The sequence below is a fragment of the Streptomyces sp. NPDC001709 genome (assembly GCF_053596375.1).
The window spans coordinates 505,078-560,741 of record NZ_JBSFGB010000001.1 but is presented as its reverse complement, the minus strand read 5'-3'; the positions used below and the strand labels follow the sequence as shown (position 1 = coordinate 560,741).

At 71.5% G+C, this 55,664-nt stretch carries 51 protein-coding genes, 1 tRNA gene and 1 riboswitch (2 of these 53 only partly in view); of the genes, 19 read left to right on the top strand and 33 right to left on the bottom strand.

The features are described from left to right. Window positions 1-881, bottom strand: partial view of a 5-(carboxyamino)imidazole ribonucleotide synthase gene (locus ACWC0C_RS02745; protein WP_450861064.1) — the 5' portion only. It extends 259 nt beyond the left edge of the window; 881 of the gene's 1,140 nt are visible here — the first part of the coding sequence; its start codon is at window positions 879-881; its stop codon lies off the left edge, out of view. Between the two features lie 182 nt (window positions 882-1,063). On the opposite strand from ACWC0C_RS02745, the gene ACWC0C_RS02740 reads away from it, so the two are divergent. Continuing rightward, entirely contained in the window at window positions 1,064-1,570 is a 507-nt protein-coding gene (locus ACWC0C_RS02740; protein WP_449197461.1) for a GtrA family protein, read from the top strand. A gap of 29 nt (window positions 1,571-1,599) precedes the next feature. On the opposite strand, the gene ACWC0C_RS02735 is transcribed toward ACWC0C_RS02740, so the two are convergent. Next, on the bottom strand, window positions 1,600-2,871 hold the full coding sequence (locus tag ACWC0C_RS02735; RefSeq protein WP_449197460.1) for an ATP-binding protein: 1,272 nt from the start codon (window positions 2,869-2,871) through the stop codon (window positions 1,600-1,602). Between the two features lie 40 nt (window positions 2,872-2,911). Next, window positions 2,912-3,589 carry a response regulator transcription factor gene (locus ACWC0C_RS02730; protein WP_020940464.1) on the bottom strand — a complete coding sequence of 226 codons (678 nt, stop codon included), beginning with the start codon at window positions 3,587-3,589 and terminating at the stop codon, window positions 2,912-2,914. A 499-nt stretch (window positions 3,590-4,088) separates the two neighbouring features. Between ACWC0C_RS02730 and ACWC0C_RS02725 the strand changes: the two genes are divergently transcribed. Continuing rightward, complete coding sequence (locus ACWC0C_RS02725; RefSeq protein ID WP_449197459.1) at window positions 4,089-5,594, top strand: oligopeptide:H+ symporter; 1,506 nt, start codon at window positions 4,089-4,091, stop codon at window positions 5,592-5,594. A gap of 104 nt (window positions 5,595-5,698) precedes the next feature. Here the strand turns inward: ACWC0C_RS02725 and ACWC0C_RS02720 are convergent, their stop codons facing one another. From ACWC0C_RS02720 to ACWC0C_RS02690, 7 genes are all read right to left on the bottom strand, one after another. Further along, a complete protein-coding gene (locus ACWC0C_RS02720; RefSeq protein WP_450861061.1) occupies window positions 5,699-6,976 on the bottom strand; it encodes a hypothetical protein in 1,278 nt (425 codons plus the stop codon). Continuing rightward, the gene (locus ACWC0C_RS02715) at window positions 6,973-8,079 is read right to left on the bottom strand and encodes a hypothetical protein (RefSeq protein WP_450861059.1); all 1,107 of its coding nucleotides are present in this window, start codon (window positions 8,077-8,079) and stop codon (window positions 6,973-6,975) included. The genes ACWC0C_RS02720 and ACWC0C_RS02715 overlap by 4 nt, the downstream gene beginning before the upstream one ends. Beyond that, window positions 8,076-9,071 (bottom strand): COG1470 family protein, encoded by a 996-nt coding sequence (locus tag ACWC0C_RS02710; RefSeq protein ID WP_450861057.1) that lies wholly within the window; start codon window positions 9,069-9,071, stop codon window positions 8,076-8,078. The genes ACWC0C_RS02715 and ACWC0C_RS02710 overlap by 4 nt, the downstream gene beginning before the upstream one ends. Before the next feature lie 46 nt (window positions 9,072-9,117). Then, window positions 9,118-9,831 (bottom strand): LPXTG cell wall anchor domain-containing protein, encoded by a 714-nt coding sequence (locus ACWC0C_RS02705; protein ID WP_450861055.1) that lies wholly within the window; start codon window positions 9,829-9,831, stop codon window positions 9,118-9,120. Between the two features lie 191 nt (window positions 9,832-10,022). After that, complete coding sequence (gene serS, locus ACWC0C_RS02700; RefSeq protein ID WP_450861053.1) at window positions 10,023-11,306, bottom strand: serine--tRNA ligase; 1,284 nt, start codon at window positions 11,304-11,306, stop codon at window positions 10,023-10,025. A gap of 331 nt (window positions 11,307-11,637) precedes the next feature. Beyond that, window positions 11,638-12,207: an ATP-binding protein gene (locus ACWC0C_RS02695; protein ID WP_450861141.1), complete on the bottom strand. Its 570-nt coding sequence runs from the start codon at window positions 12,205-12,207 to the stop codon at window positions 11,638-11,640. Between the two features lie 302 nt (window positions 12,208-12,509). Beyond that, entirely contained in the window at window positions 12,510-12,887 is a 378-nt protein-coding gene (locus ACWC0C_RS02690; protein ID WP_450861051.1) for an STAS domain-containing protein, read from the bottom strand. A 244-nt stretch (window positions 12,888-13,131) separates the two neighbouring features. Between ACWC0C_RS02690 and ACWC0C_RS02685 the strand changes: the two genes are divergently transcribed. Next, window positions 13,132-14,028 (top strand): RNA polymerase sigma factor SigF, encoded by an 897-nt coding sequence (locus ACWC0C_RS02685; RefSeq protein ID WP_449197452.1) that lies wholly within the window; start codon window positions 13,132-13,134, stop codon window positions 14,026-14,028. A 306-nt stretch (window positions 14,029-14,334) separates the two neighbouring features. Beyond that, window positions 14,335-15,945: an RICIN domain-containing protein gene (locus ACWC0C_RS02680; protein ID WP_450861049.1), complete on the top strand. Its 1,611-nt coding sequence runs from the start codon at window positions 14,335-14,337 to the stop codon at window positions 15,943-15,945. A gap of 42 nt (window positions 15,946-15,987) precedes the next feature. On the opposite strand, the gene hutI is transcribed toward ACWC0C_RS02680, so the two are convergent. From hutI to hutU, 4 genes are all read right to left on the bottom strand, one after another. After that, on the bottom strand, window positions 15,988-17,163 hold the full coding sequence (hutI, locus tag ACWC0C_RS02675; RefSeq protein ID WP_450861047.1) for an imidazolonepropionase: 1,176 nt from the start codon (window positions 17,161-17,163) through the stop codon (window positions 15,988-15,990). A gap of 38 nt (window positions 17,164-17,201) precedes the next feature. Continuing rightward, on the bottom strand, window positions 17,202-18,539 hold the full coding sequence (locus ACWC0C_RS02670; protein WP_450861045.1) for a formimidoylglutamate deiminase: 1,338 nt from the start codon (window positions 18,537-18,539) through the stop codon (window positions 17,202-17,204). Next, on the bottom strand, window positions 18,536-19,738 hold the full coding sequence (locus ACWC0C_RS02665) for an allantoate amidohydrolase (RefSeq protein WP_449197448.1): 1,203 nt from the start codon (window positions 19,736-19,738) through the stop codon (window positions 18,536-18,538). Before ACWC0C_RS02665 ends, ACWC0C_RS02670 begins: the two co-directional genes overlap by 4 nt. A 191-nt stretch (window positions 19,739-19,929) precedes the next feature. Next, on the bottom strand, window positions 19,930-21,594 hold the full coding sequence (hutU, locus tag ACWC0C_RS02660) for a urocanate hydratase (protein ID WP_450861043.1): 1,665 nt from the start codon (window positions 21,592-21,594) through the stop codon (window positions 19,930-19,932). A gap of 148 nt (window positions 21,595-21,742) precedes the next feature. Between hutU and ACWC0C_RS02655 the strand changes: the two genes are divergently transcribed. From ACWC0C_RS02655 to ACWC0C_RS02635, 5 genes are all read left to right on the top strand, one after another. Continuing rightward, window positions 21,743-23,116, top strand: a complete 1,374-nt coding sequence (locus tag ACWC0C_RS02655; protein WP_450861041.1) for a diaminopimelate decarboxylase — start codon at window positions 21,743-21,745, stop codon at window positions 23,114-23,116. A 178-nt stretch (window positions 23,117-23,294) separates the two neighbouring features. Next, the gene (locus ACWC0C_RS02650; protein ID WP_363215500.1) at window positions 23,295-23,678 is read left to right on the top strand and encodes a hypothetical protein; all 384 of its coding nucleotides are present in this window, start codon (window positions 23,295-23,297) and stop codon (window positions 23,676-23,678) included. Then, on the top strand, window positions 23,675-24,478 hold the full coding sequence (locus ACWC0C_RS02645) for a transcriptional regulator (RefSeq protein ID WP_450861039.1): 804 nt from the start codon (window positions 23,675-23,677) through the stop codon (window positions 24,476-24,478). Before ACWC0C_RS02650 ends, ACWC0C_RS02645 begins: the two co-directional genes overlap by 4 nt. A gap of 31 nt (window positions 24,479-24,509) precedes the next feature. Next, window positions 24,510-24,995: a roadblock/LC7 domain-containing protein gene (locus ACWC0C_RS02640; protein WP_450861037.1), complete on the top strand. Its 486-nt coding sequence runs from the start codon at window positions 24,510-24,512 to the stop codon at window positions 24,993-24,995. Between the two features lie 10 nt (window positions 24,996-25,005). After that, on the top strand, window positions 25,006-25,380 hold the full coding sequence (locus ACWC0C_RS02635; protein WP_449197443.1) for a hypothetical protein: 375 nt from the start codon (window positions 25,006-25,008) through the stop codon (window positions 25,378-25,380). On the opposite strand, the gene ACWC0C_RS02630 is transcribed toward ACWC0C_RS02635, so the two are convergent. From ACWC0C_RS02630 to ACWC0C_RS02620, 3 genes are all read right to left on the bottom strand, one after another. Beyond that, window positions 25,377-25,976: a hypothetical protein gene (locus ACWC0C_RS02630; protein WP_450861035.1), complete on the bottom strand. Its 600-nt coding sequence runs from the start codon at window positions 25,974-25,976 to the stop codon at window positions 25,377-25,379. The two genes, ACWC0C_RS02635 and ACWC0C_RS02630, sit on opposite strands and share 4 nt — an antisense overlap. Before the next feature lie 104 nt (window positions 25,977-26,080). Beyond that, entirely contained in the window at window positions 26,081-26,974 is an 894-nt protein-coding gene (locus ACWC0C_RS02625; protein WP_449197441.1) for a MurR/RpiR family transcriptional regulator, read from the bottom strand. Beyond that, complete coding sequence (locus ACWC0C_RS02620; RefSeq protein ID WP_450861032.1) at window positions 26,971-28,497, bottom strand: aromatic amino acid ammonia-lyase; 1,527 nt, start codon at window positions 28,495-28,497, stop codon at window positions 26,971-26,973. Before ACWC0C_RS02620 ends, ACWC0C_RS02625 begins: the two co-directional genes overlap by 4 nt. Window positions 28,498-28,678: 181 nt before the next feature. On the opposite strand from ACWC0C_RS02620, the gene ACWC0C_RS02615 reads away from it, so the two are divergent. Continuing rightward, a complete protein-coding gene (locus ACWC0C_RS02615; RefSeq protein ID WP_449197439.1) occupies window positions 28,679-29,104 on the top strand; it encodes a hypothetical protein in 426 nt (141 codons plus the stop codon). Between the two features lie 7 nt (window positions 29,105-29,111). Here ACWC0C_RS02615 and ACWC0C_RS02610 read toward each other — a convergent pair whose 3' ends face one another. After that, complete coding sequence (locus ACWC0C_RS02610; protein ID WP_450861030.1) at window positions 29,112-29,873, bottom strand: SDR family oxidoreductase; 762 nt, start codon at window positions 29,871-29,873, stop codon at window positions 29,112-29,114. A 163-nt stretch (window positions 29,874-30,036) separates the two neighbouring features. Here ACWC0C_RS02610 and ACWC0C_RS02605 point away from each other — a divergent pair, with 163 nt between their 5' ends. Continuing rightward, complete coding sequence (locus ACWC0C_RS02605; RefSeq protein ID WP_450861139.1) at window positions 30,037-30,870, top strand: helix-turn-helix transcriptional regulator; 834 nt, start codon at window positions 30,037-30,039, stop codon at window positions 30,868-30,870. Between the two features lie 324 nt (window positions 30,871-31,194). Here ACWC0C_RS02605 and ACWC0C_RS02600 read toward each other — a convergent pair whose 3' ends face one another. Continuing rightward, on the bottom strand, window positions 31,195-32,586 hold the full coding sequence (locus ACWC0C_RS02600) for a cystathionine beta-synthase (protein ID WP_449197437.1): 1,392 nt from the start codon (window positions 32,584-32,586) through the stop codon (window positions 31,195-31,197). Between the two features lie 158 nt (window positions 32,587-32,744). Between ACWC0C_RS02600 and ACWC0C_RS02595 the strand changes: the two genes are divergently transcribed. The 3 genes from ACWC0C_RS02595 to ACWC0C_RS02585 all read left to right on the top strand — a co-directional run bounded on the left by ACWC0C_RS02595 (window position 32,745) and on the right by ACWC0C_RS02585 (window position 36,185). Further along, complete coding sequence (locus ACWC0C_RS02595) at window positions 32,745-33,764, top strand: SGNH/GDSL hydrolase family protein (RefSeq protein WP_449197436.1); 1,020 nt, start codon at window positions 32,745-32,747, stop codon at window positions 33,762-33,764. 134 nt (window positions 33,765-33,898) lie between these two features. After that, window positions 33,899-35,119, top strand: coding sequence for an acetyl-CoA C-acetyltransferase (locus tag ACWC0C_RS02590; protein WP_450861028.1), 1,221 nt, complete (start codon window positions 33,899-33,901; stop codon window positions 35,117-35,119). 283 nt (window positions 35,120-35,402) lie between these two features. Further along, the gene (locus ACWC0C_RS02585; protein ID WP_449197434.1) at window positions 35,403-36,185 is read left to right on the top strand and encodes a hypothetical protein; all 783 of its coding nucleotides are present in this window, start codon (window positions 35,403-35,405) and stop codon (window positions 36,183-36,185) included. A gap of 22 nt (window positions 36,186-36,207) precedes the next feature. Here the strand turns inward: ACWC0C_RS02585 and ACWC0C_RS02580 are convergent, their stop codons facing one another. Beyond that, window positions 36,208-36,519, bottom strand: coding sequence for a hypothetical protein (locus ACWC0C_RS02580; protein ID WP_449197433.1), 312 nt, complete (start codon window positions 36,517-36,519; stop codon window positions 36,208-36,210). 99 nt (window positions 36,520-36,618) lie between these two features. Between ACWC0C_RS02580 and ACWC0C_RS02575 the strand changes: the two genes are divergently transcribed. Then, window positions 36,619-36,849 carry a DUF4287 domain-containing protein gene (locus ACWC0C_RS02575; RefSeq protein ID WP_020940491.1) on the top strand — a complete coding sequence of 77 codons (231 nt, stop codon included), beginning with the start codon at window positions 36,619-36,621 and terminating at the stop codon, window positions 36,847-36,849. Window positions 36,850-36,909: 60 nt separating this feature from the next. Here the strand turns inward: ACWC0C_RS02575 and ACWC0C_RS02570 are convergent, their stop codons facing one another. From ACWC0C_RS02570 to ACWC0C_RS02560, 3 genes are all read right to left on the bottom strand, one after another. Further along, a complete protein-coding gene (locus tag ACWC0C_RS02570) occupies window positions 36,910-37,770 on the bottom strand; it encodes a Bax inhibitor-1/YccA family protein (protein WP_449197432.1) in 861 nt (286 codons plus the stop codon). Between the two features lie 186 nt (window positions 37,771-37,956). Then, entirely contained in the window at window positions 37,957-39,132 is a 1,176-nt protein-coding gene (locus ACWC0C_RS02565) for a 4-hydroxybenzoate 3-monooxygenase (RefSeq protein WP_449197431.1), read from the bottom strand. Window positions 39,133-39,272: 140 nt separating this feature from the next. After that, window positions 39,273-39,359 (bottom strand) — tRNA-Leu (locus tag ACWC0C_RS02560). Between the two features lie 420 nt (window positions 39,360-39,779). On the opposite strand from ACWC0C_RS02560, the gene ACWC0C_RS02555 reads away from it, so the two are divergent. Next, a complete protein-coding gene (locus ACWC0C_RS02555; RefSeq protein WP_449197430.1) occupies window positions 39,780-40,550 on the top strand; it encodes an ABC transporter ATP-binding protein in 771 nt (256 codons plus the stop codon). Next, window positions 40,550-43,078, top strand: coding sequence for an ABC transporter permease (locus ACWC0C_RS02550; RefSeq protein WP_450861024.1), 2,529 nt, complete (start codon window positions 40,550-40,552; stop codon window positions 43,076-43,078). The genes ACWC0C_RS02555 and ACWC0C_RS02550 overlap by 1 nt, the downstream gene beginning before the upstream one ends. A 54-nt stretch (window positions 43,079-43,132) precedes the next feature. On the opposite strand, the gene ACWC0C_RS02545 is transcribed toward ACWC0C_RS02550, so the two are convergent. Beyond that, complete coding sequence (locus ACWC0C_RS02545) at window positions 43,133-44,437, bottom strand: class I SAM-dependent methyltransferase (protein ID WP_450861137.1); 1,305 nt, start codon at window positions 44,435-44,437, stop codon at window positions 43,133-43,135. Window positions 44,438-44,688: 251 nt separating this feature from the next. On the opposite strand from ACWC0C_RS02545, the gene ACWC0C_RS02540 reads away from it, so the two are divergent. Beyond that, a complete protein-coding gene (locus ACWC0C_RS02540) occupies window positions 44,689-45,348 on the top strand; it encodes a hypothetical protein (protein ID WP_450861022.1) in 660 nt (219 codons plus the stop codon). 77 nt (window positions 45,349-45,425) lie between these two features. On the opposite strand, the gene ACWC0C_RS02535 is transcribed toward ACWC0C_RS02540, so the two are convergent. Further along, on the bottom strand, window positions 45,426-46,805 hold the full coding sequence (locus ACWC0C_RS02535) for an NAD(P)/FAD-dependent oxidoreductase (RefSeq protein WP_449197426.1): 1,380 nt from the start codon (window positions 46,803-46,805) through the stop codon (window positions 45,426-45,428). Between the two features lie 547 nt (window positions 46,806-47,352). Here ACWC0C_RS02535 and ACWC0C_RS02530 point away from each other — a divergent pair. Next, window positions 47,353-47,646, top strand: coding sequence for a hypothetical protein (locus ACWC0C_RS02530; RefSeq protein ID WP_449197425.1), 294 nt, complete (start codon window positions 47,353-47,355; stop codon window positions 47,644-47,646). A 69-nt stretch (window positions 47,647-47,715) separates the two neighbouring features. Here ACWC0C_RS02530 and ACWC0C_RS02525 read toward each other — a convergent pair whose 3' ends face one another. From ACWC0C_RS02525 to ACWC0C_RS02490, 8 genes are all read right to left on the bottom strand, one after another. Further along, window positions 47,716-48,705 carry a Ppx/GppA phosphatase family protein gene (locus ACWC0C_RS02525; protein ID WP_450861020.1) on the bottom strand — a complete coding sequence of 330 codons (990 nt, stop codon included), beginning with the start codon at window positions 48,703-48,705 and terminating at the stop codon, window positions 47,716-47,718. Then, complete coding sequence (locus ACWC0C_RS02520) at window positions 48,702-49,244, bottom strand: DUF501 domain-containing protein (RefSeq protein WP_449197423.1); 543 nt, start codon at window positions 49,242-49,244, stop codon at window positions 48,702-48,704. Before ACWC0C_RS02520 ends, ACWC0C_RS02525 begins: the two co-directional genes overlap by 4 nt. A gap of 29 nt (window positions 49,245-49,273) precedes the next feature. Continuing rightward, window positions 49,274-49,750, bottom strand: a complete 477-nt coding sequence (locus ACWC0C_RS02515) for an FtsB family cell division protein (protein WP_449197422.1) — start codon at window positions 49,748-49,750, stop codon at window positions 49,274-49,276. A gap of 104 nt (window positions 49,751-49,854) precedes the next feature. After that, window positions 49,855-51,141 (bottom strand): phosphopyruvate hydratase, encoded by a 1,287-nt coding sequence (eno, locus tag ACWC0C_RS02510; protein WP_449197421.1) that lies wholly within the window; start codon window positions 51,139-51,141, stop codon window positions 49,855-49,857. A gap of 361 nt (window positions 51,142-51,502) precedes the next feature. Beyond that, window positions 51,503-52,189 carry a transglycosylase family protein gene (locus tag ACWC0C_RS02505; RefSeq protein ID WP_450861017.1) on the bottom strand — a complete coding sequence of 229 codons (687 nt, stop codon included), beginning with the start codon at window positions 52,187-52,189 and terminating at the stop codon, window positions 51,503-51,505. A gap of 4 nt (window positions 52,190-52,193) precedes the next feature. Then, window positions 52,194-52,367, bottom strand: a riboswitch (cyclic di-AMP (ydaO/yuaA leader). Between the two features lie 184 nt (window positions 52,368-52,551). Next, window positions 52,552-53,661 (bottom strand): transglycosylase family protein, encoded by a 1,110-nt coding sequence (locus tag ACWC0C_RS02500; RefSeq protein ID WP_450861016.1) that lies wholly within the window; start codon window positions 53,659-53,661, stop codon window positions 52,552-52,554. 168 nt (window positions 53,662-53,829) lie between these two features. Next, a complete protein-coding gene (locus ACWC0C_RS02495; protein WP_450861014.1) occupies window positions 53,830-55,332 on the bottom strand; it encodes a cytochrome P450 family protein in 1,503 nt (500 codons plus the stop codon). Then, on the bottom strand, window positions 55,329-55,664 hold the 3' portion of the coding sequence (locus tag ACWC0C_RS02490; RefSeq protein WP_450861012.1) for a nucleoside triphosphate pyrophosphohydrolase. It continues 726 nt past the right edge of the window; 336 of the gene's 1,062 nt are visible here — the last part of the coding sequence; its start codon lies beyond the right edge, outside the window; it ends in the stop codon at window positions 55,329-55,331. Before ACWC0C_RS02490 ends, ACWC0C_RS02495 begins: the two co-directional genes overlap by 4 nt.

Below are 55,664 nucleotides of genomic sequence, written 5' to 3'. Positions count from 1 at the left end.
TCGAGGACCGCGCGGACGTGGTTGGCGAACTGCGAGGTGATCGCGCCGTCCTGGGTCCAGTGGCCGGAGTTGTGCGGGCGCATCGCCAGTTCGTTGACGAGGACGCGGCCGTCGCGGGTCTGGAACAGCTCGACCGCGAGATGACCGACGACGTCCAGCTCCTTGGCTATGGTCAGCGCCATCCGCTCGGCCTGCAGCGCGAGGGGCTCGTCCAGGCCCGGGGCCGGCGCCACGACCGTGTCGCAGACGCCGTTCACCTGCCGTGACTCCACCACCGGGTAGGCGACGGCCTGGCCGTGCGGGGAGCGTACGACGTTGGCGGCCAGCTCGCGGACGTAGTCGACCTTCTCCTCGGCGAGGACCGGGACGCCGGCACGGAACGGTTCCGCGGCCTCCTCGGGGGTCTCCACGACCCACACGCCCTTGCCGTCGTAGCCGCCGCGCACGGTCTTCAGGACGACCGGGAAGCCGTCCCCCTCCGCGGCGAACCGGATGACATCCTCCGGATCGGTGACGATCCGGTGCCGTGGGCACGGGATGCCGATCGCGTCGAGCTTCGCGCGCATCACACCCTTGTCCTGGGCGTGCACCAGCGCGTCGGGCCCCGGACGCACGGGGATACCGTCCGCTTCCAGGGCCCTGAGGTGCTCGGTGGGTACATGTTCGTGATCGAAGGTGATCACATCGCAACCGCGCGCGAACTCACGCAGCGTGTCCAGGTCGCGATAGTCGCCGATCACGACATCGCGCACGACCTGGGCCGCGGAATCCTGAGGGGTGTCACTGAGGAGCTTGAACCTGATGCCCAACGGGATGCCCGCCTCGTGCGTCATACGCGCGAGCTGCCCCCCGCCGACCATGCCGACTACCGGGAACGTCACACCCCTAGCGTATCGGCCACGCGGAGGCGACCGGATCGCGTCCCTCGCACAATCTCTTACCCGCCGCTTTCCGCCCTCTTTCCGACCTGTTTCCTGGTCTTCGCCCGGTGCACAGGCATCGGCGGGTTCACCTGGATAGCATGGCTGGGCTGACGAAACCTACGGACGGGAGCTGCACGGCCATGGAACCTCGTTCCTCGGGGCTGCGACGGCTCGTACGCGAGGTGGCCAAGTTCGGCACCGTCGGCGTTGCGGGCATCTTTGTCAATCTCGGCGTGTTCAACCTGGTCAGGCACGTTTCCGACCTGCCTGTGGTGCGCGCCAGCATCATCGCGACCGTGGTCGCCATCGTCTTCAACTACATCGGGTTCCGCTACTGGACGTACCGGGACCGCGACAAGAGCGGCCGCACCAAGGAACTCACGCTGTTCCTGCTCTTCAGCGCGATCGGCCTGGTGATCGAGAACGGCGTGCTGTACGCGGCGACCTACGGCCTCGGCTGGGACAGCCCCCTGCAGAGCAACGTCTCCAAGTTCGCCGGCATCGGCATCGCGACCCTGTTCCGCTTCTGGTCGTACCGCACGTGGGTGTTCCGGGCCATGCCCGCACAGGAGGCGGAGTCGATCCTGGTGGCCGAGGCGAAGAGGCCGCACTCCGAGGCCGAGCCGAAGTCCCAGCGGGTTCCGTAGCCGACCCCGAGGGGGGCGGGGCCCCACTCTCACCGAACCGTCGGGCTGTCCTCATCGTGCTTGCGGGCTCGCGGCGTGCGGGACAGGAACAGCCCGAACACCGGCGGCTGGGCCTGGAGCAGTTCCAGGCGGCCGCCGTCGGCCTCGGCGAGGTCACGGGCGACGGCCAGGCCGATCCCGGTGGAGTTCCGCCCGCTGATGGTCCGCTCGAAGATCCGCGCGCCCAGGTCGGCCGGGACGCCGGCCCCCTCGTCCGTCACCTCGACCACGGCCTGGTTGCCGGTGACCCGGGTGCGCAGCGCGACCGTGCCGCCACCGTGCATCAGGGAGTTCTCGATCAGCGCCGCCAGCACCTGGGCGACCGCCCCGGGCGTGCCGACGGCCTGCAGATGCCGCTTGCCGGAGCTGACGATGGCCCGCCCGACACTGCGATAGGCGGGCCGCCACTCGGCGAGCTGCTGCTGGATGACCTCGTCCAGGTCGAAGGTGACGGCGGAGCCGGTGCGCGGGTCACGGGAGTTCGTCAGCAGCCGCTCGACCACGTCCGTGAGCCGCTCGACCTGGGTGAGGGCGACGTTCGCCTCTTCCTTCACGATGTCCGGGTCGTCGGTGAGGGTGATCTCCTCAAGGCGCATGGACAGCGCGGTCAGCGGCGTGCGCAGCTGGTGGGAGGCGTCGGCGGCCAGGCGCCGCTCGGCCGTCAGCATGCGGCCGATCCGCTCGGCGGAGGAGTCCAGCACATCGGCGACCCGGTCCAGCTCGGGGACGCCGTACCGCTTGTGCCGGGGGCGGGGGTCGCCGGAGCCGAGCCGTTCGGCGGTCTCGGCGAGGTCGGTCAGCGGAGAGGCGAGCCGGTTGGCCTGCCGCACGGCGAGCAGCACAGCCGCGACCACCGCGAGCAGCGCCACCAGGCCGATGATCAGCAGGGTCCGGCCGACCTCCCGGGTCACCGCGGAGCGCGGCTCCTGCACGGTGACGGTCTCGCCCTCCTCGCCCCGCTGGGTGGCGTGGATGACATCGCCGCGCGGCTTGGTGCCGATCTCTATCGGCGCCCGCCCGGGCATGCGGATGACCGCGTACTGGTCCTTGCTGACCGGGTTGCGCAGCACGTCCGCGTTGACGTTCTCCGCCGCGAGGATCCGGCTGTCCACGATGCTGGCCAGCCGAATCGCCTCGGAATCCACCCGCTCCTGGGCACTGTTGCTGATCGTCCGCGTCTCGACGATCACCAGGGAGATGCCGAAGACGGCGATCACGACCAGCACTACGGCAAGGGTGGACTGGATGAGACGTCGGCGCATGTTCCGTTACCTGAGGTGATGGCCGGGCCCGGGGAAGGGCTCAGCTCTTCTCGAAGCGGAAGCCCACTCCACGCACCGTGGCGATGTAGCGCGGGTTCGCCGCGTCGTCCCCGAGCTTCTTGCGCAGCCAGGAGATGTGCATGTCGAGGGTCTTGGTGGACGACCACCACGTCGTGTCCCAGACCTCACGCATCAGCTGGTCGCGCGTGACGACCCGGCCGGCGTCCCGGACGAGAACCCGCAGCAGGTCGAACTCCTTGGCGGTGAGCTGCAGTTCCTCATCGCCCATCCACGCCCGGTGCGACTCGACGTCGATCCGCACCCCGTGCGTGGCCGGCGGCTGCTGCGGCTCGGCGGCCCCGCGCCGGAGCAGCGCCCGTACCCGGGCGAGCAGTTCGGCGAGCCGGAAGGGCTTGGTGACGTAGTCGTCGGCACCCGCGTCCAGGCCGACGACGGTGTCCACCTCGTCGGCCCGCGCGGTCAGGATGAGGATCGGCACGGTGTGGCCGTCGGCCCGCAGCCGGCGGGCGACCTCCAGGCCGTCCATGCCCGGCAGGCCCAGGTCCAGTACGACCAGATCGACGCCGCCCTGCATTCCGGCGTCGAGCGCGGTGGGTCCGTCCTCGCGCACCTCGACCTCGTAACCTTCCCGGCGCAGGGCGCGGGCCAGCGGCTCCGAGATGGACGCGTCGTCCTCGGCGAGCAGTACACGGGTCATGAGGTGATGGTAGACCGCCCGCGCACAGTGCTGGGGTGTGATCGCTTCCAGCAGCTCTTACCTTCGTACGCCGCTGGTACGAACCATTGCTCTGGGGATGCGATCGTAGGAAGGACCTTCGAATCGGCTCCCGCGGTTCCCTGGACACCTGTGATCCGCGTCTCAAGTCCTTCCATATCCGGCAGTGTCCTGCCGTACAGTGACGTGAACGCCTGTAGTACACCTGGGGACCTTTGGCGGGCATCTGACGCTGAAGGTCTCTTTTGTGTACGGGCTGGTGAAGAACCAGCCTTGAAAGGAATGACCTCTGGCCGGGCTCCGGACGCATCGTCGCGTCGCGGGGCGTGGATCCCGGTGGTCGCCGTCCGCCGCTTCCGAGACCCGGAGACGGACTCCCCCTGGGCGTTGGGGGTGGACGACCGACCCCGCCGGTGCCGGCCGCACCCCCACCGGGCGCGCAACGCTCCAGCAGCCGCGTCCCGACCAGCAAGGAACGACCATGGCGTCCAGCCTGACGAAGGACTCGGTCCGCCCGGGCACCCCCGGCTCCGAGAAGACCTTCTTCGGCCACCCCCGCGGCCTGGCCACCCTCTTCATGACCGAGATGTGGGAGCGATTCTCCTACTACGGCATGAGGGCTCTGCTCCCGCTGTACCTGGTGGCCCCGGGCGGCCTGCACCTGAACGCGGGCACGGCTACCGCGATCTACTCGGTGTACGTGTCGCTCGTGTACCTGCTCGCCCTGCCCGGCGGCTGGTTCGCCGACCGCGTGCTCGGTCCCCGCAAGACGGTCGCCGTCGCGGGCATCATCATCATGCTCGGCCACCTGTGCCTGGCCCTGCCCGTCGCCGCGAGCTTCTTCGTCGGCCTCGGTCTCGTCGCCATCGGTTCGGGTCTGCTGAAGGCCAACATCTCCACGATGGTCGGCCACCTCTACAAGGGCCCGGACGACCCGCGCCGGGACGGTGGCTTCACCCTCTTCTACATCGGCATCAACGCGGGCGCCTTCGCCGCCCCGCTGGTCATCGGCACCGTCGGTGAGAACGTCAACTGGCACCTGGGCTTCGCGCTGGCCGCGCTCGGCATGGCGCTGGGCCTTGCCCAGTACCTGCTCGGCGGCCGCCACCTGAGCGCCAAGAGCAGCGAGGTCCCGACCCCGCTGTCCGCCGAGGAGAAGTCCGCCACCCTGCGCAAGGGCCTGATCTGGCTGGCCATCGCGGCCGTCTTCTACGGCCTCGTCGGCGGCACCGGCCACTTCACCCTGAACTGGGCGCTGATCCCGCTCACCGTCATCGGTCTGATCGTCCCGATCCTGGTCATCGCGCGGATGCTGCGCGACAAGGACCTGAACTCGACCGAGAAGTCGAAGGTGCGCGCGTACATCTGGTTCTTCGTCGCCGCCGCCGTCTTCTGGATGATCTACGACCAGGGCGGCTCGACCCTGTCGCTCTTCGCGGAGAGCTCGGCCAAGAACTCGATCGCCGGCTGGACGTTCCCGGTCTCCTGGTACCAGTCGGTCAACCCGGTCATGATCATGGCGCTGGCCCCGGTCTTCGCCTGGCTGTGGCTGTGGCTGAACCGGCGCGGCAAGGAGCCGAGCACGATCGTGAAGTTCGCCTCCGGCCTGGTGCTGATCGGCGCGTCCTTCTTCCTCTTCCTCGCCCCGCTGTCGATCGCCGAGGGCGGTCACAAGGCCGCGGCGATGTGGCTGGTCGCGATCTACTTCGTCCAGACGATCGGTGAGCTGACGCTGTCGCCGGTGGGTCTGTCCGTGACGACCAAGATGGCGCCGAAGAAGTACGCCTCGCAGATGATGGGTGTCTGGTTCCTCGCGGTCACCGCGGGCGACTCCATCACCGCGCTGATGTCGAACCCGGCCGTCGGCGGGGTCAACCTCGACAAGATGGGCTTCGTGGGCCTGGAGGCCGTGCTTGCCGTGCTCGCCGGTGTGGCGGTGTGGATGTACCGCAAGAACGTCAACAAGCTGATGGGAGACGTCCACTGACGTCGCCTGGCGTCGCCTGACGTCCATTGACGTCGCCTGACGCAGCTCCCTGAAGAGGGCCACCACATCTCCGGATGCGGTGGCCCTCCTTCGTTCCTCGGTGACTAGCGTGTCCTGCGGCCCGGCATGAAGGTGAACACCGCGCCGCCCAGCAGGATCGCCGTGCCCGCCACCAGGCCGAGGGCCTTGAGGGCGCCGTGGTCGCTCGCGCCGGTCTCGGCGAGGCCGCCGGAGCCGGAGGTGCTGCCGCCGCCGGTGGAGGAGGTGCCCCCGGAGGTCGACGTGCCTCCGGACGCGCCGCCCGGCTGCCCGCTGGTGTCCAGGGTGAGCGAGACCTCGGTCCTGGTCGGGGTGCACGTCGTGGTCGTGCCGAGTGCCTTGATCGTCAGGACGCCGGGGGACAGCGTCGAGGTGCCGCTCGCGCCGGGCTTGTAGGTGCCGGTGAGGTCCGGGATGTTGATCGGGTCGCCGGACTTGATGGGATGGGCGTTGGTCGGCCCCTCCACGTGCACCGTGCCCTTGTCGGCGCCGCCCAGCACGACCTCCATGGACGGTTTGACGGAGTCCTTGGGGATGTCGGCGGGGCTGTTCATCACCGACTTCTTGAACTGCACGGTGAGGTCGAAGTTCCCGCCGTTCCTCTTGGCGTTGATCTGCACCGGCGAGGTCGCGTTCTTGTCGCCGATCGGGGTCTTGCAGGCGTAGGGGATCTGCACCTCCTTGCCGGTGAAGTCGGTCTGGCCGCTGCCGCCGCTGGACGTGGCGGTGGGGGTGGCCGACGAGGTCGGGGTGCTCGACCGGGTCGGGGTCGTCGACTGGGTCGGCGTCGTGCTGGACGTGCCGCCGCCACCCGTCACTTGAATGGTCGCCGCCTTCTGCACGGTCTCCTTCGGCGTGCACTTGGTGTCCGTCGACATCGCGTTGACGGTGTACGCGTCCGGTGTCAGCGTCACCTCTCCCGCCGAGGTCAGCTTGATGCTGCCCTTCATGTCGGACAGCACCATGGCGCCGCCCTTGGGGATCGCCGGGTTCTGCCGCGGCCCCTGCATCGCGATGTCGGCGACCTGCGCGCCGGCCGCCTTGAGCACGCCGGACGGCTGGACCGAGTTGGCGGGCAGGTCGATGATGTCGGGGTTCTTGGACGCGGCCTGGACGAACTTCCACACGACGTCCACCGTGTCGCCGACCTTCGCCGTGGCCGGCGCGGTGATCTCGACCTTCGTGGTGCCGTCGACGGGGCTGATGCCCGCGGGCGGCACACAGTGGGTGGCGAACCAGACCTCGGCCGCCTGTGCGGGGGCAGCGGCGAGGCCGAGCAGAACGCCCGCACCGCTCAGCGCCAGCGCGGCGCCCGCGGCCGTACCTCTCCTTCGGATGCTCACGTTGGTCCCTTCCTGGTGGGAGTCGAAGGACTCGTCGGGCTGTCGGTGTGCGGTGCGGAGAGCCGGCCGGCCGGGCCGCCCGGGACGGAGTCCGGGGCGAACCACGGCAGGGTCGGGGTCGTGGGGGGCGGTTCGGGGGTACGGCCGCGGGAGCCGGGCAGCCGCAGGGCGGGCCGGGGCAGGCGCGGGGGGCCAGGGGGTCGGGTGGCGCGGCGGGCGGCGCCCGGGCGGCGGGGGCGTACCCGGTCCACCACGGCCATGCCGATACGGAACAGCGCGGCCGGGACGACGGCACAGAGCAGGATCCAGAACAGCGTCACGCCCCAGGGGCGGCCCACGCCCCACGGCTGTTCGGCGAGGACCTTGCCGTCGTACTTCAGGGACACGGTGTAGTCGCCGTGTGCCCCGGCGGACAGCTCGACCGGCAGTCTGACCTCGGCCTTCCTGCCGGGCGCCAGGGTGCCCTGCCACTGCCGGTCGTCCCACTGCGGGGCGAAGACGCCGTGCGCGCTGCCGACCTGGAACACCGGGTCCTTGATCGCGCTGGTGCCGGTGTTGCCGACGGTGAAGACGAGGGTGCGGCTCGGCGGCGCCCCGAACCAGGTCAGCACTCCGCTCGACCCGGTCAGCCGGGTGTCGGAGAGGATCGCCAGCCGGCCGCCGGTGTTCCCGGCGGGCAGTGGGGCGACAGGGTGCCCGGCGACCTGGAGGACGGCGTCCGCCTCCGCCCTGGCGCCGGTGACGGTGGCCACGTGCACCACACAGGGGCAGGGCACGGGCGGTTCGGCGACCGGGAGTTTCCGGCTGAAGGCACCCTGGGCGTCGGTGGTCACGGCCCGGCCGTCGCCGTTGGCACAGGAGTTGGTGCCGCCGATGACACCCCGTGACGGTGTGGCCCGCCCGCACACCAGCAGCATCAGCAGCGTGTGCGGCCTCCAGCCGGTACCGGTGACGGTGACCGACCCACCGGCACCGCCCTGGGACGCCGACAGCCTCACGACCGGCCCGTCCGCGGCGGCCGCCGGACCGCTGAGCGGCAGCAAGAGCAGCGCGCACACCGCCGCCACCGCCGACAGCCGCAGAATCCGTACCTTCCCGCTCACTTCACCGCGCCTTCCGTCAACGCGCCACCGGGGCACCCGTCCTCGGCGGCCACAGCACCCCGCACACCACCGACCACCGGGCCGCCCCCGCGGGCATTCGGGACATCGATCGGGTCACCCGGCTGCGTACGGCGCCGGCGCACGGCCGACAGCGCGCCCGTCCCCGCGAGCAGGGCGCCGCCCGCGCCCGCCACCGCCGGCCAGGGCACGAACCGCGCCGACGTGGCGGTCGTGTCGTGCGCTCCGCCGGGTGCGGTGACCGTCAGCCGTACGTCGACGGCGTCCAGCGCGGGCCGGTCCGGCCAGGGCTCGGTGAGCTTCAGGCGGGCGCCGGGGCGCAGGTGGACGGGGAGGGGGCGGGGCGCGCGGTCCAGGACCCGGCCGAAGACACCGTCCGCACGCACCGCGAGCCTCGGCACGAGGACGGTCGTACCGCGGTTGACCAGCTCGTACGTGATGCGGTCGGCGTGCACGGCGAGGTGCTCGACGGTCAGCGCGGCGAGCGCCGGGCCGCCGACGCGCAGCCGGACCGGGACGGTCACCGTGTGCCCCCGCGTGTCCCGCGCGACGACGGCACCGGAGCGGTCGCCGGGTGCGGCCCCGCCCGGCACGGTCACCGTGAACGGCACCTCGGCGCGGGTGCGGGCCGGTACACGTATCCCCTTGTCGGCCTTCCCGGCGAATGCCGTCCGCAGACCGGTACCGGACAGCCGTACGACGACCGGCGCGCGCCCGGGATTGGTGACGGTCACCGTGTCCTGCAGGACCGTTCCGGGTGGACCCTCGGCGTAGAAGGACGGGCGGCCACCACCCACGGGCGCGACGGACCAGCCCGTGGAACGCGTGGGCCCCATGGCGGCATGGGCGCGGTGCGCGGCGCCCAGTACGGCGCACAGGCACAGGACCGCGGGCAGGGCGGCACGGACCGGGAGCGACACGCGGGCCCGGGACGGGTGCCGATGGCGGATCAGGGCGCGGGCGGCGGACGGCATCGGCGGCTCCAGCGGTGGCCTGGTTCTCGGCGGTGGTCGGCCCGGGTCAGCGGCGTGTCGGCTGGCCGCGGCGGGTCAGCCAGAGGGTGCCCGCCGCGCCCGCGAGGAGCACTGTGCCGCCGAGCGTGCCGAGGGCGACCGCGGAGTCCTCCGGGCCGGTCTGCGGGAGCTGGTGGTTGGAGGACGACGAAGATGACGAAGACGAGGAGGACGAGGAGGACGAGGAGGACGACGAGGACCCTGAGCCGCCTGCCGCCGTCACGTCCAGTGTCAGCCCCGGCTTCGGACTGTTGGTCGGCGTGCAGGTCGTCGTCGTACCCAGCGCCTTGATGACGAGCGTGCCCGGCGTGAAGGTGACCTTGCCGGTCTGCTTCGGCGTATAGGTGCCGGTCAGGTCGCTGATCTTGATGGGCGTGTTGGCGGGGATCGCGGCCGCGTTGGGCGGCCCGCTGACCGGCAGCGTGCCGCTGTCGGCGCTGCCCAGCCTGATGGTGGCGGACGGGCTCATCGCGCCCTTGCCCAGCTCGACCGGGCTGGAGGAGACGCCCTTCTGCCAGGACATGGTGATCTTGTAGCCGCTGCCGCTCCTGACACCCTTCATGTCGATGGGCGAGACGGCGCTCTTGACGCCGATCGGGGTCTGACAGCGGTAGTTGACGTCGACGACGTCGGCGTGGGCGGCCGGCGCGGACAGCAGCACCGCCGAGCCGGCCAGGGCCGCGGCGGACGCGAGCGCGGCGGTTCGTTTCGGGTACGACACGGTCGGTCCACCCCATTCATTCCTGACGACATGTCCGGGCGACATGTCCTGACGATTTCCTGACGGCACATCAGATTCGGCCGTCAAGGTACGCCCGGCGACGTGAGGAAGGAAGACGCATCACACGCCGGAGTTGTGGTGATCCGGCGTGTGTGACGGGTGGCTGGAGTGGAGGGTGGGCCCGGGGCGCCCTACGGCCGGTGCAGCACCTCCGGCAGGCCCCAGCGCCGCAGCACCTCGGGGACGGCCACCGTGCCGTCGGCCCGCTGGTGCTGTTCCAGGAGCGCCGGCACCAGACGGCTGGTGGCCAGGCCCGAGGCGTTGAGCGTGTGGACGTACGCCGTCCTGCCGCCGCCTTCCGGGCGGTACCGGATGCCGCCGCGCCGGGCCTGGTAGTCGCGGGCGTTCGACACCGAGCTGACCTCGGCATAGGTATCCAGGCTCGGCAGCCAGACCTCGACGTCGTACGTCCTGGCCTGGGCGGCGCTGGTGTCCCCTGCGGCGAGCCGGGTGACCCGGTGGTGCAGGCCGAGGTCGGTCACCAACCGCTCGGCCCTGGCCAGCAGTTCCCGCTGGGCCGCGTCCGAGTCAGCGGGCCGGGTGAGCTGGAACAGTTCGACCTTGTTGAACTGGTGGCCGCGCAGGGTGCCCCGCTCGGCGGTGCGGTAGCCACCGGCCTCCTTGCGGTAACAGGGCGTGTAGGCCACGTACTTGAGCGGCAGCTCGGCCTCGTCCAGCGTCTCGCCGTGATGCAGGGCGGCGAGCGCGGTCTCGGCGGTGGGCAGCAGGAACCGTTCGGGACGGCCGTCGGCCGCGCGGTCCGTGACGAAGACGTCGTCCGCGAACTTCGGGAACTGACCGGCGGTGTAGCCGGCCTGCCAGGTGAGCAGATGGGGCGGCAGCACGAAGGTGTAGCCCGCCCGGCGGTGGCTGTCCAGGAAGTGGTTGAGCAGCGCCCACTCCAGCGCGGCTCCCTGGCCCCGGTAGACCCAGTGCCCGCTGCCGGCGAGCGCGACGCCGCGCCGGTGGTCGACCAGGCCTAGGTCCCGGCCGAGCTGCACGTGGTCCCGGGGTGGGAATCCGGGTTCCGGGTGGGCGCCCTCGGTGCGGACGACCTCGTTGTGCTCCTTGCCGCCCGCGGGCACGTCCGGGTCGGGCAGGTTCGGCAGCGCGTCGAGGAACTCCCGGTGCTCCTGCTCCAGCCGGGTGTGCGCGGCGGTGGCCTCGGTGACGTCCGCGGCCAGTTCGGCGGCCCGGGCGAGCGGTTCGTCCGCCGGTTCGCCCGCCCGGCGCCGGGCCGCGATGTCCGCCGAGACACGGCGCCGTTCGCCGCGCAGCCGCTCCAGGGCCGTACGGGCCTCGCGCAGCCGCTGGTCCAGGGCGAGGAAGCCGTCGAGGTCCACGTCCAGACCGCGTTTGGCGAGTCCCTCGCGGACGCGTCGGGGGTCCTGCCGGATGAGGGTGATGTCAAGCATGGTGCTGCCCAACTGTGCGGCGGGGCGGCACGGTCCGCCCCGGGTCGGTTCCCTCGGGGCGTGGGCGAGAGGGGACTCGCGGTGCCACCACGCCTTCGCCGTCGTACGACGGCCTCGTCGGGCCCGATGACGGGGGCCGGCCGGCGGGGCATTTCCTCCCCGCGCTCGGGAGGGGATTCACACCGGGGTGCGAGGCCGCCTTCACAGCGGGCGGCGGCTCTCTCGGCTCGCCGGGTCCCGGGCTACTTGTCTCCGTCAGCGCGTTGCGCCCAGCGTAGGCAGTGCCGTACCCGGCCAAAAGCGATTTTCCGCGGGCTCCGAAGCGGAGTGCTCACGCCGGAGCGCCCAGTTCCGCCCACACCGTCTTGCCCGGGCGGCCCGCGGCGCGTACGACGCCCCAGTCCAGGCAGAGCCGCTGCACGATGAACATGCCGTGGCCGCCGGGGCGGCCGGCGCGGTGGGGGGTGCGGGGGGCCGGCTGGCCGGTGCCGCGGTCGGAGACCTCCACCCGGATCACCTTGTTGTCGCAGGCCAGGAGCAGTTCGTCCGGCCCTTCCGCGTGCAGGCAGGCGTTGGTGACCAGTTCGGAGACGACGAGCAGCACGTCCTCGGCCGCGGCCCGCTGGTCGGCGCCGGCGGCGGGCAGCCAGCCCCATGCGTACAGCGCCTGGCGGGTGAAGTCGCGGGCGAGCGGGACGACCCCGCTCTCGCCCTGCAGACCGATTCTGCGGACCTGCGGCCCGCTGGTGCCCCGAGTGCCGCCGGCGGATCCGGACGGCACGGACGGCGCGGCTGCCCCCGTGGGCGCGCCGGCGGCCGGCGCACCCTCCTCGGACGCCCCGGAAGCGCCGCTTGGCTCCGGGCCGCGGTCGCCCGGCGGGTAAGGCCGGGTGGTCATCAGCGCTTCACCTCACCGATTCACCAGTTCACGATTCAAAAGGCCGGCACCGGTTCGTGCCGGCCGATCCGTACGTCACCCGCCGGCCGTCCGTGCGGGGTGTCCTGCTCGCCCGTCCGTCGTACGTATGTCCCGTCCACTCGTTTCGCCGGTCCCGGGGCGGTCCGGGCCGGCGGTCGCCAGGGTGTGTCCCGCCTTCTCCTGCCCTCTCCTGCCCGGCCGATCCGGCACGACACCCCTGTTTTCGGCGTGCCGGAGGCGGGCGCCGACGGCAGGCGGCATACGGGAGGGCGGGGACGGCGCGCTCAGTCGGCGCCGTCGGCCAGGGCCGCCTCCACCGAGTCGTGCACGGTGAAGACCGCCTCGGCCCCCGTGATCTCGAACACGCGGGCGACGACCGGCTGCATCCCGGCGAGGTGGACCCCGCCTCCGGCGGCCTCCGCCTTCAGCCGGGCGCCGAGCAGGACGTTCAGCCCCGTGGAGTCGCAGAACTCCAGACGCGTGCAGTCCACGACGAGGCGCGAGAAGCCCTTGGCCAGGACGTCGTCGAGGGGCTCACGCAGAAGATCGGCGGTGTGGTGATCGAGCTCACCCGCCGGTGTCACAACGGCGCTGGAGCCCTCTTCCCGCACCCCCACCAGAAGCCGGCCCGACTGTGCGCTGCCGACCGTCCCGTGGTCCATGCCGTCTCTCTCCCGAGGTCGTGGACGCTGATGCCCTCGAACATTACGCCTTCCTTGCGCACTCCGGCACCCGAAGTACCTCACATAATCGGACATACCTGAACAGAACGCACTTGCGATCGGCTCGGTGGAGCAGGTAGGGCTAGTAAGGACACCTACCCCTACACGTGGCTTTGGAGGCGCCGCACACCGCTGTGCACTCACTGGCTTCGGCAGCCATATGCCGAGAACGATGGAGGACACCATGTCACCCCGGCTCGACGCATCGCATACCCCGCTCGCGACGTCGACACCCCCACCGGAACAACTGGATCATCCCATCGACGCCCTCGACCCCTTCGAGGGACTCCCGGAGATCCCCCCGTACGACGAGATCGGCCCGGTAGACGCGCGGGCCCTGTCCAAGACCCTCTTCGAGCGCCTGGAGTCGCTGGAGGAAGGGACGCACGAGTACTCGTACGTCCGTAACACCCTCGTCGAGCTGAACCTCGCGCTCGTCAAGTTCGCCGCCTCCCGCTTCCGCTCCCGCAGCGAGCCGATGGAGGACATCATCCAGGTCGGCACCATCGGCCTGATCAAGGCGATCGACCGCTTCGAGCTCACGCGCGGCGTCGAGTTCCCGACCTTCGCGATGCCGACCATCATCGGCGAGATCAAGCGGTTCTTCCGGGACACCTCGTGGTCCGTACGCGTGCCGCGCAGACTGCAGGAGCTGCGCCTGGACCTGGCCAAGGCCGGGGACGAGCTGGCCCAGCGGCTGGACCGCGCCCCGACCGTCCCGGAGCTGGCCGAGAAGCTCGGCATCTCCAACGACGAGGTCGTCGAGGGCATGGCCGCCTCGAACGCGTACACCGCCTCCTCGCTGGACGCCCAGCCCGAGGAGGACGAGACGGAGGGCGCGCTCGCGGACCGCATCGGGTACGAGGACCACGGCCTCGAGGGCATCGAGTACGTCGAGTCGCTCAAGCCGCTGATCGCCGAACTCCCGCCCCGGGACCGGAAGATCCTCTCCCTGCGTTTCGTGGCGAACATGACCCAGTCGGAGATCGGCGAGGAACTCGGCATCTCGCAGATGCATGTCTCCCGGCTGCTGTCGCGCACGCTGGTACGGCTGCGCAGGGGTCTGACGATCGAGGAGTGACCTCCGCGTCCCGCCCCTGTGACGCCTGCGCAGTGGCCCGGCCGCCGATGCCGGGCCGCTGCGGCGCCCTTGCCGGCGGACCCACCCCTCCGGGTGGCGCGGGTATCCGTGAATCCGCCCGGCATTCCGGGCTCTTGCCCCCTCTTGCGGCCAACCGGCCGCGTGATCCCAACCGTTATGTGGTTACCGGCGGAAACCTCTTTTCCCGGCCGCCTCCTCGGACCACTATGGCCCCCCGTACTGGCTGGTAGGTCGGGCCGGGGCCGCAAGGGCGCGGTCGCCCGGTGGCGCGAGGAGGCTGAACGCATGTCTCAGGGGGACGAGGCCGGAACGGGCGGGACCGAGGCGGGCGGAACCGACACGGGCAGGGAGCACGAGGACGCGCCGGACGCCCGGCTGACCGAACTGCTGCGCTCCCCCACCCCGACGGCGTACCCCGCCCTGCAGGAACTGCGCCGCCGGCACCACCCGGCGGTCCTGGCCTACGCCCGGCTGTGCACCGCGAGCGAGTCCGCGGCCCGCGGGCTCGCGGCCGAGGTCTTCACCACGGCGGTCCGCGAGACGGCCCGGGGCGTCGACCCGACCGTCCCGCTGCGCCACCGCCTCCTGCTGCTGACCGCCCGGCTGGCCGCCGGCTGGGCACGCGACGAGCGCTCGGCGGGCGTCGACCCCGGAATGCTGCTCGTACTGAACGCCTCCGGCCTCCCCGAAGGCCCCACCCCGCCCCTCCTCCCGGCATTCCGCTCGCTGCCGTCCCGTACCCAGGGCCTGATCTGGTACGGCGTGCTGGAGGAGGAGTCGCAGGACCGCACCGCCGCCTTCCTCGGCCTGAGCCGCACCGACGTGGCCTACGGCACCCCGCAGGCCCTCCAGGCCCTGGCCCAGGCCTGCCTCCGCGAGTGCCTCGCCGCCTCCGACGACCCGCGCTGCGCCGACTTCCGCCGCCTGATCGAGGAGGCGGTACGGCCGCGGGGCCCGCGCTACAGCGCCGACCTGGACGCCCATATGGCCCGCTGCCCGCACTGTACGGCCGCGTTCGAGGAGATGCGGTCCCTGCGGGACACGCCCCGGCAGACGCTGGCGGAGGGTCTGCTGCCGTGGAACGGAACGGCGTACCTACGCGCCGAGGAGCCGCCGCCCGCCCCCGCCGCCGCCTCTACCGTCTCTGCCGCCTCTGCCGTACGGGCGGCCTGGCCGCCCCGGCGCCGCGTCCTGCTGGCCTCGGCGGCGCTGGGCGTGGCCCTGACCCCGCTCCTGGTGTTCGTCCTCACCCCGGCGCACATGGACGACCAGCAGCCGACGGCCGCGACCCCCGCGCCGCCGCCGGTCACGGTGACGGCCACGGTCTCGGTCACCCCGTCCTCGTCACCGTCCTCGTCGCCGTCCCCCACGAGGCACCCGTCGCAATCCCCGTCGAAATCCCCTTCCCCCACCCCGACTTCGGCCGGCCCGACCACACACCCGCCGCACACCCGGAAGCCCACGCCCAGGCCGGCGCCCCCGTTCACACCGCCCGGCACCTCCTTCGCCCAGGTGGTGAACCTGGCGACGGACCGCTGCCTGGACATCCGCGACGGCGATCTGTCGCAGGGCAACGACGTCATCACGGCCCCGTGCTCCTCCTCCGACACCCAGCGCTGGAGGTACGACACCTACCTCGGGGTACTGCGCTCGGCAGCCGACGACCGCTTCTGCCTGGACAGCCGGGGCTCGGTCGACCGGGGCGTCGGCATCTGGGAGTGCGACGCGGTCTACAGCGACAACGGCGACAACCTCCGCTTCACCATCGACCCCGACGGCACCATCCGCCCCGACATCGCCATCGAGACGGCGGTGACCCCGGACGGCCGGTGCAGGGTGGCACTGAAGCCGCTGGACGACGGGGGAGAGCAGCGGTGGCGGGCGGGTGCGCGGTGATGCGGGCCGCTCTCCCGCGGTGATCCCCGCGCCGGTCCCCGCTCAGACCACGCGTACGCCCTGTCGCCACACCCCGCTGACCAGGGGCACCCCCGGCCGGTAGGCGAGGTGGACGTGGCTCGGGGCGTCCAGGAGGGTCAGGTCGGCGCGGGCACCCGGGCTCAGCCGGCCGATGTCGGTGCGGCGCAGGGCCGCCGCGCCGCCCGCCGTGGCGGACCAGACCGCCTCGTTGGGGGTCATCCGCATGTCGCGGACGGCCAGGGCGATGCAGAAGGGGACGGAGGAGGTGAAGGACGAGCCGGGGTTGCAGTCGGTGGAGAGGGCGACCGTCACGCCGGCGTCGAGCAGGCGGCGGGCGTCCGGCCACTCGGCCCGAGTGGAGAACTCGGCGCCGGGCAGGAGCGTGGCCACCGTGTCACCGTTGGCCAGGGCGTCCACGTCCGCGTCCGTCAGGTGGGTGCAGTGGTCGGCGCTGGCCGCGTCCAGCTCGACGGCGAGCTGGACGCCGGGGCCGTAGGAGAGCTGGTTGGCGTGGATACGCGGGTGCAGGCCCTTCGCCTTGCCGGCGGTGAGGATCGCGCGGGCCTGGTCGCCGTCGAAGGCGCCCTTCTCGCAGAACACGTCGATCCAGCGGGCGTGCGGCGCGCAGGCGTCCAGCATCTCGCCGGTGACCAGGGCGACATAGGCGGCCGGGTCGTCGGCGTAGTCGGGCGAGACGATGTGTGCGCCGAGGTACGTCACCTCGTCGGTGTGCCGTGCCGCGATGCGCAGGGCGCGGGACTCGTCCTCGACGGTGAGGCCGTAGCCCGACTTCGTCTCGAAGGTGGTGGTGCCCTGGCGGAGGGCCTCCGCCAGGTAGTGGGTCAGGTTCGCCTCCAGGTCCGCGTCGCTCGCCGCCCGGGTGGCCGCGACGGTGGTGCGGATGCCGCCCGCCGTGTAGGAGCGGCCGGACATACGGGCGTTGAACTCCTGGGTGCGGTCGCCCGCGAACACCAGGTGGGAGTGCGAGTCCACGAAGCCCGGCAGCACCGCCCGGCCGCCCGCGTCGACCCGATTGTCAGTGGCGGGTGCTTTGCTTGATTCACCGGTCCACGCGACACGGTCGCCGTCGATGACGACGGCCGCGTCCTGGATCAGACCAAGGGGGGAGCCGTCACCGAGGGAGGGGTCGTTGGTGACCAGCGTGGCGATGTTGGTGATGACGGTGCTGCTGCTCATGGTGTCCTCGTGGGTGGCCGGGCGGGGGTCGGCTGGGTTCAGCCTCGGAGGGCTTCGACGGCGGCGGACAGCGCCTGCGGCACGTCCGGTACGAGCGTGTGCGTCCCGTCGCGTACGACGTGCCGACCGCCCACGACCGTGTGCCGTACGTCCGCCGAGGTCGCCGCGAATACGGCCGTCTCGGCGCCCAGCCTGGGCAGCGGCCCCGCTGTCCTGACCGAGTCGAGGGCGATCGTGGTGAAGTCGGCGAGGGCGCCGGTTTCGAGGGTGCCGGCCTCGTCCCAGCCGAGGGCGGCGTGACCGTCGGCGGTGGCCGCCCGCAGCAGGGCGCCGGCCGTCCAATGCCCCCGGGTGCGGGTGCGCAGCCGCTCGTTCAGCTCCATCGCGCGCGCCTCTTCGAGCAGGTCGATGACGGCGTGGCTGTCGGAGCCGAGGGAGAGCGGTGAGCCGGCCCGCTGCAGGGCGACGGCCGGGCCGATGCCGTCGGCCAGGTCGCGCTCGGTCGTCGGGCACATGCAGGTGCCGGTGCCGGAGCCGCCGAGCAGCGCGATGTCCTCGTCGGTGAGATGCGTGTTGTGCACACCGGTGGTGCGCGGCCCGAGGACGCCGTGGTCGGCGAGCAGCCGGGTGGGGGTGCGGCCGTGGGCGGCGAGGCAGGCGTCGTTCTCGGCGGTCTGCTCCGACAGGTGCACGTGCAGCGGCGCCCGCCGCTCCTCGGCCCACCCCGCCACGGTCGCCAGCTGGCCGGCCGGCACGGCCCGTACGGAGTGGATCGCCGCCCCGATCCGCGCGTGATCCCGTTCCTTGAGAACTGCACAGCGTTCGGCCCAGGCCTCCGCGCTGCCGTCGGAGAACCGCAGCTGGTGGGTGTTGGGTGCCTCACCGAAGCCGGAGGACAGATAGCAGGTGTCGAGGAGGGTGATCCGGACACCGGCTTCGGCGGCGGCCGCGATCAGCGCCTCGCCCATGGCGTTGGGGTCGGCGTAGGGGGTGCCGCCGGGGGCGTGGTGCACGTAGTGGAACTCGCCGACGCAGGTGATGCCGGCCAGGGCCATCTCGGCGTACACCGCGCGCGCCAGGGCGTGGTAGGTGTCCGGGGTCAGATGGTCGGCGACGGAGTACATCACCTCGCGCCAGGTCCAGAAGGTACCGCTGCCGACCTGGACGGTGCCGCGCAGCGCCCGGTGGAAGGCGTGGCTGTGGGCGTTGGCGAGCCCGGGCAGCGTGAGCCCGCGCAGCGCCTCGGCGCCGGGCGGCGGGGTGGGCGTCCCGGTGCGGACCGCGCCGATCCGCCCACCCTCGGCCTCGAGGACGACTCCCGGCTCGACGGTCGCGCCGAGCCAGGCGTGCTCCAACCAGTAGGTCCGCTTGGTCACCTGCAGGCCAGCCCTTCCAGTACGTCGGCGAGCGCGCGTACCCCGGCCACACAGTCGTCCTCGGCGGCGAACTCGGCCGGGGAGTGCGAGACACCGGTGGGGTTGCGCACGAACAGCATGGCGGTCGGAATGCTGCCGGAGAGGATTCCGGCGTCGTGTCCGGCCCCGGTCCCGAGGACGGGCACCTTCAGGCCGGTGTCCTTGCCGAGGATGCGGCCGAGTTCGTCACGCAGGGCGTGGTCGAACTCCACGACCGGGGTGAAGGACTCCCGGACGACGTCGAGATCGATGCCGTGGGCGTCGGCGTACTCCCGCGCGGCCTTCTCCACTCCCCCGACGACCGTGTCCAGGGTCTCCTGGTCGGCGGCGCGGGAGTCGAGCCAGCCGCGCACCAGCGAGGGGATGGCGTTGACGCCGTTCGGTTCCACGGCGATCTTGCCGAAGGTGGCGACGGCACCGGCGAGTTCGGCCTCACGGCGGGCGGCGAGCACGGTCTCGGCGTAGGACAGCATCGGGTCGTGCCGGTCGACCAGCCGGGTGGTGCCGGCGTGGTTGGCCTCGCCCCTGAAGTCGAACCTCCAGCGTCCGTGCGGCCAGATGGCGCTGGCGATGCCCACCTGGTCCCCGGACAGGTCCAGAGCCCGCCCCTGCTCGACGTGCAGCTCCACGAAGGCCCCGATCCGGGCCAGCCGCTCCGGATCGGCCCCGATCCCCTCGGGGTCGTACCCGGCGGCCTCCATGGCCTGCGGCAGGCTGATCCCGTCCCCGTCGGTGAGCCGGTGCGCCTGCTCGACGGTCAGCTGCCCGGCGGTGAGCCGCGACCCGACACAGGCGAGCCCGAACCGGGCCCCTTCCTCGTCCCCGAAGTTGACGATGGCCAGGGGCTTCGCGAGCCGCACTCCCCTCCCGCGCAGCTCGTCCAGGGCGGCGAAGGAGGACACGACCCCGAGGGGCCCGTCGAAGGCCCCGCCGTCCGGCACGGAGTCGAGGTGCGACCCGGTGACCACGGCGTCCCCGGCGGCCGGGTCCCCCAGCCAGGCCCACTGGTTCCCGTTCCGGTCGACCTCGTACGTCAGCCCCCGCCCCTCGGCCTGCTCCTTGAACCAGGCCCGGCAGTCGACATCGGCACCGGTCCAGGCGTAGCGCCGGTAGCCGCGGGACTCGGCGTGCCGCCCGATGGGGAGCAGCTCACGCCACATCTCAAGGAAAGAGGCACCACGCACAGGCTGTGGGGGTACAGGCTGTGGGCAGTCGTTCCGCAGGGCGATGGGGGTCCCCCCGGTCGAGCGCAGCCGAGACTGGGGGCGGGTGGGCACAGCCGAACCCGCACCCGGCGACGAGGCCTCAGCCCCCGCCGGAGAGTTGCCGCTGTGCCCGACTGCGTCCTGGGTCACGCGCCGTCACCCTCACGCATCGGCACCCGAACCCCACGCTCGGCAGCCACCGACTCCGCGATGTCGTACCCCGCGTCCACGTGCCGGATGACACCCATACCGGGGTCGTTGGTGAGAACGCGCCGGATCTTCTCGCCGCCCAGCTTCGTGCCGTCGGCCACCGTCACCTGCCCGGCGTGGATAGACCGCCCCATGCCCACGCCACCACCGTGGTGGATGGAGACCCAGGACGCACCGGACGCCACGTTCACCATGGCATTCAGCAGCGGCCAGTCGGCGATCGCGTCGGACCCGTCGAGCATGGCCTCCGTCTCGCGGTACGGCGAAGCGACGGAGCCGCAGTCCAGGTGGTCACGGCCGATGGCCAGCGGAGCCGCCAGTTCACCGGAGGCGACCATGTCGTTGAAGCGCTCGCCGGCCTTGTCCCGCTCGCCGTAGCCGAGCCAGCAGATACGCGCGGGCAGACCCTGGAAGTGGACGCGCTCGCCGGCCATCTTGATCCAGCGGGCCAGCGACTCGTTCTCCGGGAACAGCTCCAGGATCGCCTTGTCGGTCTTGGCGATGTCGGCGGGGTCGCCGGACAGAGCCGCCCAGCGGAAGGGGCCCTTGCCCTCGCAGAACAGCGGGCGGATGTACGCGGGGACGAAGCCGGGGAAGGCGAACGCCCGCCCGTAGCCCGCCAGTTGGGCCTCGCCGCGGATGGAGTTGCCGTAGTCGAAGACCTCGGCGCCGGCGTCCATGAAGCCGACCATGGCCTCGACGTGCTTCGCCATCGACTCACGGGCACGCGTGGTGAAGCCGGCCGGGTCCTTGGCGGCGGCGTCGGCCATGTCCTCGAAGGCCACGCCCACCGGCAGGTAGGACAGCGGGTCGTGGGCGGAGGTCTGGTCGGTGACGATGTCGATGGGGGCGTTCATCGCGAGCAGCTGCGGGACCAGCTCGGCCGCGTTGCCGAGGACGCCGATGGACAGCGGGCGGCGGGCGTCGCGGGCCTCGGCGGCCAGCTGGAGCGCGTGGTCGAGGGAGTCGGCCCGGACGTCCAGGTACCGGTGCTCGATGCGGCGCTCGATGGCGCGCGGGTCGCAGTCGATACAGATGGCGACGCCGTCGTTCATGGTCACGGCGAGGGGCTGGGCGCCGCCCATGCCGCCGAGGCCGGCGGTGAGGGTGATCGTGCCCGCGAGGGTGCCGTTGAACTTCTTCGCGGCGACGGCGGCGAAGGTCTCGTAGGTGCCCTGGAGGATGCCCTGGGTGCCGATGTAGATCCAGGAGCCGGCGGTCATCTGGCCGTACATGGTCAGGCCGAGGGCCTCCAGGCGGCGGAACTCCTCCCAGTTGGCCCAGTCGCCGACCAGGTTGGAGTTGGCGATGAGGACGCGCGGGGCCCACTCGTGGGTCTGCATCACGCCGACCGGGCGGCCGGACTGGACCAGCATGGTCTCGTCCTGCTTGAGGGTCTTCAGCGTGCGGACCATCGCGTCGAAGGAGCGCCAGTCACGGGCGGCCTTGCCGGTGCCGCCGTAGACGACGAGCTTGTCGGGGTGCTCCGCGACCTCCGGGTCGAGGTTGTTCTGCAGCATGCGCAGGGCGGCTTCCTGCTGCCATCCCAGGGCGCTGAGCTCCGTGCCGCGCGGGGCTCGTACGGGGCGGGGTCCCGACATCGTCTGCCTCCTCCTGTTGCTATGTCTATTCACATCCTGTCTTTCTGAATAGAACTAGTCAATACATCGGGCCGACCCCGTCCGCGCGCCGTCGGTGTTTGGCTGGATGTACGCGAGACGGACACGAGGGCGAACGAGGGGAGAAGCCGTGGAGCAGGAGCTCGAAACGGAAGCTCGCGAACGTGCGGCCCGGCGGGACGAGGCGGTGCGCGCGGCCGTGGAGCAGGGACTGCTGGGGCCGGACGCGGCCGTGGTGGGACTGCTGGACGTGACCGGGATCCGGAGGTCGGCGGCGGCCCTGCGGGCGGCGTTCGACGCGGTCCTGCCGCCCGGGACGCCGGTGCTGCACGCCTTCGCGGTGAAGGCGACCCCGCTGGTGCCGGTGCTGCGGCTGCTGCACGAGGCGGGCATCGGCGCGGAGGTGGCGAGCCCGGGCGAGCTGGCGCTGGCCCGCGCGGCCGGGGTGCCGGCCGGCCGGACCGTGCTGGACTCACCCGCCAAGACCCCGGCCGAGCTGCGGGAGGCGCTGGCGCTGGGCATCGCGGTGAACGCCGACAACCCGCAGGAGCTGGACCGCCTGGACACCCTCGTGCGCACGGCCCCCACCGGGTCCCCGCTCGGCATCCGGGTCAACCCGCAGGTCGGCGGCGGCACGATCGGGGCGACCTCGACGGCGACGGCGACCTCGAAGTTCGGGGTGGCGCTGCGCGACGAGGGAGCGCGCGAGTGGGCCGTGCGGGCGTATCTGGACCGGCCCTGGCTGACCCGGCTGCACGCGCACACCGGCTCGCAGGGCATTCCGCCGGCACTGCTGGCACGGGGGGTGGCCGAGACGTACGCGCTCGCGGAGGAGATCAACGCGCGGGCGGGGCGGCGGCAGATCGACACGCTCGACATCGGCGGCGGGCTGCCGGTGAACTTCGCGGGCGAGGCCACGGCGCCGTCGTACGCGGAGCACGCCCGGCTGCTGGCCGGGGAGGTGCCGGGGCTGTTCGACGGGCGGTACGGGCTGGTGACCGAATTCGGGCGGTCGCTGCTGGCCAAGCACGGCACGGTGGTGGCCCGGGTGGAGTACGCCAAGAGCGCGGGCGGGCGGCGGATCGCGGTGACGCACGCGGGTGTGCAGGTGGCGACGCGGACCGTGTACGCGCCGGGGGCGTGGCCGCTGAGGATCGCCGCGTACGACGCCAAGGGGCGGCCGAAGCCGGGGCCCGACGTGGTGCAGGACGTGGCCGGTCCGGCCTGCTTCTCGGGCGACCTGCTGGCCGAGGGGCGCGCGCTGCCCCTGCTGGAGCAGGGCGACTACGCGGCGGCACTGGACACGGGCGCGTACTACTTCGCCCACCACTACGCCTACAACTCCCTCCCCCGGCCCGGCATCCACGGCTTCGCACCGGACGGCTCGGGAGGCGTCGCCTTCGCGGCCGTCCGCGAGCCGCAGACGATCGCCGAGGTGGTGGCGGAGTCCGGCGGGGCGCACGCGGACACGCTCACCACCCTGCGAGCACCCGGAGACCGTTGACACACCCCGGCACCCCTCGCGGGAATGAATCAACTCGCCTGACACACACGTCAGTTGACCCACACTAGTACGCCGGACGCATGTTCCACTGGAAAATGCCAAAGGCCTCACCTCCCGCGCACACGATGCGTAGTGTCGCTGTCACTCAGCCGGAGTCCCAGGCGGGAGGGGAGCCACGGTGCCCGGAATCGACGAGTGCCTGCTGGAAGCGATGCGGTTGCCCGGTGCGCGGGGAGCGGCGCTGGTGGACTGGACGAGCGGACTGGCCCTCGGCACGGTCGGGGAGGCGCCCGGCGGCGATCACGAGACGACCGCCGCCGAGGCCGCCGAACTGGCCCGGATGGCCGCCGAGCACGGCGCCTTCGCGGCCCACGGGGACGGCCACCCGCCCGTCGAGGACGTGATCGTCAGCAACCACGACAGCTACCACCTGCTGAGATTCGTGGACACGTCCTTCGACAGCAGCGTCTTCCTGCATCTGTGGCTCGGGCGCGAGGAGGGCAACCTCGCGCTCGCCCGGATCCGGCTCGGCGAGATGGCCGCCCGGCTGGTGCTGGGATGACCGTGACGCGGATACCTCCGCCGCCGCTGCCGGTGCGGGACAAGTCGGCGGGCCGGGCCCTGTCGCCGATGCTGACCCGGCTCGCCGAGGAGCGGGCCACCGGCGTCCTGGTCCGCGAGCACGGCACCCTGTTTCTCGCCGAGGGCCGGGTGGTGCACGTCGAGAGCCCCCACTCCCCGGGCCTCGACGTGCTCCTCACGGCCCACGGCACCCTCGCGGGCACCGCCTGGCAGCGGGCCGCCGCCGCGACCCCCGGCCCGCTGCAGGCCGCCGAACTCCTGCTGGAATCCGGGCTGTTACCCGCGGGCGCGCTGGAGCTGTGCCATCTGGACGCGCTGTACGACGCCGGGTTCTTCGCGCTGGCCCCGAGCAGCGCCCCGGGCCGGTTCCGCTACGACGGCACGCCCCGGATCGGCCCGCTGCCCTCGGTCCCGGTCGTCGCGCTGGAACGCGAGACGCTGCGCCGCCGGCTGCTGCTGCACCGGCTGTGGCCCGACCCGGCCGTCGACAGCGCCCCGCTGATCCGTGCGGACCCCGCCGCCGGGCCGGCCGCCGCCGCGCCGGTCACGCCCCGGCAGCGGGCGGTCCTGGACCGCGTGGACGGCGTCCGCACGGCCACCCGGATCGCCCGGAACCTGGGCCGGCAGGCCTTCCACACGCTGGTCGACATACGCCGGCTCGCGGCGGCCGGCCATGTCACCCCCCAGCCGACGGCGCCCGCCCCGCCGCCCCCACCCCCGGTCACCGACCCCGACATCGCGCTGCTGAAGAGGCTCAGGGATGCACTGGAGGCGCTTTGAACGGCACCGCACCGCCGAGAGGAGAGAGCTGATGGTGTCCAAGGAGGACCTCCAGGCCGTCCTGGACGAGCTGCACCGGCTGCGCAGCCGGGTGCCGCAGCTCACCGGCGCCCTGGCGGCCGGCGTCGACGGCCTCGTCGTCGCCCACGACACGCCCGGAGTCGACCCGGAGGGCCTTTCCGCCCTCACCGCCGCCGCGCTCGGCGTCGCCGTGCGGGTCACCGACGCCACCGGGAACGGCGGCTTCCGCGAGCTGCTGGTGCGCGGCGAGCGCGGCTACGTCGCCACCTACGCGGCCGGCCGCACCGCCGTACTGACCCTGCTCGCCCAGGACCGGGTCAACGTCGGCCGGCTGCACCTGGAGGGGCGCCGGGCCGGCGCCCGGATCGGGGAGCTGCTCGACGCCGCCGACGCCGCGGCCCGCTCGGCCCGTACGGCCGCCAGATCCGCACCGGCACGCACCCGGACCACGCGCGCCCAGCGCACGGGCACCACACCCACCGCAACCGACAGTTGAGAGGACCACCATGGCCAACACCGAGACCGCGCTGAAGGAAGCCCTCACCTCGATCGAGGGCGCCACCGGCGTCGCGCTCGTCGACTACACCAGCGGGATGGCGCTGGGCACGATGGGCGGCAGCAAGACCTTCGACCTGAACGTGGCCGCCGCGGGCAACACCGACGTGATCCGCGCCAAGATGCGCACGATGGAGATGCTGAACCTCAAGGGCGAGATCGAGGACATCCTGATCACGCTGACGGACCAGTACCACCTGGTGCGCCTGCTCAAGGGGCGCGGCGGCAACGGCCTGTTCCTCTACCTCGTCCTGGACTCGTCCCGGGCCAACCTGGCGATGGCCCGGCACCAGCTGAAGCGGATCGAGGAGGAGCTGGAGGTCTAGGGCCTGTCCGGCCGGAGCAGCGCCGCGGTGCGGCGGCGGGACCCGCCCGGGGCCGCGTCGCCGGCCGCGGTGCCCGTACCGCGCAGGCCCTTCACGTGCCTGCCCGCCGGGCGCCCGGCGCGCCGGTCGAGCCAGTCGACGCGCACCCACAGCAGCGTCTCCCCGGCCCGCTCGAGCCGCCCGATCCAGGCGGCCTTCAGCCGCAGCCCGGTGCCGAGCCCGGCCAGCAGCATGCCGCCGGCCGCGGGCACCGCGAAGGAGGAGCCGAGCGCGACGACGAAGGCCGTCAGCAGCCACCAGCGGTGGCCGCGGCGCCAGTTGCGCACGGTCACCGCCCGGTCCTGCAGTATGTCGTACTTGCCCGCGCGGGCCGCGCCGCGGGCGAGGGCGCCGTACCGGCCCCGCCGCAGCAGCGCCACGGCGGCCGCACCGACGAGGAACAGCGCGGCACCGGCGAGCACCCCGATCCGCCGCCCGGTCAGCCCCGGCGCCAGCGCCCCGATCCCGGCGGCGACCACCCCGAACCACCACAGTGGTGCGGCCCCGGCCCGTACGACGACGGCCACCCGGGCCAGCCCCTGTCCTCCGCGCGCCACGTCAGCCTCCCGTGTCACGTGTCCACCACACGCGTGTGTCTCGTGGGGAAGCTAGCGGCCGAAGGTGAGACGAATCTGAGAGCACCCGGGCTCGAAGTCCACCGTCATTCCACGAAGAGCCCGCGGGCCGCCGCCTTCGCGTCGAACTCCTCCAGCCGGGCCTGTGCCTGGGGCAGGTCGTCGCAGACCGCCTCCAGCAGCACCCGCCCGAGCAGCATCGGCGCGCACGCGGTGTCGAAGGCGAGCCCGGTGCCGACGGCGGCGGGCAGCAGCAGGTCGGAGTGCTTGGCGACCGGCGCGAACGCGGAGTCGGCGACGGTGACGGTCGTCAGGCCCACGTCCTTGGCGTAGGCGAGGGTGTCGACGACCTCGCGGGGATGCCGGGGCAGCGCGAAGCACAGCAGCGCGGAGGCGCCCGCGCGGACGGCCGCGTCGATCCGGTCCTGGATCATCGTGCCGCCCTCGTTGAGCAGCCGGACGTCCGGGTGGACCTTGGCGGCGAAGTAGGCGAAGCCGTACGCCTGGGAGGCGGCGGCGCGCAGGCCCAGCACCGGCAGCGGGCGGGAGGCGGCCAGGATCCGGCCGGCCCGCTGCACCGGGCGGGGGTCGGCGAGGAGTTCGGCGAGGTGCCGAAGGTTCTCGATCTCGGCCTCGACGGCCTGCTGGTACTCGTTGAAGGCGCCCGCCTCGGCAGCCGGTTCGGCGGGTACGACCTCACGCAGATGCTTGCGCAGCGCCGGATAGCCGTCGAAGCCGAGCGCGACGGCGAACCGGGTCACCGAGGGCTGGCTGACCCCGGCCAGCTCGGCCAGCTCCACGCTGGACAGGAAGGGCACGTCGGCGGCCCGCCGCACCATGCTGTGCGCGATCCGGCGCTGGGTGGGCGTGAGCCGGTGCCCTTCGAAGAGCGCCTGCAGGCGGTTCGCGGGGGTGTCGGTCACGCCACCGGACGCGGCACCTTCCACGACACCGGCACCGGTGTCCCTGTCCACGCTCATGACGCGCTCCCCCTCCAGATGTCCGTGAACCGGTCGAGCAGTGTGGCCGCCTGCGTCACGTCGTCCGTGAGCGGCCGGTCGGCCGGGTCGGCGTCGAGCACCGAATCGGCGAGTGCGAAGGCCCGGCCGGCCGGCAGCCCGGGGTCGGGCCGCAGGTCGCGCTGGCGCAGCGCGCGGACGGCGGCGACCAGCTCGCAGCCGACCACCAGACGATACGCACCGCACGCGCGCAGGGTCTGCCGCGCGGCGAGCGAGGCGAAACTCGCCTGTTCCTCGACGCCCCGGGAGAGTACAGCGTGGCCGAGCGAGGCGGGCGCGGAAAAGGCCCGCAGATCACCCAGGGCCGCTCCGGCCGCGTACTCCAGGATCATCACGCCGGAGGAGGCCGGCTTGTGATCGGCGAGGAAAGGGCGCAGCCGGGTGTAGGCGGGCTCGTTGAGCGTGGACAGGCGGGAGGTGGACAGCCGGGCCACCTGGGTCAGCGCGAGCCTGAAGTGGTCCAGGGCGAGGGCCAGTTGGGCCTGGTAGAAGCCGCCGTGGTGGTAGGCGGCCAGGTCCCCGGGGGCGATGAGCGGGTTCTCGGCGGCCGCGTTGATCTCCACGGTCAGGACCTGCTCCAGGGCGTCGGCCGCGTCGTGCGCCGGGCCGTGGATCTGGGGCAGGCAGCGCAGGCCGTAGGGGTCCTGGATCCGGCCGAGCGGCGGGGTGGGACGGTCGGCGGCGCCGATCAGCTCCCGCATCCGCCGGGCCACCTCGGTGCTGCCCCGGTGCGGGCGGGCGGCGTGCACGGGGGCGGCGTACGGCTCGTGGGAGCCGTCGACGGCGCTGAGGGACAGCGCGGCGACGACCTGGGTGGCGCCGATGAGCCCGCGCAGTTCGTGCAGGGCGAGCGCGGACTGGCCGAGGGTGAGGGCGTTGCTGCTGATCAGGGCGAGGGCGTCGTTGTTGTCGAGGGGCTGTGGCTCGGGGGCGCCCGCGCCGCGCCAGGGGTGTTCCCCGGCGAGCGCGAGACCGGCCTGGGCGAGGGCCGCGATGTCGCCGGTGCCGACGGAGCCGAACTCGTTGACCACCGGATACGCGCCGCTCCCCAGGGCCTCGCACAGAGCGGTGACCACGCCGGGCCGCAGCCCCGCGCCGCCGGCCAGCAGCTGGTTGGCGCGGACGGCGAGCATCGCGCGCACCTGGCGGGCGGGGAGTTCGTCGCCGATGGCACCGGCGTGGCTGCGCAGCAGGCGCAGGCCGTGGCCGGCGGCGGCCTCGGTGGGCACGTCCTCGTTCCGGTTGGCGCCGACGCCGGTGGAGCGGCCGTAGACGCGCCCGGTGGCGGCGATCTGCCGGGCGGCGTTCCAGGAGTGCTCCGCGCGCCGCATCGCGCCGGTCTCGGGGACGGGATGCGCGGCGCCGTCGGCCAGGCGCACGACGTCCTCGACGCCGAGTCCGGACCCGTCCAGGACGACGGTCGCGGTCCGCGCCGACGGCATGGACGGCACGGCCTGCGGCGCGTCCACGATGCGAGACGACATGACGCCCGAACTCCCCTCGGTCCCCGACGAGCTATTCACACACCAAGAACTCTGCATGACGTTATGCAGCCGGGCAAGGGACGTCTCACCGGCCTCAAGCAGCACGGGCAGGTGAAGCAGGACCCGAAGAGGGGGGTTGTCCCCAGTGCGGAGGGCGTGGCCGTTCCCTAGGGTGAATGGCATGAGCACACCGGACACACGGGACGTCGACCTCAAGAAGGACCTCGACGCCACCGTGCGGGCACGCAGGGACCTGGGCGACGACTACGACTCCGCCCTGGTGGACTCCTTCCTGGAGAAGGTCGAGCAGCGGATCGACGACACGGTGGACCGCCGGGTACGGCGCCACCTGGCCGAGCAGCGGATGGAGTCCGCGCGCGGCGCGCGGCGCCCGAAGGACGCCGACACCTGGACCGAGCGCTTCGGGTTCGGCGTCCTCTCGCTGGTCCTCGCCATCCCGCTGTCCGCCGTGGGCGGCGGCGTGGCGGGGACGACCGGGACGATCGCCACCTGGGTCGGCATCGTCGGCGTCAACTTCGCCCAGGCGGTACGGCTCAACCCGGAGCTGCTCACCGGCCGCCGCGACCGCTCCGACCGGCAGGACTGAGCCCCGCTCAGGCCTGCCGGGTCGGCAGGACCATGATCTGGCGGAGGTTGACGTGCCGGGGCCGGCTGGTGGCGTAGGCGACGACGTCCGCCACCTCGGCCGCCGAGAGGGCACCGATCGCCTCGACCATGCCGTCCAGTTGCCCGGACAGCTCCGCGCTGTCGACGTGGTCCTTCAGCTCGGTCTCCGTCAGCCCCGGCTCGATGTTCGTCACCCGTACGTCGAGCGGCCCGAACTCGGTGCGCAGGGACTGCGAGAGATAGGTGACGGCGGCCTTCGTGGCGCCGTACACCGCGTAGTTGGGGAAGGCGATGTGGGCGCCGATGGAGGAGACGTTCACCAGGTCGGCGGCGCGGCCCTCGCCGGCGGCGGCCACCAGGTCGGCGCGGAAGGCGCGGATGACCCGCAGCACTCCGGTGACGTTGGTGTCGAGCATCCGCTGCCACTCGTCGAGCCGGCCGTCGGCGACCGGGTTCGGGAGCATGACCCCGGCGTTGTTGACGACGAGGTCGACGGCCCCGAACGTCTCGTGCACCAGATCCCGGGCGGCCGCCACCGACGCGTCGTCGGTGACGTCGGCGGCCACGGCGAGCGCCTCGCCCCCGTCGGCCCGGATCTTCTCCACCAGCGCCTGGAGCCGGTCCGCGCGCCGGGCGAGCAGCGCCACCCGGGCGCCCTCGGCGGCCAGCCGCAGCGCGAGGGCCTCGCCGATGCCGCTGGCGGCTCCGGTGACGACGGCGGTGCGGCCGGACAGGTTCTCGTACGACATGGGTGTTCCCCCTGGGTGTTCGCACCGGGGCGGTTCCCCGGCGGCTGACACCACCCTCGCCGTATCCGCCGCCCGCACCCAGGGATGTGCTTTTCCTGGGTATGCCAGTACCAGGTTCGCGGTGCGGGGCCTCCCCTACGATCGGGGCATGGACGGGGATTGGCTGGAAGGCGAAGTCGGCGACTTCCTGCGCTCGCGACGGGCGCGGATACAGCCCGAGGAGGTGGGGCTGCCCAGCCACGGGCGGCGCCGCGTACCGGGCTTGCGCCGCGAGGAGGTGGCGCAGCTCGCGGGGGTCAGCGTCGACTACTACATCCGCCTGGAACAGGGGCGGGGGACGAGCGTCAGCGACGCCGTCCTGGACGCGATCGCCCGGGTGCTGCGACTGGACGAGACCGAGCACGCGCATCTGCGGACGGTGGCGCGTCCCCGCCGGCAGCGCGGGCGGCGGCAGCAGACCGCGCCCCGGGTCCGCCCCGGCGTGCAGATCCTGCTCGACGGCATGGAGCGCAGCCCCGCGTTCGTGTTGGGCCGCCGCATGGAGGTCCTCGCCTGGAACGCCCTCGGCGACGCGGTGAACGGCTTCAGCCGCGTGGCCCCGGCGGAGCGCAGCATGCCCCGGCAGGTCTTCCTGGCCGCGGCCGGCCGTGACCTCTACCCCGAGTGGCATGCGGTCGCCGCCCAGACGGTGGCCCACCTGCGCGTGAACGCGGGCCGGTACGCCGACGACCCCGAGCTGTGCGCGCTGGTCGGCGAACTCTCCCTGAAGAGCGAGGACTTCCGCCGGCTGTGGGCGGACCACGAGGTCAAGGAGTGCGCGTACGGCGTGAAGAAGATCCGGCACCCGGTGGCGGGCCTGCTGACCCTCCCGTACGAGACCCTGACCATCCCGGCGTCCCCGGACCAGACGATCGTGGCGTACACACCGGAGCCCGGGTCGGAGACGGCGGAGAGGCTGGCGCTGCTGGGGAGTTGGGAGTCCAGCACCGCTCACTGAGCCCCTGGAAGAGAATTGCGCGGGGACCGCCGCACCCCCGTTGCCGGGGGGCGGGACGACGGCGGTCCCCGCGAGGGACGCGGGCCGGGTCAGGGCCGGGCTGCGCGTCCGTGGCGTCCATGGAGGTCCGGGAGCCGCTCCGGAGGTCCTTGGCGCCGTTCGGCGCCGGCCGGGGCGGGGAGCCGCTCCCGCCCTGCCGACACCCACTAATCTGCCGGACGCGTGTTAAGCGGGTGCTGCGCGCACGTGACACTTCCGGTACGGCTCGAACGGCCCAGGTCACCGTAAGTTCGCCCGGGTCACGGGCCGTTCACCGCAGGTTCGTCACCTGTTACCGCCCTTGGCCAGGAAGGCCAGCAGGTCCTGCCGGCTGACCACACCGGTCGGCTTGCCCTCGACGAGGACGATCGCCGCGTCGGCCGAGCCGAGCACGGACATCAGGTCGCCGACCGCCTCGCCGGAGCCGACCTGGGGCAGCGGGGCGGACATGTGCTTCTCCAGCGGGTCGTCGAGGGAGGCGCGCTTGCTGAACAGGGCGTCCAGCAGCTCCCGTTCCACTACGGACCCGACGACCTCGGCGGCCATCACATCCGGGTGACCGGCGCCCGGCTTGACGACCGGCATCTGCGAGACGCCGTACTCGCGCAGCACCTCGATGGCCTGGCCGACGGTCTCCTCCGGGTGCATGTGCACCAGGGACGGGATGGAGCCGCCCGCCTTGTCGCTGAGGACGTCGCCGACGCGGGCGCTCGGGCCCTCGTCCTCCAGGAAGCCGTAGTCGGCCATCCACTCGTCGTTGAAGATCTTGCTGAGGTAGCCACGCCCGCTGTCCGGGAGCAGCACCACCACGACGTCGTCGGGCCCGAGCCGCTCGGCGACCCGCAGCGCGGCGACGACGGCCATGCCGCAGGAGCCGCCGACGAGCAGCCCCTCCTCCTTGGCGAGGCGGCGGGTCATCTGGAAGGAGTCCTTGTCGGACACGGCGACGATCTCGTCCGCGACGGTCCGGTCATAGGCGGTCGGCCAGAAGTCCTCGCCCACGCCCTCGACGAGGTACGGCCGCCCGGAGCCGCCGGAGTAGACGGACCCCTCCGGGTCGGCGCCGACGACCTTGACCTTGCCGTCGCTGACGTCCTTCAGATAGCGCCCGGTACCGGAGATGGTGCCACCGGTGCCCACGCCCGCCACGAAGTGGGTGATCTTCCCCTCGGTCTGCTCCCACAGCTCGGGGCCGGTCGAGTGATAGTGCGAGAGCGGGTTGTTGGGGTTGGAGTACTGGTCGGGCTTCCACGCGCCCGGGGTCTCGCGGACGAGGCGGTCGGAGACGTTGTAGTACGAGTCCGGGTGCTCGGGTGCCACGGCGGTCGGGCAGACGACCACTTCCGCGCCGTACGCGCGCAGCACGTTGATCTTGTCCGTCGACACCTTGTCAGGGCAGACGAAGATGCACTTGTAGCCCTTCTGCTGGGCGACGATCGCGAGCCCCACGCCGGTGTTGCCGCTGGTCGGCTCGACGATCGTGCCGCCCGGCTTCAGCTCCCCGCTCTGCTCGGCGGCCTCGATCATGCGCAGGGCGATGCGGTCCTTCACGGAGCCGCCCGGGTTGAAGTACTCCACCTTGGCCAGGACGGTCGCCTGGATGCCCTTGGTCACGTTGTTGAGCCGCACCAGCGGGGTGTTGCCGACGAGGCTGATCATCGAGTCGTGGAATTGCACCGTTGTCTCCGGTCGCTGCAAAAAAGTGGTCGTAGTGGTGCCGCCAGCCTAAGGCCAGGCGTGCGGCCCGGGCGGTCGTTCACTCACCGTCGAGATTGGCGTACGGGCTGTACGGGGCAAGGAGTGGGTGTACGGCTACGAGGAGGTGGCGGCGACGCATGACGAGCATGTCGAGGGCGAGGGTGGCCCGGCGTATCGCGGCCGGAGCGGCGTACGGCGGTGGCGGGGTCGGGCTGGTCGGCGCGGCGGCGGTCGGCCTGCTGCTGGCGGAGGTACGACTGGCCCGGCGCCATGTGGGCAACGGCGCCGGCGGCCGCGTCCCGGTGGCCGACGGCGTCTACGGTCACACCTACGACATCCCCGGTGAACCGCCCCTCCGCCTGACCATGCTCGGCGACTCCACGGCGGCCGGACAGGGCGTGCACCGGGCGGGCCAGACACCGGGCGCACTGCTGGCGTCGGGGCTCGCCGCGGTGGCGGAACGCCCGGTGGAACTACGCAACGTCGCCCAGCCCGGGGCCCAGTCCGACGACCTGGACCGCCAGGTGGGCCTGGTGCTGGGTTCCTCGTTTCCCGTCCCGGACATCTGCGTGATCATGGTCGGCGCGAACGACGTGACGCACCGGATGCCGCCGACCCGCTCGGTACGGCACCTGTCGTCGGCGGTACGGCGGCTGCGCACGGCCGGTGCGGAGGTGGTGGTCGGCACCTGTCCCGACCTCGGCACCATCGAGCCGGTGCAGCAGCCGCTGCGCTGGCTGGCCCGGCGGGCCTCGCGGCAGCTGGCGGCGGCACAGACGATCGGGGTCGTGGGGCAGGGCGGGCGCACGGTGTCGCTGGGCGATCTGCTGGGCCCCGAGTTCGAGGCGAACCCCCGGGAACTCTTCGGCCCGGACAACTACCACCCCTCGGCGGAGGGCTACGCGACGGCGGCGATGGCTGTCCTGCCGACGGTGTGCGCCGCCCTCGGCCTGTGGCCGGCGGAGGAGGAACGCCCGGACGTGTCCCGCCGCGAGGGCTTCCTGCCGGTGGCCCGCGCCGCCGCCGAGGCCGCGTCGGAGGCGGGTACGGAGGTCACGGCGGCCATGCCGACGGGGCCGCGTGGACCGTGGGCACTGCTGAAGCGACGCCGGCGGCGCAGGGTGCCGGAGGCCGAGCCCGCCCGCCCGTCCACCTGAACCGCCGGAGGCAAAAGCAAGCGCTTAGTAAATTGCGGTCAGTGTCACACCCCAACACCGGTGACCTGAACCATACGTAGCGGTAACTTCCCAACCGGCCCTGCCCGCAAGAAAACCCGTTCACTGGAGCCGTGATGCCCGAAGCCGTCATCGTCTCGACCGCCCGCTCCCCCATCGGCCGCGCCGGCAAGGGTTCCCTCAAGGATCTGCGCCCCGACGACCTGACCGCCACGATCATCCAGGCCGCGCTCGCCAAGGTCCCCGAGCTGGACCCCCGGGACATCGACGACCTGATGCTCGGCTGCGGCCTCCCCGGCGGCGAACAGGGCCACAACCTCGGCCGCATCGTCGCCGTACAGATGGGCATGGACCACCTGCCCGGCTGCACGATCACCCGTTACTGCTCCTCGTCCCTGCAGACCTCCCGCATGGCGCTGCACGCCATCAAGGCCGGCGAGGGCGACGTCTTCATCTCGGCCGGTGTCGAGACGGTCTCCCGCTTCGCCAAGGGCAGCTCCGACGGCCTCCCGGACACCCACAACCCCCTCTTCGCCGAGGCCGAGGCCCGCACCGCCGCCGTAGCCCAGCAGGAGGGCACCACGTGGCACGACCCGCGTGAGGACGGGCTGATCCCCGACGCCTACATCGCGATGGGCCAGACCGCCGAGAACCTGGCCCGCGCCAAGGGCATCACCCGCGAGGACATGGACGAGTTCGGCGTCCGCTCGCAGAACCTGGCCGAGCAGGCCATCAAGAACGGCTTCTGGGAGCGCGAGATCACCCCGGTGACGCTCCCGGACGGCACGGTCGTCAGCAAGGACGACGGCCCGCGCCCCGGTGTCACCCTGGAGGGCGTGGCGGGCCTCAAGCCGGTCTTCCGCCCGGACGGCCTGGTCACCGCCGGCAACTGCTGCCCGCTCAACGACGGCGCCGCCGCCGTCGTCATCATGAGCGACACCAAGGCCCGCGAGCTGGGCCTGACCCCGCTCGCCCGGATCGTCTCCACCGGCGTCTCCGGCCTCTCCCCCGAGATCATGGGCCTCGGCCCGGTCGAGGCGAGCAAGCAGGCCCTGCGCCGCGCCGGCCTCACCATCGACGACATCGACCTGGTCGAGATCAACGAGGCCTTCGCCGCCCAGGTGATCCCCTCCTACCGCGACCTCGGCATCGACATCGACAAGCTGAACGTCAACGGCGGCGCCATCGCCGTCGGCCACCCCTTCGGCATGACCGGCGCCCGCATCACCGGCACGCTCATCAACTCCCTGCAGTGGCACGACAAGCAGTTCGGCCTGGAGACGATGTGCGTCGGCGGCGGCCAGGGCATGGCGATGGTCATCGAGCGCCTCAGCTGACCCACGCCCGGTAGCCGACCGGGCACGCTGCGTCCGGCAAGGGCCCAGAACCGAGGAAACTCCAAGGTTCTGGGCCTTTCCGTGATCCAATCTCCCCCAGGATGTGACCTATCTGACTCGCCGGACACATCAGTGCAGGTCACCGCAGGTCAGCCAGGCGCACATGGCACCCCCGAGGCCAAGGTCCTGTCCGTTTCGTGACGTTACGCACTGACAGCTGCTTAGTCCGCCCTTCAAGCTGATGTAGGAAGTCGGGGGTCGACTTTGAACCGGGAGTACGTCAGTGAGCGCCATGCCGATCGCCTTGCTGCTCACCACGGCCGCCACCGGCGCCGTGGGCGTCGCCGTCCTGCGCACCGTTCTCAAGCTGCGCCGCCAGCTCGCGGAGCTGCACACCCAGCTGGCGGAGAACCAGTCCGCCGCCATGCGCGCGCTGCTGCCGAACGCCCGCAGCCATGCCGACGCCGACCAGATACGTACGGCCGTGGCGGAGGCGCTCGCCGAGGAGCGGGAGCGGGAGCTGGCCGAGGCGCGCGCCTTCTGGGCCGCGCAGGAGGCCCGTGACGCCTCCGACGCGCCGACTCTGCTCGGCCTGCCCGACACCGAGCTGTTCCTGCCCCGGCAGACCGACTTCGCCGGCCTGGAGCCGGTGTCCGAGCCGACGGCCGACGCCGACGAGTTCGCCGGGGAGTCCCCGGAACTGGCCGCGGCCCGCCGCCGTCACCCCTCGCACCCCGACTTCGTCCCGGTGCAGTCCCCGATGGTGAACGACCACGAGCGCACGGTCACCACACTGGAGCAGCTGGCCGCCGACCACATCGAACTCTGCGACGTCCGGCCGGGCCCCCTCGGCACCCTCGACGTCTACGTCTTCGCCGACGGCACCACCCTGTGCATGACCCCGGGCCACCGCGAGACCGCCGAACGCCTCGCCACGGCCGTGGAGGCGGGCGAGGCCCCGTACCTGCTGGGCGGTTCCGGCATCTCCGGCGCCTACACCCTCACCTTCGCCTGCGGCGAGGAAACGGTCTACATCCTGGCCGACAGGGTCATAGCGTCACTCTGACGGCCACCAGGGGACAGGGGCGTCAGACCCCCGCCCTCTCCCGCGCCTCGTCGACCAACCGCACCGCGTCGGCGACTTCGTCGTCACTGCGCAGCACCAGCGCCAAGTCATGTGCGGCAACCAGCATCTGGTCGGCCGCGGCGAACATCCCCGCGTCCGGCATCTCCCGGGGCTCTGTCCCCGGCTCCTCAACGGCCTGGGCCCGCCGGGCCAACTCCCTGGCCAGCTCCAGGGCCTCCCCCGCAGCCCCTCTCTGCAGCCGGCTCTGCGGAGCCGCGCGCAACCGGTCGGCGAAATGATCCACTGCTCGGGTCAAGGGCGTCGTATCAACCACGCGCCGAGAGTAACGTGCCGCACTGTTGCCAATACGCGAACGCTCAGGCACGGTGACGTGAAGGACCGGCTTACATCCCCTTTGCGTTCGGAGGCGCCGATGTCCCAGCTCTTCTCGGAGGAGACCCACCGCAATCTGCTCGCCCGCATCCCCCACTGCACCGGTCGTGAAGTCTCCGACTGGCTGCGCACCGTAGAAGAAGGCCCCGCCCTGTTCCGCTTCGAGGAGAAGGTCAGCTGGCTCCGGCACGAGTACGACCTCGCGTACGGCCACGCGAAGGCGATCGTCCACGAGTACGACCTCAGGAGGGCAGCCCGCAAGCTGCTCTAGACGGCGAAGGGCCCCGGGTCGTGACCCGGGGCCCTTCTCACGTCACGGCCGGCGCGTGCGCTAGTCGTTGTTGGTGAAGATCGCCACCAGCCGCAGCATCTCCAGGTAGATCCAGACCAGCGTCACGGTGAGACCGAACGCGGCCAGCCAGGACTCGTTGCGCGGGGCGCCGTAGGCGATGCCGTCCTCGATCTGCTTGAAGTCGAGGGTCAGGAAGAACGCGCCGAGCACGATGGCGATGATGCCGACGAGCGCGCCGAGCGGACCGAAGCTGCGCAGTCCGCCGTTCTCGGCGACGCCGAAGACGACCAGCAGCAGGTTGACCGCCATGACCACCAGGAACGCCATGGCGATGGCCATACCGATGCGGGCGTAGCGGGCGGTGACGCGGATCCAGCCGGCCTTGTAGACCAGCAGGGTCGCGGCCGAGACCGCCATGGTGCCGAGCACCGCCTGGAAGGGGGCGCCGCTCCAGCGGCTGTTGTACATCTCGCTGATGACGCCGAGGAAGACGCCCTCGAAGGCGGCGTACCCGAGGATCAGCGCGGGCGACGGGGTGCGCCTGAAGTTCTGGACCATGGCCAGGACGAACGCGATCAGCGCCGAGCCGACGGCCAGGCCGTAGCTGGTCGTCGTGACCGGCAGCAGCGCCCAGGCGAGGACGGCGCCGACGGCGACGGTGCCGAGCGTGATGGCCGAGCGGACGACGACGTCGTCCATGGTCATCCGGTCGGTGGTGACGGGGGTCTGCGGCGGGGCGCCGTACTGGACGTCGCCCTGCGCGTACGGGTTCTGGGCGTAGGGGTTCTGCGCGTACGGGTTGCCCTGTGCGTACCCGGCCTGCGGTGCGGTGTTGAAGCCGGCGTAGCCGTTGTCGCGGCTGAACCCCCGTCGCGAGAAGACCGGGTTACTGCTCCTCATTTCACTCCTCCATGGCTGCCGTGCGCAGCCTTGGCTCAAGAGTAATGGATTGGCAAAGGACCGACCATGATACTTGAGGAGGATCTTTCCCCTGCCGTGCTGCCCAACACGCTACGCGGACCGGCGATTCCCGGCCATGGGTGATCGCATTCCATGACGAACCTGCTACCCGAACGAGACGTGGCGCTACTCCAGCGGGAACCCTGTGTACGCCTCGGCCAGGTCGGTGCCGGCCGCGCGGGAGGAGGCGATCCGGTCCAGCCGGGCCAGTTGGAGGCGGGCGTCGAAGGATGTGGCGTCCGGGGCCGGATGGAGCATCGTCGTCATGTCGTAGGAGAACCGCTCGGCCTGCCAGACGCGGCGCAGACAGGTCGCGGAGTAGGCGTCGAGGAGCTCCGGGGAGCCGGTCTCCTTCTGGTGGGCGAGGGCGCGGGCGAGGGTGACGACGTCGCCGACGGCGAGGTTCATCCCCTTGGCGCCGGTCGGCGGGACGATGTGGGCCGCGTCACCGGCGAGGAAGAGCCGGCCGTGCCGCATCGGCTCGTGGACGAAGGAGCGCATGGGGGTGACCGACTTCTGGGTGACGGGCCCGCGTTCCAGCCGCCAGTCGTCGTCGGTCTCGAAGCGCCGCTGGAGTTCCGACCACATCGCGTCGTCGGTCCACTCGTCGGCGTGCGTGTCGGCGGGCACCTGGAGGTAGAGGCGGGAGACAGACGGGGAGCGCATGGAGAGGAGGGCGAAGCCGCGTTCGTGGCGGGCGTAGACGAGTTCGTCGTGCGAGGGCGCGACATCGGCGAGGATGCCGAGCCAGGCGTAGGGGTACGTCCGCTCGAACACACGGGACAGGGCGGGCGGGAAGGCCTTGCGGGCCACGCCCCAGAAACCGTCGCAGCCGACGGCGTAGTCGCACTCCAGGACGTCCTCGCGGCCCTGGTGCCGGAACGGGATGCGCGGCCGGTCGCCGTCGGCGCCCTCGACCGCCAGCGCCTGCGCCTCGAACAGCAGCGGTCCGCCCTCCTTCAGCTGAAGGGCGATCAGGTCCTTGCAGACCTCGGTCTGGGCGTACACCATCACCGACCGGCCGCCGGTCAGGCCGGGGAAGTCGACGCGGTGGCGGCGGCGGTCGAAGCGCAGCTCGATGCCGTCGTGCCGCAGGCCCTCCCGGTCCATCCGCTCCCCGGCGCCCGCGGCGCGCAGCACGTCGACCGTGCCCTGCTCCAGGATCCCGGCGCGCTGGCGGTGCTCGACGTAGGCACGGCCGCGGCTCTCCAGGACCACCGAGTCGATGCCGGCGCGGTGCAGCAGCCGCGCCAGCAGCAGTCCGGCCGGCCCGGCTCCGATGATCCCGACGGTGGTGCGCATGGGCTGTCCCTTCCCGTGGCGTCGTCGCCTCAGACCCTGGTTTCTGTTCGCCTGGTGAAGTTTTCTTCACCCACTGGTGGGCCGAGTCTGGGCCGGAGGGTATGGGATGTCAATGGGTGGGACTGCGGCCAAGGCGCGGTTGGTGCCCGGAGCCGGACTTGAACCGGCACGCCCGCGAAGGGGCAGCGAGGTTTAAGCTCGCCGTGTCTGCATTCCACCATCCGGGCAGGCCATGGGGCTCCGCTTCGAGGTTCGAGCCTATCGGGACGCATCCCCCGAACAGCGGAACGGCGGACCGATGTTGTCTTATTTTATTGACGTCTGAGGGTGCATCAGCCCGCGGAACGGGCCATCCGCACTTGCCAACAGCGTGACGCGACGTAGGTACGCCCGTACGTGGAATGACGGAATTTCACCGTCCGAACGAGGGTGTTCCACCCGTTCTCGACATCGTTCGACACCGATTCGGCCGTCCCCCGCAGCGCCCTCTCGGGGTCGGCCGTCCTCCCCAGGTATGACACACCGCTCTCCAGTCCGACCCGAGTCGCCCTCCAGAACCGGAACAGCGACTGACTACACGCGACCTGGGCGCCGGGACGATGGAGCAGTCCCCATGGAACTCGTCGTCCCGACAGGAGCACCTTCCCGTGACCACCACACCCACCGCCGGCCGGACCACCGCCGTGGCCGCACGCGCCTCGGAGCTGTCGAAGATCTACGGGCAGGGTGAGACCCGGGTGGTCGCCCTGGACCGGGTCTCCGTCGACTTCCGGCAGGCCGAGTTCACCGCGATCATGGGACCGTCCGGCTCCGGAAAGTCCACGCTGATGCACTGCGTGGCGGGCCTGGACACCTTCTCCTCGGGTTCCGTGCGCATCGGCGACACCGAGCTGGGCTCACTGAAGGACAAGCAGCTCACCAAGTTGCGCCGGGACAAGATCGGCTTCATCTTCCAGGCCTTCAACCTGCTGCCGACGCTGACCGCGCTGGAGAACATCACCCTGCCGATGGACATCGCCGGGCGCAGGCCGGACAAGGCCTGGCTGGATCAGGTGATCTCGATGGTCGGCCTGTCCGGGCGGCTCAGCCACCGGCCCTCCCAGCTCTCCGGCGGCCAGCAGCAGCGCGTGGCCGTCGCCCGCGCCCTCGCCTCCAAGCCCGAGATCATCTTCGGTGACGAGCCGACCGGAAACCTCGACTCGCGCTCCGGCGCCGAGGTCCTCGGCTTCCTGCGCAACTCGGTGCGCGAACTGGGCCAGACCGTCGTCATGGTGACCCACGACCCGGTCGCCGCGGCCTACGCCGACCGCGTGGTCTTCCTCGCCGACGGCCGGATCGTCGACGAGATCCACGGCCCGACGGCCGACTCCGTCCTCGACCTGATGAAGCAGTTCGACGCGAAGGGCCGTACCTCCTGATGTTCCGCACCGCCCTGCGCAACGTCCTCGCGCACAAGGCCCGGCTCCTGATGACCGTGCTCGCCGTCATGCTCGGCGTGGCCTTCGTCTCCGGGACGCTCGTCTTCACCAACACCATCTCCGACGCCTACCAGAAGAGCTCCGCCAAGGGCTTCGACCAGGTCGACGTCGCCGTACGGCCCAAGTACCAGGAATCCAGGGGCGACAACGTCGGCAAGCTGTCCGACCTGAACCAGGCCACGCTGGACAAGGCCGCCAAGGTCCCGGGCGCCGCCTCCGCGACCGGTGTCGTCAGCGGCTTCACCGCCGTCGCCGGCAAGGACGGCAAGCTCGTCGGCGGCGACTGGCAGTCCGCCGGCGGCAACTACTGGGGCGCCAAGGACGCCCGGTACCCGCTGGTCAGCGGCCACGCCCCGCGCGGCGCGGGCGAGGTCCTGCTCGACTCCAAGACCGCCGAGCGGGCCGGCTACCAGGTCGGCGACACCGTGCGCCTGTCCGTGAACGGGCCGGTCCTCACCCCGACCCTCGCCGGCATCTTCACCACCGACGACGGCAATGTGTCCGCCGGCGGCAGCCTCGCCCTGTTCGACACGCCGACCGCGCAGAAGCTGTTCGGCAAGAAGGGCACGTACGACGAGATCGACGTCAAGGCCGCGACAGGCACCAGCCAGTCCGCGCTGAAGGCCGGGCTGGACAAGGCCCTGCCCTCGCACCTGGTGGAGACCACCACCGGCAAGCAGCTCGCCGACGACCAGGCCAAGCAGATCGCCGACTCGATGAGCGGTCTGAAGCAGGCCCTGCTGGTGTTCGCCGGTATCGCGCTGTTCGTCGGCACGTTCATCATCGCCAACACCTTCACCATGCTGGTCGCCCAGCGCACCCGGGAACTGGCCCTGCTGCGCGCGGTCGGCGCCTCCCGCCGCCAGGTGACCCGCTCGGTGCTCATCGAGGCGTTCGTGGTCGGCACGGTCGCCGGCGTGACCGGTCTGGCCGCCGGTATCGGCATCGGGGCGGGCCTGCGTTCGCTGCTGGGCTCCTTCGGCGCGAGCATGCCCGACGGGCCGCTGGTGATCAGCACCGGCACCGTGGTGGCCGCCCTCGCGGTCGGCATCCTCATCACCATGCTGGCCGCCTGGCTGCCCGGCCGCCGGGCCGCGAAGATCCCGCCGGTCGCGGCGATGAGCAGCGTGCACGCCAAGGCCACCACCAAGTCGCTGGTGCTGCGCAACACGCTCGGCGCGCTGTTCGCGGCGGCCGGCGTCGCGGTGGTCCTCGCGGCCACGACGATGGACACCGACTCCGCCCAGGGCCCGATGGGCATCGGCGCGGTCCTGCTGATCACCGGCGTGTTCATCCTGACCCCGCTGCTGTCCCGCCCGCTCATCGCGGCCGCCGCCCCGGTGCTGCGCGCCTTCGGCGTCTCGGGCAAGCTGGCCCGCCAGAACTCGGTGCGCAACCCGCGCCGTACGGCGGCCACCGCCTCCGCGCTGATGATCGGCCTCACCCTGATCACGGGCATGACGGTGATGGCGGGCAGCCTGCAGACGGCGATCGACAAGATGGCCAGCTCGTCGCTGCGCGCGGACTACGTCGTCTCGATGACCAACGGCGACCCGCTCTCCCCCGACGTGGCGAAGAAGATCGCCGCGACCGACGGCGTGACCGACAGCAGCCCCCTGCGCCGTGCGGTCTCCCGGATCGACGGCTCCAACGAGGTGCTGACCGGCGTCAACGGCTCCTCGATCGGCGCACTGACCCATCTGGAGATGGAGCAGGGCACCTTCGAGGTGGGCGGCTCCCGGGTCACCGTGGACGAGGACACCGCCAAGTCGCACGGCTGGAAGGCCGGGTCGGTCTTCACCGTGCGCTACGAGGACGGCAAGCGGCAGAAGCTGACGGTCGCCGGTGTCTACCGGGGCAACGAGATGTTCAAGGAGATCCTGGTCGACAACAAGGCCCTGACTCCGCACCTGCCCCACCCGTCCGACAGCGACGTCATGGTCAAGACCGCGGGCGGCGCCTCCAGCGCCACCAAGGACAAGCTGGTCAAGGCCCTCGACTCCAACCCTGCCATCAGGGTCCAGGACAAGCAGGACATCTCCAACGCCATCGCGAAGATGTTCACGACGATGCTGAACATGCTCTACGGCCTGCTCGGCATGGCGGTGATCGTCGCGGTCCTCGGTGTCATCAACACCCTGGCCATGTCCGTGTTCGAGCGCGCCCAGGAGATCGGCATGCTCCGCGCGATCGGCCTGGACCGCAAGGCGGTCAAGCGGATGGTCCGCCTGGAGTCCCTGGTGATCTCCCTGTTCGGCGGGGTGCTCGGCATCGGCCTGGGCGTGTTCTTCGGCTGGGCTGCCGGTGAGCTGCTGGGCACGAAGATGCCGACGTACGAACTGGTCCTGCCCTGGGGCCGGATGGCGGTCTTCCTGCTGCTGGCGGGTACGGTCGGCATCCTGGCCGCACTGTGGCCGGCGCGGCGCGCGGCCCGGCTGAACATGCTGACGGCGATCAAGGCGGAGTAGCGGCAGCCGCACGACGCCGGAGGGGCCCCGCAGCCGCGGGGCCCCTCCTCTTGCTCAGCTGTTGTTCCAGGTGCGGCTGCGCAGCGGCAGCCCGGACGTGCCCGGCTCCGGGGTGCGGATCGCCAGGACCTGGTTGACACCGATCCGGTTGCGTTCGAAGGCGAGCGCGGAGGCGGCCATGTACAGCTGCCAGACGCGGGCGCGGCCGGGGCCGGTGAGGCGGACGGCACGGTCCCAGCCGTCCTCCAGGTTGGTCACCCAGCGGCGCAGGGTGCGGGCGTAGTGCTCGCGGATGGCCTCCACGTCCCGCACCTCGAACCCGGCGCGCTCCAGCTGGGTGACGGTGGTGCCCACCGGTGCGAGTTCGCCGTCCGGGAAGACGTAGGAGTCGATGAACGCGTCCACGCGGTACGTCGATTCGTCGCACTGCGGGCGCCGGGCGATCTGGTGGTTGAGCAGCCGTCCGCCGGGCTTCAGCAGGGCGTACAGCCGGCGGGCGTACTCCAGATAGCGTTCGGCGCCGACGTGTTCGGCCATGCCGATGGAGGAGATGGCGTCGAAGGGCCCGTCCGCCACGTCCCGGTAGTCCTGGACCCTGATCTCCACCCGGTCGGTCAGCCCCTCGTCGGCGACGCGCTTACGGGCGTACGCCGCCTGCTCCTGCGACAGCGTGACCCCGACGACGCTCACGCCGTGCTCACGGGCCGCGTGGATGGCCATCGAGCCCCAGCCGCAGCCGACGTCCAGCAGCCGCTGGCCGGGCGTCAGACCGAGCTTGGCGCAGATGAGTTCGAGCTTGTCCCGCTGGGCGGTCTCCAGGCTCTCGTCGGTGTCGAGGGCCCCCCAGTACGCGCAGGAGTACACCATCGACGGGCCGAGGACGAGCTCGTAGAAGTCGTTGCCGACGTCGTAGTGGTGGCTGATGGCCCGCTTGTCGGTGTGCCGGGTGTGCAGACGCCGGCGCGGCCTGCGGACCTCCTCACGCGGCGGCGCGGGCGGGATCGGGGGCCCCGCCAGTTTCAGCAGCTCGCGGACGGCGGACCGTACGGCGGGGTCACGCAGGGCCTGTACGACGGTACGGCCGTCGTCCCCGCGCTCCCACACGAGTCCCGCCATCGCGTCGAGCGCGGTGTACAAGTCGCCCTCGATGTCCAGGTCGCCGGAGACCCAGGCCCGGGCGAGGCCCAGCTCGCCCGGTTTGAACAGCATGCGGCGCAGGGCGCGGCGGTTGCGCACGACCAGCGCCGGCGCGTCCGGCGGCCCGGCCTGCGATCCGTCCCAAGCCCGCAGCCGGACCGGGAGCGGAACTCCCAGCACCTGTTCGGCAAGACTCCTCAGCCGCGACGCGGCGTCGGCCATGGCGCACACCTCCAAGACGAGATCCCGGATGCCGGTAACCACGTAAACACCGTCGGTGGTCCCGCGCAGTCCCGCAAAGGAGTTACAACCGAGCAAAATGACTGTATCGGCCATGTAGAGGGGATGCGGAGTGTGCACGATGCCCCCGCTATCGGTCAAGCCACGACTTTCTGGGGCATGACGGGCATGCGGGGGGCGGGCCGTAATGGATGACGTACCCGATCCCCCCTCTTCCTCGGATGTGCATCACCATGATTCGTCTTTCCAAGTTCCAGCGCCTCGCTCTGCTCGCCGCCTCGACCACGGTGATCACTGGAGGTGTGCTGTCGCACGGCGCCGCGTTCGCCGCCACGGCAGCTCCGCACAGCGCCGCGGCCTCTGTCGCCGCCCCGGGCCACCTCGAAACCGCCGCACAGTGGAAGAAGATCACCGACACCCCGAGCGGCATCACCGTCCAGCTTCCCGGAATGCCCAAGGTGCAGAAGTACTCCGACAGCGGGCTCAACAGCCGTACCTATGAGGTGAGGACCGGATACGGGGTCATGGGCTTCTCGGTCCTCGACGGGCCCGCCGTGGATCCGTCCAAGCCGTGGGACCTCAACGAAGGTCTCAAGCCCGTGGTGGACGGTTTCAACAGCGGCGATCCCAGCGCCAAGCTGAAGAGCACCGATGCCCATGAGGGCACCACGAAGGACGGCCACCACTACCTGGAGGCCAAGCTCGTCGGCGCCGACGGCATGGTGGGGCACATCCGCCTCGTCGACGCCGGAGCGCAGGCGATGGTGATCCTGAACGTCGGCACCGACGATCAGCAGAAGGCCGTCGACCAGGACTACCAGCAGGTGCTCGACAGCATCCACGTTCCGGACCACGGCACCTCGCAGACCGAGGGATCCGCCGCGTCCACCTGACCGGGCGACCACACGCCGAAGGACCTCCCGCACCACGGATGGCGGGAGGTCCTTCGGCGTGTTTCAGCGACCGTGGGTCAGGAGGCCTTGGCCTTCTCCCCGGTCTTCGCGGCGGCGACCGGCGCCGGCTTGGCGGCCTCGTAGAACTCCTCGCGCGGGTTCTCCATGGCACCCAGGGAGACGACCTCGCGCTTGAGGAACATGCCGAGCGTCCAGTCCGCGAGGACGCGGATCTTGCGGTTCCAGGTCGGCATCGCCATGCCGTGGTAGCCACGGTGCATGTACCAGGCGAGGCGGCCCTTGAGCTTGATCTTCACCTTGCCCATGACGATCATCGCCACGCCCTTGTGCAGGCCGAGACCGGCGACCGCACCCTTGTTGGCGTGCTCGTAGTCCTTCTGCGGGAAGCCCCGCATACCGGAGACCACGTTGTCGCCGAGCACCTTGGCCTGGCGCAGCGCGTGCTGGGCGTTCGGCGGGCACCAGGCGTTCTCGTTGCCCGCCTTGCGGCCGACGAGGTCCGGGACCTGGGCGTTGTCACCGGCGGCCCAGATGTAGTCCGTGCCCTTGACCTGAAGCGTCGGCTCGCAGTCGACGTGGCCGCGGGGGCCGAGCGGCAGACCGAAGCGGGCGAGGGCCGGGTTCGGCTTGACGCCGGCGGTCCACACGATCGTGTTGGAGTCGACCTCGAGGCCGTTCTTCAGCACCACGTGGCCGTCGACGCAGGAGTCCATGGAGGTGGAGAGGTAGATCTCCACACCGCGGCCCTCCAGGTGCTCCTTGCCGTACTGGCCGAGCTTGGGGCCGACTTCGGGGAGGATCTTGTCGGCGGCGTCGACGAGGATGAAGCGCATGTCCTCACGGGACACGTTCTTGTAGTACTTGGCCGCGTCCCGGGCCATGTCCTCGACCTCGCCGATGGTCTCCGCACCCGCGAAGCCACCACCGATGAAGACGAAGGTGAGCGCCTTGCGGCGGATCTCCTCGTCGGTCGTGGAGTCGGCCTTGTCCAGCTGCTCGAGGACGTGGTTGCGCAGACCGATGGACTCCTCGATGCCCTTCATGCCGATGCCCTGCTCGGCGAGGCCGGGGATCGGGAAGGTGCGGGAGACGGCGCCGAGCGCGATGACGAGGTAGTCGAAAGGCAGCTCGTACGCCTCGCCCACCAGCGGGGCGATCGTGGCGACCTTGCGGTCCTGGTCGATGGTGGTGACCCGACCGGTGAGGACCTCCGCCTTCGGCAGCACGCGTCGCAGCGGGACGACGACATGGCGAGGGGAGATGTTGCCGGCGGCGGCTTCGGGGAGGAAGGGCTGGTAGGTCATGTACGACCGGGGGTCGACGACCGTGACGGTCGCCTCTCCGTAGCGCATCTTCTTGAGAATGCGCCGAGCTGCGTACAGGCCTACGTACCCACCGCCTACTACGAGGATCCTGGGACGCTCCGTGGTGCTCATGCCATCGAGTATCCACCCGCGACTGGAGGGTCGCTCGTGCGCCCCTTCACAAGGTCTGACAGGGCCTGTGCTACACTCCGCGGCCCACGTGATGCAGGTCATGACCACCAAAGGGAACCGCAGCACCCTTTGAGCCGTTGTCAAGGCCGCGTGAGCTGCCTCTCTCGGCAGCGGGCGAGGATGTGAGCCGCCCGAAACACCCCTGTCGGCACGCGATCCGAAGGCGTCCCACAACCCCTATCTGAACACGTTCAAGGGCCTCTTCATCCCCTGAAAGGGCCAACAGGCCCTCTTCCGTACGTCGACCGTCCCGAATTCCTTGTGAAGAACTTCACGAAGTTTTCCGACGCCACGCCACGGAGGGGACCCATGGCGCTTCGGAAATCGCTCAAACGTTATCCGACCTGCTCAGCAGTTGGCTACCCATGAGTAACAAAAGAGGGTCGGGCAACAGGTTCACCCGCCCGGGCCGTTGGACGGCGTGTCGTTCACCCGGTCAGCCATATACCGCGTGATATTTGGGCATATGCGCACATAGCGTGACGGCATGACCACTACACAGAAGGCCTCCAAGAAGGCCATCTCGCGAATAACCGCGGTCGGCGCGGTCCTGGGCCTCGTTCTTGCCGCGGGGACGGCGACGGCCGCATCCGCCGTGGCCGCGACGCCCGGCTCTCACCTCACCGCCCAGGCGGCCGCCCGCGCGGGCGGCGGCCACGACAAGGGCGGCGGCCACGACGAGGGCCGGGGCCATGACGAGGGTCGCGGCCATCACGAAGGCGGCGGCGGCCATGACGAGGACGAGGAGTGTGACGGCCTCATCGTCATCCTCTGCATCTGAGGGCCGACTGGCCCCGGGCTGAGGCGACGGCCCCGGTTCCCGCGTCCGAGGAACCGGGGCCGTTCCACGTCACCGCAGGTCAGCCGGCTTCCTACCGGACTCCGTCCGTTCCGTCTGCTCGGCCACCTTGAAGGCGATGCCGTCGAGGATGTCGTGCTCGCTCACCACGACCTCCTCGGCGCCGATCCGCTCCATGATCGCGAGCAGCACGAGGGCGCCCGCGCCGATGACGTCGACCCGGCCGGGGTGCATGGACGGGACGGCGGCACGCTCGGCGTGCGTGGAGCGCAGCAGCCACTCGGTGATCTCGCGGACCCGGTCGTGGGAGATCCGGGAGTGGTGGATGCGCGCGGAGTCGTACTCCGGCAGCTCCTGCGCGATGGCCGAGACGGTGGTGACGGACCCGGCGAGGCCCACCAGGGTGTGCGCCTCGCGCAGCGGGACCGTCTGCTCGGCGAGGTCCAGGGCCGCCTCGATGTCGGCCCGTATGGCGGCGATCTCCTCCTCGGTGGGCGGGTCGGAGACCTTGCCCTCGTGCACCAGATGCCGCTCGGTCATCCGTACACAGCCGACGTCCACGGACCGCGCGGCCCGCACGTGCTCGTCGCCGACGACGAACTCGGTGGAGCCGCCGCCGATGTCCACCACCAGGTACGGCTTGGTGAGGTCCGCCCGCCCGCGCAGCTCCCTGGTCGCGCCGGTGAAGGAGAACTCGGCCTCCTGGTCGCCGGTGACGACCTCCGGCTCGACCCCGAGGATGTCCAGCACGCCGCGCACGAACTCGTCCCGGTTCTCGGCGTCGCGGGAGGCCGAGGTGGCCACGAAGCGGAGCTCCTCGGCGCCGTGCTCCTTGATGATCTCCGCGTACTCACGGCAGGCGGCGAAGGTCCGCTCCAGCGCCTCCGGCGCGAGCCGGCCGGTCCGGTCGACGCCCTGGCCGAGCCGGACGATCGTCATCCGCCGGTCCAGATCGACGAGTTCGCCCGTCTCCGGGTCGATGTCCGCGACGAGCAGGCGGATGGAGTTCGTACCGCAGTCGATGGCGGCGACGCGGGTCACTTCCCGTCCCCCTCGGTCTCGGTGTCGTCGAAGGTCACGCAGGCTCCCTTGCGCCACCACTCGGGCAGCATGGCGAGCGCCTCGTCCCCGAGCGGGTTCACACCCGGGCCGGCGGCCAGCGAGTGGGCGACCAGCACATGCAGGCACTTCACCCGGTCCGGCATGCCCCCCGCGCTCGGGAAGCCCTTCAGCTCCTCGATCTCGTCCCGGCGCCGGATGTAGTCCTCGTGCGCGGAGCGGTACGCGGCGGCCAGCTCGGGGTCCGTCGCCAGCCGCTCGGTCATCTCCTTCATCACGCCGTTCGCCTCCAGCGTGCCGATCGCGGAGGACGCCTTCGGGCAGGTGAGGTAGTACAGCGTCGGGAAGGGCGTACCGTCGGGCAGCCGCGGCGCGGTCTCCACGACGTCCGGCTGACCGCACGGGCAGCGGTGCGCGATGGCCCTGAGGCCCCGCGGCGGGCGGCCCAGCTGCTGCTTGAAGGCCTCGACGTCCGCGTCGGTGGGCTCGGTGCGCGGAGTGGGCGGCGGGGGCGTTTCCATGACTGCTTCTCGAAAGGCTTTCTGTCGGTTCACTGGTCGGAGGCGTCGGACTTGTCGACCCCGTCCCAGACGTTCGCGTACCAGGGCCGGTGGGCGGCCCCGAGATAGGCACGGGACTGCTTGGCTGCGCCGGGATCGACGACCACGTACCCGGTCTCCCCGGGCATCACGTAGTGCAGCCGGCGCCGGATCTGCTGCTCGGCGTAGGAGTCGTCCTGCCAGCGCGCCTTGAGGTCGCGCAGTTGCTCGACCCGCTTGGCGGCCTGCTCCCGCTGCCGCTGCAGGTCGGAGATCTGCGCGCGCTGGGAGACGTACTGCCGCATCGGATAGGCGAGCGCGACGATCATCGAGCACAGCACCAGCGCGAGCAGCGCCGCGCGGCCGGTGAGCCGGGAGCGGCGGGCCTGCCGTTTGGTCTGGGAGCGGTAGACCCGGGCCGCCGTCTGCTCGCCGAGCAGTCTGAGCCTGGTCGCGGTGGAGAAACGGTCCCGGTCCTTGACGGCCATCGGCTCTCCGCCTCCCCTTTCACACGTGCGTACGTCCCCGGACACGGTACGGGACCGGCTCCGGGGACGTACGTACGACTGGCTAAGGCTTAACCCGGAGTGGGTCAGCCCTTGAAGCGGGGGAACGCGCTGCGGCCCGCGTACACCGCGGCGTCGTCGAGGATCTCCTCGATGCGCAGCAGCTGGTTGTACTTGGCGACGCGCTCGGAGCGGGCCGGGGCGCCGGTCTTGATCTGGCCGCAGTTGGTGGCGACGGCCAGGTCGGCGATGGTGACGTCCTCGGTCTCGCCGGAGCGGTGCGACATCATGCACTTGTAGCCGCTGCGCTGGGCCAGCTCGACGGCGTCCAGGGTCTCGGTGAGCGAACCGATCTGGTTCACCTTCACGAGCAGCGCGTTGGCGGCGCCGTCCTCGATGCCGCGGGCGAGGCGCTCGGGGTTGGTGACGAACAGGTCGTCGCCGACCAGCTGGACCTTGTCGCCGAGCTTGTCGGTGATGACCTTCCAGCCGGCCCAGTCGTCCTCGAACAGCGGGTCCTCGATGGAGACGAGCGGGTAGGCCGCGACGAGCTCCTCGTAGTACTCCGTCATCTCGGCGGCGGAGCGCTCCTTGCCCTCGAAGAGGTACTTGCCGTCCTTGTAGAACTCGGAGGCGGCGACGTCGAGCGCGAGGGCGATCTGCTGGCCGGGGGCGTAGCCGGCCTCCTTGATGGCCTCGATGATGAGGTCGAGGGCCTCGCGGTTGGAGCCGAGGTTCGGGGCGAAGCCGCCCTCGTCACCGAGGCCGGTGGACAGGCCCTTGGCCTTCAGCACCTTCTTGAGGGTGTGGTAGACCTCGGTGCCCCAGCGCAGGGCCTCGGAGAAGGACTCCGCGCCGATCGGGGCGATCATGAACTCCTGGATGTCCACGTTGGAGTCCGCGTGCGAGCCGCCGTTGAGGATGTTCATCATCGGCACCGGCAGCAGGTGCGCGTTCGGGCCGCCCAGGTAGCGGAAGAGCGGGAGGTCGCTGGCCTCGGAGGCGGCGTGGGCGACGGCGAGGGAGACGCCGAGGATGGCGTTGGCGCCGAGGGAGCCCTTGTTGTCGGTGGCGTCCAGGTCGAACATGGCCTGGTCGATCAGGCGCTGCTCGGTGGCGTCGTAGCCGACCAGCTCCGGGCCGATCTGCTCGATGACCGCGAGGACGGCCTTCTCGACGCCCTTGCCCTGGTAACGGTTGGGGTCACCGTCGCGCAGCTCGATGGCCTCGAAGGCGCCGGTCGAGGCGCCGGACGGGACGGCGGCACGACCCGTGCTGCCGTCGTCGAGGCCGACCTCGACCTCGACCGTGGGGTTGCCTCGGGAGTCCAGGATTTCCCGGGCTACGACGACGTCGATGGACGGCACGAGCATCTCCTTCTTGGGATGTGACGCTGGAAGTGCGGGGCGTGTGCCTTACGGCTGTGCCTTGCGACTAGAGCCTAACCGTCCCGGGGGCGTCGGCCACCGACCGACCGCCCCGTGGACGGGGAGGACACGCAGACGGTACCCATTGTTCACCCACGGAACAAAGGGGCCTCCGGGTGAGGCCGAGGTGAAGAGTGGGGAAAGCGCACGGAAAAGGGGCGCAGAAGAGGGGTACGGCAGAGGGGCACGGACAAGAGGCGCGGACAAGGGGTGCAGTAAAAAACCCCGCCCCGGCGCGTACGGGGGAACACGCGCCGGGGCGGGGAGCCCGTGGGGACGGGGGGCGGACCCGAAGGGCAGCTGTCGCTTACTTCAGGTGCAGCTGCTGGCCCGGGTAGATGAGGTTCGCGTCCTCGACGATGTCCTTGTTCAGCTTGAACAGCTGCTGCCAGCCGCCGGCGACGTGGTGCTTCTCGGCGATGGAGCTGAGGGTGTCACCCGTGACGACCTTGTACTCGCCGTCACCCTTCTTGACCTTCTTGCCGGTCGGGGTCGTGACGGTCTTGCTCGCCTTCGGGGCCGTGCGCTCGGCGGAGCGGGTGGCGGCCTGCTGGTCGGTGGAGCGGGTGGTGGTGCTGGGGCTCTTCGAGGAGCTGGTGCTCGGGGCCGCGCCGTTGTAGGCGGCGGAGGACAGGCCCGTGCCGCAGACCGGCCAGGCGCCCTTGCCCTGCGAGGCGAGGACCTTCTCGGCGACGGCTATCTGCTGGGCCTTGGTGGCCTGGTTGGCCTGCGCGGCGTACGCGGTGCCGCCGTACGCGGCCCAGGTCGAGGCGGAGAACTGCAGACCGCCGTAGAAGCCGTTGCCGGTGTTGATGGACCAGTTGCCGCCCGACTCGCACTGGGCGACCGTGTCCCACTCGGAGGCGGTGGCGGCGGAGGCGTTGCCGGCCGCCATCAGCGGGGCGGCGACGGCGGCGCCGGTCACACCGGCGAGAGCGATGGCGCGGGTGGCCTTGGACGGACGACGGTGCTTGCCCTTGCCGGAAAACAGCATGGATCGATCCCCTCACCGACGCCTGCGAGGTGAGCTGTCGGGTTCGGGCCGGTTGAGTTGCCCGGCCGCACGCTCGCTCTCGCGAGGCGCGGCTTCACCCCTAGCCGGTTCCAGCGTCAACCGCTGGGCCCGGCGCTTACCTTGGGTCCCCCGCTCCTGCCTACGGCGCTTGACGCGACGACTGTTCCCGGGCAACCCGCTGGCAGGATTCGGCGTTGCGAGTGCCGGGGCTCGTGGTGACGAGCGGTCCTGACCGTAGACATGCGATCGACGGAATTTCAAAGACGATCAGGGCTTCTGAGACTCATCCCACACTTTCGCCAAACCGGACAATCAGCCGCGAAAGGGGGCGTCAACTGCCGCTATCGGGCGTCCTTTTCGCCCCCGACTTTCAGGGTCTGACCGGCGGTGATGTGGTTCGGGTCGGCGCCGATGACCTTCTTGTTGCCGTCATAGAGGGCGTGCCACCCGCCGTCGACGCCAAGGGAGTCGGCGATGGAGGCCAGGGAGTCGCCCTCGCGGACGGTGTAGGTGCCCGGATCGCGGTCGGCGTGACGGCCGGAAGGTACGGCGTTCTGACCGTTTGGCACGCTTTCATCCGCGCTCTCACCACGGTGACGTCCGCCACTGCTGAGCGCGCCGGTGTCGACCAGGCTCCAAGAACCGGCGCTCTGCCGGGAATTGTCCGAATCATCGATGCCGGGAGTCGCCGTGGGGGAACCGTCGCTCCCCTGCGAGCCTCCACTGCCGGTCGAGTCGGACTTGTCAGTCTTGTCGGACTTGGGGGTGCTGGTATCGGTGGGGCCGCCCGACTTGTCCGGAGTCTTGGAGGCGTCCTCGCTCGGGCTCGGGGTCGGCGTGGCGCTCGAGTCCGAGGCGGAGCCGGAGGGATCCGGGACGGAGGAGTCCGAGCCGGAGCCGGAGTTGGAACCGGAGCTGGAGCCGGCGTCGGAGCCGGTATCGGTGCCGGACGAGGACGAATCCGGCAGACCGGATGAATCGGAGCTGCCGGACGTGCCGGAGGTGTCACTCGACCCGCCGGTGTCGCCGGAGCCACCCGGTCCGCCGACGCCGGTGTCGACGTCGACCGAACCCGAGTGGGAGGTCAGCCCGGCGGTCAGCGCGCACATGGCCCACGGCTTGGTGCCCTGGTCGGCGAGGATCTTCTCGGCAACCGCTATCTGCTGGGAGCGGCTGGCCTGGTCGGCGCTCTCGGCGTACTGCGTTCCGCCGTACTTGTCCCAGTCGACCTGCGAGATCTGCAGGCCGCCGTAATAACCGTTTCCGGTGTCCGCGCTCCACGAACCGCCGCTCTCGCACTCGGCGACCTTGTCCCACGTGGTCCCGTCGGCCGCGTTGGCGCTCGCGGCGCCGAGCAGCGGAATCGCGATGGCGGAGCCGGTCACTCCGGCCGCGACGAGGAGGGCCGGAGCCTGACGGGGGCGACGGTGACGACCGTTCCCGGAGAGCATGCGGAAGCCTTTCGTGCGACAGCAGGACCGGCGCGGCGAAGTTCTGCCCCTCGCCACACTGATGGGTGAACGTATCGGCAGACGATCACTTGTCACAAGTTAATGCCGCGCAGATCACGTGAAGATCACATAGTTGAACGCGCGTCACTTTTCCCGGGAGGAGTGTGCTCAGGCGGTGGGCGTGAACTCCACCGGCAGGGTGCGCAGGCCCCGCATGATGAGCCCGCCGCGCCAGCGCAACTCGGCCGGATCGACGGCGAGCCGCAGGTCGGGCAGGCGGGTGAGCAGGGTGGCGAGCGCGGTCTGGCCCTCCAGCCGGGCGAGCGGGGCGCCGAGGCAGTAGTGGATGCCGTGGCCGTAACCGAGGTGCTGGTTGTCGCGGCGGGCGAGGTCCAGCACGTCCGGGCCGGCGAACCGCTCCGGGTCCCGGTCGGCCGCCGCGAGCACCACGAGCACCGGGTCCCCGGGCGCGATGTCCTGCCCGCCGATGGTCAGCGGCTCGGTGGCGAACCGCCAGGTGGCCAGCTCCACCGGGCCGTCGTAGCGCAGGAGTTCCTCGACTCCGGTCTCCAGCAGGTCCCTTTCCCGCCGCGCCAGGGAGTCCTGGAGCCGCCGGCGCTGCCCTGGGTGGGTGAGCAGGGCGTAGGTGCCGTTGCCGATGAGGTTGACGGTCGTCTCGAAGCCGGCGAACAGCAGGATGAACGCCATCGCGGCGGCCTCGTTCTCGGTGAGGTGCTCTCCGTGGTCCGAGGCGCGGATGAGGCCGGAGATGAGGTCCTCGCCGGGCGCGGGCTGCTCGGGCAGCGCCTCGCGCTTCTTGTGGATCAGCTCGGCGAGGTAGCCGCGCATCTTCTTGACCGACCGTGCGACCCCGCCGCGCGGCCCGCCGCCGTGCCGGATCATCATGCCCGCCCAGTCCCGGAAGTCGTCCTGGTCCTCGCGCGGGACGCCGAGCATGTCGCAGATGGCGTAGATGGGCAGCGGGAAGGCGAACTCATGGATGAGGTCGGCCGAACCCCTCGCCGCGAACCCGTCGATGAGCCGGTCGGTCAGCTCCTGCACGCGGGGCGCGAACTCGGCGACCCGGCGCGGTGTGAACGCCTTGCTGACCAGCCGGCGCAGCCGGGTGTGGTCCGGCGGGTCGATGTTCAGCAGATGCGTCATCAACTCGGCCTTGCGCTCGCCGGGGATGCCGGTCTTGCCCTTGGCGTGCGCGGGCTCGTCGTGATGCGCCGGGTTCTTGCTCAGCCGCTGGTCGGCGAGGGCCTGCTTGGCATCGGCGTACCGGGTGACCAGCCAGGCCTCCACCCCACTGGGCAGCCGCGTCCGGTGCACCGGGGCGTACTCGCGCAGCCAGGCGTAGGCGGGATAGGGGTCGGTGGCGAACTCCCAGGTGAAGAGCGCGGGGCCGGAACGCTCGCCACCGGCGGCATGGACGGAGGAGCCTTCGGCGGAGCCGGCGACGGAACCCCGGGCGGGGTTGCGGGCAGAGCCCCCGGCGGAGTTGTGGGCAGAGCCCCGGGCAGAGGCTGCAGCCGAACCCCCGGCGGGGTCGGCGGCCGGACCCCCGGTCGAAGGTGGGGTCGGGATCTCGGTAGGGGCGGTGGATGTGCCCTCGGCGGAAGGGGTTGCGGCGGTGGGGCCCGTCGAGGGGTGGTGCTGGTCGGTCACCCCTCGACCGTATCCGGATCCGGGTGGGCCTCCGCGTCCCGGTGGTCGCCGGGGGCCGCGCCTGTCGCCTGGGGTGCGACCCCCTCCGCCTCCCGTATGGCGTCCCGGTACGCCCGCGCCGCCGCGCGCAGGGCCGCCTCCGGGTCCACGCCCTCCGCCTCGGCGCGGGCCGCCAGGGTCAGCAGCTGGTAGCCGATCCCCTCGCCCTGCGGGAGCGGCACGTCGAGGCCCGCCGTGCGGGCTCGGGAGACGAGCTTGGCGGCGAGGGCCAGGCCGGGCTGGCCGAGCGGGACGCCCTCCGTGACCGAGCTGCGCCGCTTCTCCTCGGCCTT

What these genes read in the sequence shown, in the direction of transcription:
- ACWC0C_RS02530 (WP_449197425.1), top strand. Translation starts at nt 47,353, where the DNA reads ATGACCACTACACAGAAGGCCTCCAAGAAGGCCATCTCGCGAATAACC.
- ACWC0C_RS02505 (WP_450861017.1), bottom strand. Translation starts at nt 52,189, where the DNA reads ATGCTGTTTTCCGGCAAGGGCAAGCACCGTCGTCCGTCCAAGGCCACC.
- hutI (WP_450861047.1), bottom strand. Translation starts at nt 17,163, where the DNA reads ATGAGCAGCAGCACCGTCATCACCAACATCGCCACGCTGGTCACCAAC.
- ACWC0C_RS02550 (WP_450861024.1), top strand. Translation starts at nt 40,550, where the DNA reads ATGTTCCGCACCGCCCTGCGCAACGTCCTCGCGCACAAGGCCCGGCTC.
- ACWC0C_RS02570 (WP_449197432.1), bottom strand. Translation starts at nt 37,770, where the DNA reads ATGAGGAGCAGTAACCCGGTCTTCTCGCGACGGGGGTTCAGCCGCGAC.
- hutU (WP_450861043.1), bottom strand. Translation starts at nt 21,594, where the DNA reads ATGTCGGGACCCCGCCCCGTACGAGCCCCGCGCGGCACGGAGCTCAGC.
- eno (WP_449197421.1), bottom strand. Translation starts at nt 51,141, where the DNA reads ATGCTCGTGCCGTCCATCGACGTCGTCGTAGCCCGGGAAATCCTGGAC.
- ACWC0C_RS02540 (WP_450861022.1), top strand. Translation starts at nt 44,689, where the DNA reads ATGATTCGTCTTTCCAAGTTCCAGCGCCTCGCTCTGCTCGCCGCCTCG.
- ACWC0C_RS02545 (WP_450861137.1), bottom strand. Translation starts at nt 44,437, where the DNA reads ATGGCCGACGCCGCGTCGCGGCTGAGGAGTCTTGCCGAACAGGTGCTG.
- serS (WP_450861053.1), bottom strand. Translation starts at nt 11,306, where the DNA reads ATGCTTGACATCACCCTCATCCGGCAGGACCCCCGACGCGTCCGCGAG.
- ACWC0C_RS02615 (WP_449197439.1), top strand. Translation starts at nt 28,679, where the DNA reads ATGAGCACACCGGACACACGGGACGTCGACCTCAAGAAGGACCTCGAC.
- ACWC0C_RS02730 (WP_020940464.1), bottom strand. Translation starts at nt 3,589, where the DNA reads ATGACCCGTGTACTGCTCGCCGAGGACGACGCGTCCATCTCGGAGCCG.
- ACWC0C_RS02635 (WP_449197443.1), top strand. Translation starts at nt 25,006, where the DNA reads ATGGCCAACACCGAGACCGCGCTGAAGGAAGCCCTCACCTCGATCGAG.
- ACWC0C_RS02520 (WP_449197423.1), bottom strand. Translation starts at nt 49,244, where the DNA reads ATGGAAACGCCCCCGCCGCCCACTCCGCGCACCGAGCCCACCGACGCG.
- ACWC0C_RS02640 (WP_450861037.1), top strand. Translation starts at nt 24,510, where the DNA reads ATGGTGTCCAAGGAGGACCTCCAGGCCGTCCTGGACGAGCTGCACCGG.
- ACWC0C_RS02590 (WP_450861028.1), top strand. Translation starts at nt 33,899, where the DNA reads ATGCCCGAAGCCGTCATCGTCTCGACCGCCCGCTCCCCCATCGGCCGC.
- ACWC0C_RS02565 (WP_449197431.1), bottom strand. Translation starts at nt 39,132, where the DNA reads ATGCGCACCACCGTCGGGATCATCGGAGCCGGGCCGGCCGGACTGCTG.
- ACWC0C_RS02625 (WP_449197441.1), bottom strand. Translation starts at nt 26,974, where the DNA reads ATGAGCGTGGACAGGGACACCGGTGCCGGTGTCGTGGAAGGTGCCGCG.
- ACWC0C_RS02685 (WP_449197452.1), top strand. Translation starts at nt 13,132, where the DNA reads ATGTCACCCCGGCTCGACGCATCGCATACCCCGCTCGCGACGTCGACA.
- ACWC0C_RS02710 (WP_450861057.1), bottom strand. Translation starts at nt 9,071, where the DNA reads ATGCCGTCCGCCGCCCGCGCCCTGATCCGCCATCGGCACCCGTCCCGG.
- ACWC0C_RS02515 (WP_449197422.1), bottom strand. Translation starts at nt 49,750, where the DNA reads ATGGCCGTCAAGGACCGGGACCGTTTCTCCACCGCGACCAGGCTCAGA.
- ACWC0C_RS02735 (WP_449197460.1), bottom strand. Translation starts at nt 2,871, where the DNA reads ATGCGCCGACGTCTCATCCAGTCCACCCTTGCCGTAGTGCTGGTCGTG.
- ACWC0C_RS02595 (WP_449197436.1), top strand. Translation starts at nt 32,745, where the DNA reads ATGACGAGCATGTCGAGGGCGAGGGTGGCCCGGCGTATCGCGGCCGGA.
- ACWC0C_RS02645 (WP_450861039.1), top strand. Translation starts at nt 23,675, where the DNA reads ATGACCGTGACGCGGATACCTCCGCCGCCGCTGCCGGTGCGGGACAAG.
- ACWC0C_RS02690 (WP_450861051.1), bottom strand. Translation starts at nt 12,887, where the DNA reads ATGGACCACGGGACGGTCGGCAGCGCACAGTCGGGCCGGCTTCTGGTG.
- ACWC0C_RS02665 (WP_449197448.1), bottom strand. Translation starts at nt 19,738, where the DNA reads ATGTGGCGTGAGCTGCTCCCCATCGGGCGGCACGCCGAGTCCCGCGGC.
- ACWC0C_RS02610 (WP_450861030.1), bottom strand. Translation starts at nt 29,873, where the DNA reads ATGTCGTACGAGAACCTGTCCGGCCGCACCGCCGTCGTCACCGGAGCC.
- ACWC0C_RS02680 (WP_450861049.1), top strand. Translation starts at nt 14,335, where the DNA reads ATGTCTCAGGGGGACGAGGCCGGAACGGGCGGGACCGAGGCGGGCGGA.
- ACWC0C_RS02740 (WP_449197461.1), top strand. Translation starts at nt 1,064, where the DNA reads ATGGAACCTCGTTCCTCGGGGCTGCGACGGCTCGTACGCGAGGTGGCC.
- ACWC0C_RS02620 (WP_450861032.1), bottom strand. Translation starts at nt 28,497, where the DNA reads ATGTCGTCTCGCATCGTGGACGCGCCGCAGGCCGTGCCGTCCATGCCG.
- ACWC0C_RS02535 (WP_449197426.1), bottom strand. Translation starts at nt 46,805, where the DNA reads ATGAGCACCACGGAGCGTCCCAGGATCCTCGTAGTAGGCGGTGGGTAC.
- ACWC0C_RS02500 (WP_450861016.1), bottom strand. Translation starts at nt 53,661, where the DNA reads ATGCTCTCCGGGAACGGTCGTCACCGTCGCCCCCGTCAGGCTCCGGCC.
- ACWC0C_RS02575 (WP_020940491.1), top strand. Translation starts at nt 36,619, where the DNA reads ATGTCCCAGCTCTTCTCGGAGGAGACCCACCGCAATCTGCTCGCCCGC.
- ACWC0C_RS02725 (WP_449197459.1), top strand. Translation starts at nt 4,089, where the DNA reads ATGGCGTCCAGCCTGACGAAGGACTCGGTCCGCCCGGGCACCCCCGGC.